At 58.4% G+C, this 57671-nt stretch carries 55 protein-coding genes and 1 pseudogene; 33 read left to right on the top strand and 23 right to left on the bottom strand.

Annotated elements, in window-relative coordinates; translation table 11 throughout:
* Positions 1 to 72 precede the first annotated feature (72 nt).
* Entirely contained in the window at positions 73 to 507 is a 435-nt protein-coding gene (locus QBL02_RS00825; RefSeq protein WP_282724451.1) for a hypothetical protein, read from the top strand.
* Between the two features lie 11 nt (positions 508 to 518).
* Here QBL02_RS00825 and bcp read toward each other — a convergent pair whose 3' ends face one another.
* The 3 genes from bcp to aroA form a co-directional block, all read right to left on the bottom strand.
* The gene (bcp, locus tag QBL02_RS00820) at positions 519 to 992 is read right to left on the bottom strand and encodes a thioredoxin-dependent thiol peroxidase (RefSeq protein ID WP_282724450.1); all 474 of its coding nucleotides are present in this window, start codon (positions 990 to 992) and stop codon (positions 519 to 521) included.
* An 81-nt stretch (positions 993 to 1073) separates the two neighbouring features.
* A complete protein-coding gene (gene rsgA / locus QBL02_RS00815) occupies positions 1074 to 2135 on the bottom strand; it encodes a ribosome small subunit-dependent GTPase A (RefSeq protein ID WP_282724449.1) in 1062 nt (353 codons plus the stop codon).
* Between the two features lie 3 nt (positions 2136 to 2138).
* A complete protein-coding gene (aroA, locus tag QBL02_RS00810; protein ID WP_282724448.1) occupies positions 2139 to 3545 on the bottom strand; it encodes a 3-phosphoshikimate 1-carboxyvinyltransferase in 1407 nt (468 codons plus the stop codon).
* 212 nt (positions 3546 to 3757) lie between these two features.
* On the opposite strand from aroA, the gene QBL02_RS00805 reads away from it, so the two are divergent.
* The gene (locus QBL02_RS00805; RefSeq protein WP_282724447.1) at positions 3758 to 4390 is read left to right on the top strand and encodes a sigma-70 family RNA polymerase sigma factor; all 633 of its coding nucleotides are present in this window, start codon (positions 3758 to 3760) and stop codon (positions 4388 to 4390) included.
* A complete protein-coding gene (locus QBL02_RS00800; RefSeq protein ID WP_282724446.1) occupies positions 4387 to 4620 on the top strand; it encodes a zf-HC2 domain-containing protein in 234 nt (77 codons plus the stop codon). The genes QBL02_RS00805 and QBL02_RS00800 overlap by 4 nt, the downstream gene beginning before the upstream one ends.
* Before the next feature lie 107 nt (positions 4621 to 4727).
* Here the strand turns inward: QBL02_RS00800 and QBL02_RS00795 are convergent, their stop codons facing one another.
* The 7 genes from QBL02_RS00795 to QBL02_RS00765 all read right to left on the bottom strand — a co-directional run bounded on the left by QBL02_RS00795 (position 4728) and on the right by QBL02_RS00765 (position 13520).
* Positions 4728 to 7172, bottom strand: a complete 2445-nt coding sequence (locus QBL02_RS00795; RefSeq protein ID WP_282724445.1) for a transglutaminase domain-containing protein — start codon at positions 7170 to 7172, stop codon at positions 4728 to 4730.
* A gap of 192 nt (positions 7173 to 7364) precedes the next feature.
* Positions 7365 to 8165, bottom strand: a complete 801-nt coding sequence (locus QBL02_RS00790; RefSeq protein ID WP_282724444.1) for an ATP-binding cassette domain-containing protein — start codon at positions 8163 to 8165, stop codon at positions 7365 to 7367.
* Complete coding sequence (locus tag QBL02_RS00785; protein WP_282724443.1) at positions 8162 to 8965, bottom strand: ABC transporter ATP-binding protein; 804 nt, start codon at positions 8963 to 8965, stop codon at positions 8162 to 8164. The genes QBL02_RS00790 and QBL02_RS00785 overlap by 4 nt, the downstream gene beginning before the upstream one ends.
* Positions 8955 to 9842, bottom strand: coding sequence for an ABC transporter permease (locus QBL02_RS00780; RefSeq protein ID WP_282724442.1), 888 nt, complete (start codon positions 9840 to 9842; stop codon positions 8955 to 8957). The genes QBL02_RS00785 and QBL02_RS00780 overlap by 11 nt, the downstream gene beginning before the upstream one ends.
* Entirely contained in the window at positions 9839 to 10792 is a 954-nt protein-coding gene (locus QBL02_RS00775; protein ID WP_282724441.1) for an ABC transporter permease, read from the bottom strand. The genes QBL02_RS00780 and QBL02_RS00775 overlap by 4 nt, the downstream gene beginning before the upstream one ends.
* Positions 10793 to 10875: 83 nt before the next feature.
* On the bottom strand, positions 10876 to 12462 hold the full coding sequence (locus tag QBL02_RS00770; protein WP_282724440.1) for an ABC transporter substrate-binding protein: 1587 nt from the start codon (positions 12460 to 12462) through the stop codon (positions 10876 to 10878).
* Positions 12463 to 12605: 143 nt separating this feature from the next.
* A complete protein-coding gene (locus tag QBL02_RS00765; protein WP_282724439.1) occupies positions 12606 to 13520 on the bottom strand; it encodes an alpha/beta hydrolase in 915 nt (304 codons plus the stop codon).
* A 188-nt stretch (positions 13521 to 13708) separates the two neighbouring features.
* Here QBL02_RS00765 and QBL02_RS00760 point away from each other — a divergent pair, with 188 nt between their 5' ends.
* Complete coding sequence (locus tag QBL02_RS00760) at positions 13709 to 14494, top strand: isoprenyl transferase (RefSeq protein WP_282724438.1); 786 nt, start codon at positions 13709 to 13711, stop codon at positions 14492 to 14494.
* Positions 14495 to 14640: 146 nt separating this feature from the next.
* Here QBL02_RS00760 and QBL02_RS00755 read toward each other — a convergent pair whose 3' ends face one another.
* Positions 14641 to 15714: an inositol-3-phosphate synthase gene (locus tag QBL02_RS00755; protein ID WP_282724437.1), complete on the bottom strand. Its 1074-nt coding sequence runs from the start codon at positions 15712 to 15714 to the stop codon at positions 14641 to 14643.
* Between the two features lie 184 nt (positions 15715 to 15898).
* Between QBL02_RS00755 and QBL02_RS00750 the strand changes: the two genes are divergently transcribed.
* From QBL02_RS00750 to QBL02_RS00740, 3 genes are all read left to right on the top strand, one after another.
* Positions 15899 to 16849: an inositol monophosphatase family protein gene (locus tag QBL02_RS00750; RefSeq protein WP_282724436.1), complete on the top strand. Its 951-nt coding sequence runs from the start codon at positions 15899 to 15901 to the stop codon at positions 16847 to 16849.
* 5 nt (positions 16850 to 16854) lie between these two features.
* Entirely contained in the window at positions 16855 to 17430 is a 576-nt protein-coding gene (locus QBL02_RS00745; protein WP_282724435.1) for an NUDIX hydrolase family protein, read from the top strand.
* Positions 17431 to 17617: 187 nt separating this feature from the next.
* Positions 17618 to 18142: a septum formation family protein gene (locus QBL02_RS00740; RefSeq protein WP_282724434.1), complete on the top strand. Its 525-nt coding sequence runs from the start codon at positions 17618 to 17620 to the stop codon at positions 18140 to 18142.
* 64 nt (positions 18143 to 18206) lie between these two features.
* Here QBL02_RS00740 and QBL02_RS00735 read toward each other — a convergent pair whose 3' ends face one another.
* The gene (locus tag QBL02_RS00735) at positions 18207 to 19022 is read right to left on the bottom strand and encodes a helix-turn-helix domain-containing protein (protein ID WP_282724433.1); all 816 of its coding nucleotides are present in this window, start codon (positions 19020 to 19022) and stop codon (positions 18207 to 18209) included.
* A gap of 92 nt (positions 19023 to 19114) precedes the next feature.
* On the opposite strand from QBL02_RS00735, the gene QBL02_RS00730 reads away from it, so the two are divergent.
* Positions 19115 to 19618 carry a VOC family protein gene (locus QBL02_RS00730; protein WP_282724432.1) on the top strand — a complete coding sequence of 168 codons (504 nt, stop codon included), beginning with the start codon at positions 19115 to 19117 and terminating at the stop codon, positions 19616 to 19618.
* Between the two features lie 31 nt (positions 19619 to 19649).
* Here QBL02_RS00730 and QBL02_RS00725 read toward each other — a convergent pair whose 3' ends face one another.
* From QBL02_RS00725 to QBL02_RS00715, 3 genes are read right to left on the bottom strand one after another with little or no spacing between them, the layout of a single operon-like run.
* Positions 19650 to 20126: a SprT-like domain-containing protein gene (locus QBL02_RS00725; protein ID WP_282724431.1), complete on the bottom strand. Its 477-nt coding sequence runs from the start codon at positions 20124 to 20126 to the stop codon at positions 19650 to 19652.
* The gene (locus QBL02_RS00720) at positions 20119 to 21012 is read right to left on the bottom strand and encodes a fused MFS/spermidine synthase (RefSeq protein WP_282725255.1); all 894 of its coding nucleotides are present in this window, start codon (positions 21010 to 21012) and stop codon (positions 20119 to 20121) included. Before QBL02_RS00720 ends, QBL02_RS00725 begins: the two co-directional genes overlap by 8 nt.
* A 2-nt stretch (positions 21013 to 21014) precedes the next feature.
* A complete protein-coding gene (locus QBL02_RS00715; protein WP_282724430.1) occupies positions 21015 to 21323 on the bottom strand; it encodes a glutaredoxin domain-containing protein in 309 nt (102 codons plus the stop codon).
* Positions 21324 to 21646: 323 nt separating this feature from the next.
* Between QBL02_RS00715 and QBL02_RS00710 the strand changes: the two genes are divergently transcribed.
* From QBL02_RS00710 to QBL02_RS00650, 13 genes are all read left to right on the top strand, one after another.
* Complete coding sequence (locus QBL02_RS00710; RefSeq protein WP_282725254.1) at positions 21647 to 25144, top strand: DNA-directed RNA polymerase subunit beta; 3498 nt, start codon at positions 21647 to 21649, stop codon at positions 25142 to 25144.
* Between the two features lie 107 nt (positions 25145 to 25251).
* Positions 25252 to 29145 (top strand): DNA-directed RNA polymerase subunit beta', encoded by a 3894-nt coding sequence (locus QBL02_RS00705; protein WP_282724429.1) that lies wholly within the window; start codon positions 25252 to 25254, stop codon positions 29143 to 29145.
* 367 nt (positions 29146 to 29512) lie between these two features.
* Complete coding sequence (locus tag QBL02_RS00700) at positions 29513 to 30529, top strand: hypothetical protein (RefSeq protein ID WP_282724428.1); 1017 nt, start codon at positions 29513 to 29515, stop codon at positions 30527 to 30529.
* Positions 30526 to 31176, top strand: coding sequence for a hypothetical protein (locus QBL02_RS00695; RefSeq protein WP_282724427.1), 651 nt, complete (start codon positions 30526 to 30528; stop codon positions 31174 to 31176). Before QBL02_RS00700 ends, QBL02_RS00695 begins: the two co-directional genes overlap by 4 nt.
* On the top strand, positions 31173 to 31838 hold the full coding sequence (locus QBL02_RS00690) for a spermidine/putrescine ABC transporter substrate-binding protein (protein ID WP_282724426.1): 666 nt from the start codon (positions 31173 to 31175) through the stop codon (positions 31836 to 31838). Before QBL02_RS00695 ends, QBL02_RS00690 begins: the two co-directional genes overlap by 4 nt.
* A 121-nt stretch (positions 31839 to 31959) precedes the next feature.
* Positions 31960 to 32823: a ParA family protein gene (locus QBL02_RS00685; protein ID WP_282724425.1), complete on the top strand. Its 864-nt coding sequence runs from the start codon at positions 31960 to 31962 to the stop codon at positions 32821 to 32823.
* Positions 32824 to 32831: 8 nt separating this feature from the next.
* On the top strand, positions 32832 to 33677 hold the full coding sequence (locus tag QBL02_RS00680; protein WP_282724424.1) for a ScpA family protein: 846 nt from the start codon (positions 32832 to 32834) through the stop codon (positions 33675 to 33677).
* Entirely contained in the window at positions 33667 to 34326 is a 660-nt protein-coding gene (scpB, locus tag QBL02_RS00675; protein ID WP_282724423.1) for an SMC-Scp complex subunit ScpB, read from the top strand. The genes QBL02_RS00680 and scpB overlap by 11 nt, the downstream gene beginning before the upstream one ends.
* Positions 34323 to 35291, top strand: coding sequence for a pseudouridine synthase (locus QBL02_RS00670; RefSeq protein WP_282724422.1), 969 nt, complete (start codon positions 34323 to 34325; stop codon positions 35289 to 35291). The genes scpB and QBL02_RS00670 overlap by 4 nt, the downstream gene beginning before the upstream one ends.
* 108 nt (positions 35292 to 35399) lie before the next feature.
* Positions 35400 to 36518, top strand: coding sequence for a prephenate dehydrogenase (locus QBL02_RS00665; protein ID WP_282724421.1), 1119 nt, complete (start codon positions 35400 to 35402; stop codon positions 36516 to 36518).
* A complete protein-coding gene (gene cmk, locus QBL02_RS00660) occupies positions 36515 to 37222 on the top strand; it encodes a (d)CMP kinase (RefSeq protein ID WP_349238624.1) in 708 nt (235 codons plus the stop codon). The genes QBL02_RS00665 and cmk overlap by 4 nt, the downstream gene beginning before the upstream one ends.
* Positions 37223 to 37224: 2 nt before the next feature.
* The gene (der, locus tag QBL02_RS00655) at positions 37225 to 38778 is read left to right on the top strand and encodes a ribosome biogenesis GTPase Der (protein WP_282724419.1); all 1554 of its coding nucleotides are present in this window, start codon (positions 37225 to 37227) and stop codon (positions 38776 to 38778) included.
* A 181-nt stretch (positions 38779 to 38959) separates the two neighbouring features.
* Entirely contained in the window at positions 38960 to 39895 is a 936-nt protein-coding gene (locus QBL02_RS00650; RefSeq protein ID WP_282724418.1) for a DUF817 domain-containing protein, read from the top strand.
* Here QBL02_RS00650 and QBL02_RS00645 read toward each other — a convergent pair.
* Positions 39892 to 40764: an EamA family transporter gene (locus QBL02_RS00645; RefSeq protein WP_282724417.1), complete on the bottom strand. Its 873-nt coding sequence runs from the start codon at positions 40762 to 40764 to the stop codon at positions 39892 to 39894. The two genes, QBL02_RS00650 and QBL02_RS00645, sit on opposite strands and share 4 nt — an antisense overlap.
* A gap of 116 nt (positions 40765 to 40880) precedes the next feature.
* Positions 40881 to 41384: a GNAT family N-acetyltransferase gene (locus QBL02_RS00640; protein WP_282724416.1), complete on the bottom strand. Its 504-nt coding sequence runs from the start codon at positions 41382 to 41384 to the stop codon at positions 40881 to 40883.
* Positions 41385 to 41528: 144 nt separating this feature from the next.
* On the opposite strand from QBL02_RS00640, the gene rraA reads away from it, so the two are divergent.
* From rraA to efeB, 3 genes are read left to right on the top strand one after another with little or no spacing between them, the layout of a single operon-like run.
* Complete coding sequence (gene rraA, locus QBL02_RS00635; RefSeq protein ID WP_282724415.1) at positions 41529 to 42002, top strand: ribonuclease E activity regulator RraA; 474 nt, start codon at positions 41529 to 41531, stop codon at positions 42000 to 42002.
* A gap of 50 nt (positions 42003 to 42052) precedes the next feature.
* The gene (locus QBL02_RS00630) at positions 42053 to 42775 is read left to right on the top strand and encodes a lysoplasmalogenase (RefSeq protein WP_282724414.1); all 723 of its coding nucleotides are present in this window, start codon (positions 42053 to 42055) and stop codon (positions 42773 to 42775) included.
* A 14-nt stretch (positions 42776 to 42789) separates the two neighbouring features.
* On the top strand, positions 42790 to 44106 hold the full coding sequence (efeB, locus tag QBL02_RS00625; protein WP_282724413.1) for an iron uptake transporter deferrochelatase/peroxidase subunit: 1317 nt from the start codon (positions 42790 to 42792) through the stop codon (positions 44104 to 44106).
* A gap of 211 nt (positions 44107 to 44317) precedes the next feature.
* Here the strand turns inward: efeB and efeO are convergent, their stop codons facing one another.
* The 3 genes and pseudogenes from efeO to QBL02_RS00610 form a co-directional block, all read right to left on the bottom strand.
* Positions 44318 to 45586, bottom strand: coding sequence for an iron uptake system protein EfeO (gene efeO / locus QBL02_RS00620; protein ID WP_282724412.1), 1269 nt, complete (start codon positions 45584 to 45586; stop codon positions 44318 to 44320).
* The gene (gene efeU, locus QBL02_RS00615; protein ID WP_349238623.1) at positions 45579 to 46619 is read right to left on the bottom strand and encodes an iron uptake transporter permease EfeU; all 1041 of its coding nucleotides are present in this window, start codon (positions 46617 to 46619) and stop codon (positions 45579 to 45581) included. The genes efeO and efeU overlap by 8 nt, the downstream gene beginning before the upstream one ends.
* Before the next feature lie 180 nt (positions 46620 to 46799).
* Positions 46800 to 47255, bottom strand: a pseudogene (locus tag QBL02_RS00610) (NUDIX hydrolase); the annotation flags it as partial.
* Positions 47256 to 47448: 193 nt separating this feature from the next.
* Between QBL02_RS00610 and rpsO the strand changes: the two are divergent.
* Positions 47449 to 47718: a 30S ribosomal protein S15 gene (gene rpsO / locus QBL02_RS00605; protein ID WP_282724411.1), complete on the top strand. Its 270-nt coding sequence runs from the start codon at positions 47449 to 47451 to the stop codon at positions 47716 to 47718.
* A 269-nt stretch (positions 47719 to 47987) separates the two neighbouring features.
* Positions 47988 to 48953: an alpha/beta hydrolase gene (locus QBL02_RS00600; protein ID WP_282724410.1), complete on the top strand. Its 966-nt coding sequence runs from the start codon at positions 47988 to 47990 to the stop codon at positions 48951 to 48953.
* A 26-nt stretch (positions 48954 to 48979) separates the two neighbouring features.
* Here QBL02_RS00600 and QBL02_RS00595 read toward each other — a convergent pair whose 3' ends face one another.
* Complete coding sequence (locus QBL02_RS00595; protein WP_282724409.1) at positions 48980 to 49705, bottom strand: GntR family transcriptional regulator; 726 nt, start codon at positions 49703 to 49705, stop codon at positions 48980 to 48982.
* A 118-nt stretch (positions 49706 to 49823) separates the two neighbouring features.
* On the opposite strand from QBL02_RS00595, the gene QBL02_RS00590 reads away from it, so the two are divergent.
* The gene (locus QBL02_RS00590) at positions 49824 to 51254 is read left to right on the top strand and encodes an MFS transporter (protein WP_282724408.1); all 1431 of its coding nucleotides are present in this window, start codon (positions 49824 to 49826) and stop codon (positions 51252 to 51254) included.
* A 21-nt stretch (positions 51255 to 51275) separates the two neighbouring features.
* Here the strand turns inward: QBL02_RS00590 and epsC are convergent, their stop codons facing one another.
* Entirely contained in the window at positions 51276 to 51845 is a 570-nt protein-coding gene (gene epsC / locus QBL02_RS00585) for a serine O-acetyltransferase EpsC (RefSeq protein WP_282724407.1), read from the bottom strand.
* 20 nt (positions 51846 to 51865) lie between these two features.
* Positions 51866 to 52798 (bottom strand): cysteine synthase A, encoded by a 933-nt coding sequence (gene cysK / locus QBL02_RS00580; RefSeq protein WP_282724406.1) that lies wholly within the window; start codon positions 52796 to 52798, stop codon positions 51866 to 51868.
* Between the two features lie 193 nt (positions 52799 to 52991).
* Here cysK and prmC point away from each other — a divergent pair, with 193 nt between their 5' ends.
* The 6 genes from prmC (at position 52992) to atpE (ending at position 57653) form a co-directional block, all read left to right on the top strand.
* The gene (gene prmC, locus QBL02_RS00575; RefSeq protein WP_282724405.1) at positions 52992 to 53888 is read left to right on the top strand and encodes a peptide chain release factor N(5)-glutamine methyltransferase; all 897 of its coding nucleotides are present in this window, start codon (positions 52992 to 52994) and stop codon (positions 53886 to 53888) included.
* 66 nt (positions 53889 to 53954) lie between these two features.
* Complete coding sequence (locus QBL02_RS00570) at positions 53955 to 54713, top strand: L-threonylcarbamoyladenylate synthase (protein WP_282724404.1); 759 nt, start codon at positions 53955 to 53957, stop codon at positions 54711 to 54713.
* A 1-nt stretch (position 54714) separates the two neighbouring features.
* A complete protein-coding gene (locus QBL02_RS00565; RefSeq protein WP_282724403.1) occupies positions 54715 to 55890 on the top strand; it encodes an MraY family glycosyltransferase in 1176 nt (391 codons plus the stop codon).
* A complete protein-coding gene (locus QBL02_RS00560) occupies positions 55883 to 56371 on the top strand; it encodes a 3-oxoacyl-ACP reductase (RefSeq protein WP_282724402.1) in 489 nt (162 codons plus the stop codon). Before QBL02_RS00565 ends, QBL02_RS00560 begins: the two co-directional genes overlap by 8 nt.
* 175 nt (positions 56372 to 56546) lie before the next feature.
* Positions 56547 to 57371 carry a F0F1 ATP synthase subunit A gene (gene atpB, locus QBL02_RS00555; protein WP_282724401.1) on the top strand — a complete coding sequence of 275 codons (825 nt, stop codon included), beginning with the start codon at positions 56547 to 56549 and terminating at the stop codon, positions 57369 to 57371.
* 54 nt (positions 57372 to 57425) lie between these two features.
* Positions 57426 to 57653 (top strand): ATP synthase F0 subunit C, encoded by a 228-nt coding sequence (gene atpE / locus QBL02_RS00550; RefSeq protein WP_282724400.1) that lies wholly within the window; start codon positions 57426 to 57428, stop codon positions 57651 to 57653.
* The last annotated feature ends 18 nt before the right edge of the window (positions 57654 to 57671 follow it).

Genomic DNA, 57671 nt, shown 5'->3' with positions numbered 1-57671 from the left:
ATGGATATATGGTTCCATGAAAGATGAAGTAATTCAAGACTTAATTCTTCACGCACCCGAAAGGTTCCTGAAATGAGCGATTCACCAAGCAGACACCGACGGTCGGAAACCGCCTGGGCAATACTGGCGATTTGTCTCGCAGTTGAAGCGTTTTTGCTGATCTGGGTACTTTTTTCAACGGTGCTTGCCGCATTGAACACACCCGAAATGGCGGCTCAAAACTACAGCCTCGTAGTTGTTGTTGCAATCTGCGTGTTGTGGGTTGTGATCACCCTGATGCAGTCACTTCGGTCACGTGTGAGTTGGGTGCGCGGCTCTGCGGTCACCATTCACGTGCTGCTTTTCGCTGCCGGCACAGGTTGCCTGCAATTGCTAATCGGCCCATTCTGGCTAGGTTTCGGAATGATCCTGCTCGCCCTCGTTGGCTTCTTCTCGGCGGTTATTGCTCGACCGATCCTCGCCCTCGACTCACACGAAATTGAAGACGAGGATCAGCCCAGCGTATAGGCTGTGGCGCCCTAGACGTTGAGTAGCTTGCGCACACGACCCACATGGCCAGTCGCTTTGACATTGTAGAGAGCGTGTTCAATCTTGCCCTCGGCATCGATCACGAAAGTTGACCGAATCACGCCCTGCACGATTCTGCCGTAGTTCTTCTTCTCACCAAATGCGCCGTACGAGCTGAGCGTCTCACGCTCTGGATCGCTCAGCAGCGGGTAGCCAAGACCATCGCGTTCTGCGAAACTAGCCAGTTTTTCGACGGTGTCTGGCGAGATGCCGAGCACAGTGTACCCGGCGGCCTTCAGCGGAGCCGAGCTCTCCTGGAAGTCGCACGCCTCGGTGGTGCACCCTGGGGTCATCGCTGCCGGGTAGGCGAAAAGCACCACCCGAGTGCCTCGCAAATCGCTCAGTCTTACTGTCTCATCATGCTGGTTTTGCAGTGAGAAATCTGGTGCCTGTTGGCCTGCCTCAAGAATTACACGATCACTCATATCTGCCAGCCTATCGGGGGTTCCCTGACAGCTTGCGTCGAGCGCAGCCCCCGTCGCAATAGCGAATGGGGGAGCGCACCGCTAACGCAAAAGGCGGCGGAGTGACTCGACTCGGCGAGCCCCGGCAGCATCAAGTCGGCCATCAGCGATGGCGAGATCAAGCTCACAATCGGGGGCGCCAGCCTCGTGCGTGCAGCCACGAGGACAGGCGTCAAGAAACGGCGCAAGATCAGTGAAACCACGCAAGACGCTCTCGCTCGTGACATGGCCGAGCCCGAAGGAACGCACGCCCGGCGTATCGATGACCCAACCGCTTTCGCCGCCCTCGGCTCCCGGCGTTGACGCGCGGTAGGCGACCGATGACGACGAAGTGTGTCGACCGCGACCGGTGACCTCGTTAACGTGCCCAGTGGCACGCCCCGCATCTGGCACCAGTACGTTGATTAGCGTCGATTTACCAACGCCCGAGTGCCCAACAAACACGGTGGTCTTGCCGGCGAGGGCCGCGCGGATCTCGGCGATCGGTTCCTGCCCAGGCGCTGAGGTGAATACCGGCACATCGAGGGCAGCAAAATGATCAAGAAACTCGGTGGGGTCTGCCTGATCGACTTTCGTCATGCAGATCAGTGGCGTAATTCCAGCGTCATATGCAGCAACGAGGTAACGATCAACGAGGCGCACGCGCGGTTCGGGGTTCGCCGCCGCAACCACAATCAGCATCTGATCTGCGTTCGCCACCATGATGCGCTCTACTTTGTCGCTATCGTCGGCACTGCGCCGCAGCATCGTGCGACGATTTTCGATCGAAACAATTCGCGAGAGCGTGCCTTCGGCCCCAGACGTGTCGCCAACAAGTTCAACCCGGTCGCCGATCACAATCGAGGTTTTGCGAAGTTCGCGGGCCCTGGCCGCTGTGATGGTTCGTTCTTTTTTGTCTAGCGGATCGGCACCAGCCTGAATCAGCGCTGTGTAACGGCCGCGGTCAACCGCGGTGATCATGCCAGTCACAGAATCAGCGTGCTCTGGTCGGCGTTTGGTGCGCGGCCGATTTGCTTTCGGGTTTGGACGCTGCCGCACCGTGTGGTCGGCATATTCCGCATACGGGCCGTCGAGGGAATCGTCGTCTGGGGTGAGCCAACTCATGTGTTAAGACACCCCATCGCTCAGCATGTTTTCCCAGAGCTCAGTGAACTGCGGCAGCGTTTTTGAAGTGCTCTCAATATCGTCAACCTCAAGCTCGGGTACGCGCAGACCAATCAGTGCGCCGGTGGTAGCCATGCGATGATCGGCGTAAGCCCCCCAGGTGCCGCCCCGCAGTGTCGCAGGCTGTACAGCGATCCCATCTTCGAGTTCTTTCGCGTCGCCACCCAGAGCGTTGATCTCATTCACGAGTGCCGCAATTCGATCGGTTTCGTGATGGCGAATGTGGCCGATTCCAGTGATAGTGCTTGCCTCACCGTCGCCGTTCCCGGTGCCGTGAGCGGCGAGAGCGGCGAGACCAATGAGTGTTGGTGCAAGCTCACCAGCCTCTGGCACGTGCAGGGTAGCTCCGCGCAGCACGCCAGTGCCGCGTACCGTCACCGTCTGTGTGTCACCGCTTTCTGACGTCGTGACTTCTGCCCCGAATGCAGGCAACAACGAGCGCAACTGGTCGCCAACCTGTGTGGTTTCAAGCGGCCAATTTGGTACCGAAACCGTGCCGCCGGCCACCAGTGCCGCTGCCAGAAACGGGGCGGCGTTCGAGAGATCCGGTTCAATCGTGAGGTTGATTGCCCGAATCGCTCCCGGCAGCACACGCCACTCGCCGGGAGCTACAGTTTCAGCCTGCACACCACGGCGGCGCAGTGACTCAAGTGTCATTTCGATGTGCGGCACACTCGGCAGGCGCTCGCCGGTATGCACCACGTGCACGCCCTCTTCAAAATGTGCAGCCGCAAGCAGCAACCCTGAGACAAATTGGCTAGAGAGCGAGGCATCAAGTTCAACCCGCCCGCCCTTGAGTGAACCGGTGCCGTGCACAGTGAAGGGCAGCGCGCCGCGGCCATCATCAGAAATATCAGCGCCAAGCGTGCGCAACGCTTCAAGTACCGGGCGCATCGGGCGTTTTCGCGCGTAGGGGTCACCGTCAAACGAGACCGGGCCGAGTGCGAGCGATGCAACGGCCGGCATAAAACGCATCACGGTGCCGGCTAGCCCGCACTCAATACTGGTTGAGCCGATCAATTCTTCGGCCGGGGTGATTCGCAGATCTGGTCCGAAGGCATTGGCTGGGTGATCCACCGCAGAAATCGTGATGTCGAGCGCCCGAAGTGCCTCGGTCATGAGCATGGTGTCGCGTGAGTGCAGGGGAGCGTGCAGGGTGCTTGGGCCGTCTGCGAGCGCCGCGAGAATCAGTTCACGACCGGTAAGTGATTTTGAGCCGGGCAGCGGCACAGTCGCCGTGAGCTGCTGGTTCGCGAGTGGAGCCTGCCAGTGCGGGGGCAGCGCGTCACCAGCACCCTGGCCTGCCGGATCTTCATCATCTCGACCAGGGTTCATCTTTCCAACGAGCATGAAGAGGGGCCTCCGACGGAATACAACTGCGGCATTGATTGTTCTAGATTCTACCGGGCCAAGCTTGCGACCCGGCTGCGCGTCACCGCGGCGCGCGTCATACTACGAGATAGGGAGTCAGTGTGAGCATTGCGGCACCACCCGTTCGTCAGACGCGGCGCTCCGAGACGATCACAATCAACGCTCCAGAAACTCGCGTAGGCTTTCGTAGTGTGACCACTAAGGCGAACGCAACTGACCGCGTCGAGCTTGAGCAGCGGTTCACTCGTGACGCGCTGCCATACCTCGATCAGCTCTACGGCGCTGCGATGAAAATGACGCGCAACCCGCAAGATGCTCAAGACCTCGTGCAAGAGACTTTCGCAAAAGCTTTTGCGTCGTTTGGCACTTTTGCCGAGGGCACCAATCTGAAGGCATGGCTGTATCGCATCATGACGAACAGCTACATCAACGTCTACCGCAAGAAACAGCGGGAGCCGTATCTTGGCGTGGTTGAAGATCTTGAAGACTGGCAACTTGGCGGGGCAGAATCAACAACTGCTATGTCATCGCGTTCAGCAGAGGCCGAAGCGATTGACCGAACACCTGCTGGGGTAGTGACTGATGCCCTCGCAGCGCTGCCGGAAGATTTTCGTATGGTGGTCTACCTGGCCGATGTCGAAGGTTTCAGCTATCAAGAAATCGCCGACATTGTCGAGCGACCAATAGGCACGGTCATGAGCCGGCTGCACCGTGGCCGTTCGAGGCTACGTCAATCGCTTGGCGATTATGCACGTGAACAGGGCATCGGGGGATCCACCTCCGAACGCCGATCTGAGACTCCAGAGAAAGGGGCAGCACTATGAGCGGATGCGGATGCGAACATGCTCGCGCGAACCTTGAAGAACTGATTCGAGGCGAGTTACGCGAAGGCGATTGCGGCCCGATTCGGGAACACCTCGCGGAGTGCTCGGAGTGCCGAGACGAGCAGCAGGTGTTTGAAAACCTGACCGTTGCGGTGCGGCGTGCCTGCGAGGGGCCAGCACCAGCTTCGCTTCGGGAAACCATTATTACCTCGCTGCGAGACCTGCACTAGTCGAGTTCGCAGTTGGTGTCGAGTTTACGGCGCAACACCCACTCGCAGCACACACAAAAGGCCGGTAGCCTCAAGAGCTACCGGCCTTTTGTGTTGTTTGCTAGTCCTTATGGAGTATCAAACTTGGACTTGCTGGCTTCAAGAATCCAGCTATCGCCCTCGTCTGCGATGCGCTGAGCACTGCCCGTGTAGTCACTCTCATTGATGATGAGGTACTGGTTCGGGTTGCTTTCGCTGTCGTTCCAAGTTGGGTCAAGGGACTTCCAGGTGCCATCAATCTTTACGCGGTTCCAAGCGTGAGGCCCGGCATCGATCACTTCACCTCCCACGATGATGCTTTCGAGGCCAGCCTCGCGAGCGATCATGGTGAAGGCTTGTGCGTAACCCGAGCAAACAGCGGTGCCATCGCGGAACACGCCGATTGGGCTCCAAGCGGTGAACTCAGAGTCGTAGGCAATCTTGCCCATCGGATGAGCGAAGCCCGTAAGCGAATTGCCTTCGTAGGCGGCAAGGCTGTCGAAATCGTATTCGGTGTTTTCGATGACCCACTGGTTGATCGCAACCACCTTGTCGGTATCGCTTTGGCCCTCGACCGATGCAGCAATCTCGGCGGCCTTATCGTGGCTGAGCTTCATGGCAGCTTCGCGATCTTTTTGATCAAACACGTAATCGATAAAGATGCGGTCACGATCAATGGCGACGACTGGCCGGCCATAGTTCACGATTGGATTCTGGGTGACAGCTTCGCGGTAGGCATCGTATGGGCTTGGCGCGTTTGTGTCTTTGCTCCACTTCGAAACGTCGATCGACTTTTCGCCAGCGATCATGCTCGCGGCAATGTGCTCCACCATCGGGTGGGTGCCGAAGACCTCGTAGTCAACCTTCGGGGTCTTTACGGCCGCGGGCAGCTTGCGATACTCAAGCACATCGATCGTGTGGTCTGCGTCTTCAACGGTGAGCAGCACTCCGCCGGTCTTGTTTTGCTCGGCTATGGAACGTTCGTTGAATGCAACGATATGGGTCTTGAGCTGCTCCATCCATTCAGCCTTCGACATGCCGGCAGGCACGTACGAGGCATACGACGTTTCCAGAGAGGTGCCGAGTACCGTGCCGCGCATGCCGACCCCGTCGGGGTAGACGAAGCCTCCGTCTTCACCAAAGTTTTGAATGACAATATCGGGGTTCAGCGAATCCGGGTCGATCTGCACCTGCAGAGTGCGCGTGGAACCGTCAAGGGTGGTTACCGGTAGCCAGGTGTTTAGACCGGTGAGGTCTCCGACGTTCCACTTCTGGGTTTCGTCTTGGGTTTGGAACAGCTGGAATGATGCCAGCTCATACGGTTGTGCGCGCACACCCGAGTCTGGTTCAACGAGTTCGATCGGTGAGTACTTGCCATCGTGCTTCACGATCACGCCGATGCGAGCCTTGGTGGTGTTCATTGTCGCCCGGAACATTTCTTCGGGACCGTACTCTTGTACGTCGGCTGAATCGCCGCTGAAGAGTTCAAGGCCCGTATTCTGAGTCATGTCGAATGGGCGATGATCGCTTGAGTCGTATTCGGTTTCGCCCTTGAGTACGGCAATACGATCAATCATCCATCCGTCTTCAGCGGTGCCGAATGATGACGGTGCCGCCTTCAGCAGCAGGTATTCGGTGTTTTTGTCAGCGTATTCGGGCGCAACCCAAGTGACTTTCACAGAGCCATCTTCTGCGCCCTTTGCGAATGACACCCGTACGCCATCTAACTGATCCTGCTTAAATTTCGGCAGGATTCGAGTAACCTCAGGCATCTCAAGTTTTTTGCCGTCGGCATCGTAGCTCTGCTTTACCCAGTACTCGGAATACAGCGACCAGGGGATCTCTTTATCAAAGAAAGTGGTCTCGTAAATATCGCTATCGCTATAGAGTCCGGTCGCTGCCGAAGCCTTGTCAGTCGACTGCAGTGGCGAGATTTCCCACTCATAGTGGTTGCCGTTTTTAGAGCTGTACGCGAACGCCTCGACCGGAATATTGAGTTCACGGTCGGCGAAAAGGTCGAACACACCGTGGCTATAGGTTACGGGTTCGCCGGCAGCCTCAAGCTCGGTACTCAGGTCAAGAAGATCTACATTCGCGTCAACCTTGAACGCTTTGTCGCGCGACACGTCTACTTCGACGGGTGGCATGTATTTGATCCCGTTGATCACTACGGCTTCGGTTTGAGCGGCACCGCCCTGATTGCCGAGCATGACAGGAATTGAGATTGCAGCGGTGGTCACGAGGGCGAGCGCTGCGACACCGGCGGTAACGAGAAGCCAGGTCTTCTTCTTGGGTTTTCCGGGAGCGTCAGGGGTGGTTGTGACAGCAGTGCTCGCTGTGTACTGCGCTGGATCGCCCGTCGCCGGCCACGCGGTCTGTACTGGCTGCACTGCCTGCGGCTGTTGCGCCTGTTGTGGCGGCTGCTGAGCCTGATGAGAGAAGGTGTGTTCCGTCCACTGAGTTCCGTCCCACCACCTCAGCTCTGCGTTTCCGCTTGGATCTGGATACCAGTCTGGCTTTGGTGATTCGCTCATCTACGGTTCCTCGTAACTTTTCCCTAGTCCCTCGCCATATGAGTGTAATAAATCATCGGATGTATGCAAAGTCTTCTCTGCAAGTCAAGCGCAGAGAGGCCCAGATACAGGAGGAAATTTGCGGCTCCGAGTTCACAACATACGGGGCCGAACAGCTGAACAACCGAACAACCGAGCAGCCCAGCGGTTCAATTAGGGGAGTCGGGGCAGCGCTTCAATAAGTTCCCTGGTGTACAACTCTTTGGGGTTCGAAAAAATAGTGTCAACGTCACCCCGTTCGACAATCTTGCCGTCTTGCATCACCGCGATACGGTCAGCCACCCGAGGAACCACAGCCAAATCATGAGTCACCGTAATCAGTGTGAGACCCAGTTCATCGCGTAATTCAGAAAGCAGATCAAGCAAGCGCCCGCGCACAAGCACATCAAGTGCGCTCACCGGCTCATCTGCGACCAAAAGCTCCGGCCCGTGCACGAGCGCGCGCGCCAAGGCAATACGCTGGCGCTGCCCACCAGAGAATTCATGAGGATAACGATCCGCCGATCCAGCGGGCAACTCAAGGCGGTCAAGCATGCTCACCACAGCTGCCCGATGATCACCGGGCGCCTGGGTCGCAATCAGCGGCTCAGCCACAGTCTGCCCAATTGTGCGTCTCGGGTTGAACGAAGAGTAGGGATCTTGAAAAACTATGCCCGTTCGTCGGCGTAGCCACAACAATCGGTCGCTTGTGCTGTCGACCAGCATGCCGTCAAAACGCACCTCACCCTCGCTTGGCCTGCTGAGCCCAAGCAACAGCTTCAGTAGTGTGCTTTTGCCCGAACCAGACTCACCGACAACCGCAACGCTTTCGCCGCGCTGCACAGCAACATCTACGGTTTCGAGAGCGCGGCTTATGGTCGCCTTGCCAAACAGACTCGTTGACGGCACCCGGTAGTACTTGCAGAGCCCCTTCGCCTCAATCAGTGGGCCCTCATTGAGGGTGTGGTTCCTCATGAGTCACCTCCCGCCGCACGAATCAGGGCCCGAGTGACAGGATGATTTGGAGCCGCAAGGATCTGTGCGACCGTACCGTCTTCAACCACGCGGCCATGATCGAACACCAGCACCCGCTCGGCAACCTCTGCCATCACTGCGAGGTCATGAGTAATAAACACGAGCGAGGTATCGTCTGCCACGGTGAGTTCCCGAAACAACTCCAGCACACCTCGCTGCACGGTCACATCAAGAGCTGTTGTCGGCTCATCTGCAAGCAATAGACCGGGCCTTGCCGAGATTGCAGCGGCAATCGCTGCGCGCTGGCGCTGGCCGCCGCTCACCTCGTGCGGGTAAGCGCGCACAATACGTTCGGGATCGCGCAGCCCCACCTTAGCGGCAAGTCGAAGCGCAGCCTGACGACGCTCTGCTTTAGACAGCGAATAGTGCAGCGCGAGGGCCTCAGTCATTTGACGGCCAAGACGGTGCAGCGGGTTGAGCGCTGTTTTGGGCTCTTGAAACACCATGCCGATCTGATCGCCACGAAGGGGAGCAATTTCGGCATCTGGTCGACCAACAAGTTCAATATTGCCAAGTCTGATCGATCCGCTGATCTCTGCTTCTTCAGGGAGCAGCCCCGAAATTGCGAGCGCAGTAAGCGTTTTACCCGACCCAGAACCGCCAATAAAGCCAAGCCGCTCGCCCGGAGCAAGCGAGAACGAAACATCGTGCAACAGTGGCGTGCCATTCATCGACACGCTGAGCCCGTTCACTTCAAGCGGGGGCGCGCTGGCAGTTGCCACCAAAGTGTTATTCGGCACGGTTGGCCTCCTTGCCTTTTACGCGCGGCCGCGCGAAACGCAAACGCGGATCCATCACCTCGCGCAGGGCGTCACCAAGCAAGTAGAACGCGAGCACGGTCACAGTGATAGTGATGCCCGGCCACAGCACTACGAGCGGATGCACCGAGATGAACGCTTGCGACTCCTGCAACATTCGGCCCCAAGAAGGCACATCGGCTGGCGCCCCAAAACCCAAAAAGCTGAGGCCAGCTTCGGCAAGAATCGCAAGACCCATGCACAGCGAAAGCTGCACCACAAAAACCGGTGCAGCATTCGGCAAGAGATGCATACGCAGGATCTGCCAGCGTGAGAGCCCAGCTGCGCGAGCTGCAAGCACAAAATCTTCGGCGCCGATCTGACGAAGTTCGGCCCTGACAACGCGGGCGATCTGTACACCGAAACCGATGCCCACCGAGACGATGATCACTGGAATGCCACTGCCAAAAACAGCGGTGAGCATGATCGCGAGCAACAGCGTGGGGAAGGCGATCAGCACGTCGATCAGAATGATCAGCGGCTCGCGGAGCGGACGCGGGCCAAGGCCCGACAAAATCGCAAGCAATAGGCCGATCACACTTGAAACCGCGGCAGCACCGAGCACCACAAGCACCGTGACTTGACTCCCAGCAATCAGGCGTGAGGCAATGTCTCGGCCGCTATTATCTGTGCCGAGCCAATGCGCAGCCGAAGGTGCATCCCAAGCCTGGTAAATATTGGCGTGGTTTGGGTCTACCGGCAGCCAAAAGAGTGAGACGAGTGCGGTCAGCGCGAGGAGACCAAGCGTTGAGAGTGCGAAGATCCCGCGTGGCGAACGCCAGAGCAGCCCGAGCGTGCTTCTAGATTGCTGCGTGCTCATTGTTCTTCCACCCGAAGTCTCGGGTCGACTACCCGGTGCATAACATCGATCAATGCGCCGAGCGCAAGAATCACAGCCGTGAGCACAAAGAGCGTGCTCTGTACCTTGATGAGATCACGCTGGCCGACATCGACGACGAGCATGCGGCCGAGGCCGGGCAAGCTAAATAGCTGCTCGATCACCACGGCACCCACAAGAAGACCGGCAACCTGCAGGCCGAGAATTGAAATGACTGAGAGGCCAACGCCCGGAAGACCGTGTCTGATAAGTGCTCCGAAGCGGGTGTAGCCACGCGACATCGCGGTCCGCACGTGTTCAGCGCCGATCGCATTGAGGGTTGCGCTCTTCACAAAACGGAACAAAATAGCGCCTTCGATGAGGCCGATCGTGAGCGCGGGCAGAGTCAGCGAGCGCAGCGCCGCCATCGGGTCGGCCCATCCGTCGCGAGGAAATCCCTGAGCGGGCAAGAGGCCCAGCCAGGTCGAGAGCAGCATAATGCCGAGCAAACCCGCCCAGACTGCTGGTACCGCGGCTGCGACTACGCCGAGCACCGAGATGATGCGGCTGGGTAGCGCATTGCGGCGATACGCCGTGAAAACACCTAGGGGCAGTGCCACAACCAGGGCGACTACAAGCGAGTAGAGCGTGAGCGGCACGGTTACCTGGGCCTTTTGCGCAATCTCAGCTGCGATTGAGGTACCCGAGACGATTGAGTTGCCGAGCTGTCCGGTGAAGATGCCACCGAGCCAGTCAAAGTACTGCAGGGGGAGCGGACGGTCGAGGCCAAGCCGTTCGCGAATAGCGTCGACCTGGGCCGCTGACGCAGAGGTGCCACCGATGACCTGCGCGACGTCGCCTGGCAGCAGCCGAAGCGACAGAAAAATAATGAGGCTCGCTAATAAGAGTCCCGCGAGAAGCGTCAGCAGCCTGACGACGAGAAAGCGGCTCATTCCTCGATCTTACTTGTCTGTATGTAGTGAATTCGCTCCCTGGTGATGCGTTGTGTCACCAGGGAGCGAATTACTGCACAAATTTAGACGGATACGTCGGCAAGGTTAATTCGCGAGTTCGTGTTGCTCGTCGGGAAACCCTGCACGTGCTTCGCAATGGCGTTTGCTGGCGTGTAGTTGATGAGCCACTTTGCAGGCGCATCCTCTGACACGATCTTGGCGGCTTCCTTGACGAGCTTTACAGCCTCGCTTGGGTCGGTCGCCGCAATCGACTGCGCGTAGAGTTCCTGCACCTTCGGGTTGTTGTATCCGAAGTAGTAGTCAGGGTTCGCGTAGTTCACAAAATCGTTTGGCTCAGCGTGATTCACATAGCTCAGATCAAAGTCACGGATGCTTCCGTCTTCAGGAGCCGAATACACGTCACTCAACCAGGTGCCAAACTCAACTGAGTTCACGTTGAGTTTTACGCCCACAGCTGCGAACTGAGTAACGACCTGGTTAATTGCGTCGGTGCCGTAGAAGTTTGGAATCGTGACACTGAGTTCGAGGTTCTCGACCCCGGCTTCTGCAAGGAGAGCCTTCGCAGCCTCTGGATCGTATGGATGCACCGAATTCAGATCTTCGTAAGCAGGTTCCAGATCGGTGATTGGTCCGCCGAGAGGCTTACCGTCGCCATAGAACGCGGCCACCATCGAATCGCCATCAATCGCCATAGAGAGTGCCTGGCGTACGCGAGGGTCGTCAAGTGGTGCCTTCTTGGTGTTAAAACCAAGGGTGAAGACATCGGTGCTTGCCGCGTGCTCGATCTTGAAGTCTGAGCCTTCGAACTGCGACACCATGTTTGAGAGCACTGGTGCGAGTACATCGAGATCACCCTCGAGCGCAGCGTTCACAGCGGCGTTGCCGTCTGGAATGTAGCGCCAGACAACGCTGTCAACAGCTGGCTTTTTGCCCCAGTAGTTTGCATTGGTGTCGAAGGTGATGCTGTCACCCTGCTTCCACTGCTTCACAACAAAAGGGCCGGTGCCATTGCTGGTGCTTGCCAGGTCGCCTTCAAAAGCAGTCTCAAATACGAGGCCTGGGCGATTGGCGAGGTGCCAGAGCAACTGGCTGTTAGGTGCTGAAAGTGTGACCTCAACGGTGAGAGCGTCTGGCGCAGTGACGGTGACTGGTGCGCCGAGCGCAGTGCTCAATGACGCTGGACCTTCGGCGGCACTGAGCGAATCAACTACGTCATCTGCGGTGAGTTCATTGCCCGAAGCGAATTTTACGCCCTTACGCAGCGTGAAGGTGTAGCTGAGCCCGTCGTCACTCTGCTCTGGCATGCTCTCGGCGAGCACCGGAACATAGGTATCGACGGTGCCAGACTGCAGACCAATCAAGCCCTGGTAGACGTTATCAACCAGAATCTGGTCGAGCGCAACACCACCGGTGGTGCGAATGTCGAGATTGCTTGGTTCAAGCTGCAGGCCGACAACGATCTGCTTGGTGGTGCCATTCGTTGGAGGCACCTGGGTGTCTGAGGAGCGGTTGCCCAGCCAGAACACCAGCGCCGTAATCACGGCAGCGGCGACAACAATTGCGAGCGTGACGAAAAGCGGTTTGTTCGATCGTCCACGCTTGCGGTACTCGGGCGCCTCAGCTGGGGCGCTCGTGTTTGACTCGGTCACTGAAGTGGCTCCTCGGGTCGTGCGCGGCACTCTGCCGCGCGCAAAAATACATAGACGGCGGGCGGCGATGCTCGGGCGTCCCAGCCGAGATTACGCGCCTTTTGAGCGAATGTCTTCTCGCAGAACACCTTGTTAACGTCTTGTTACTTTCCGAAAAAAGTCTCGGCGAGCGCCGCAGCAAGTTCGACTGGTGAACTCTCTTGGAGATTGTGCAGGCCAGGCAGCAAAACGAGCTTTGCATCGGGCAGCATTTCGCGCCATTCGGCCGCGAGCTCTTCGCCTACCAGCCCATCACTGGCTTGGAACAAAACGATGGGGAGTTTGTGTTTGCTCAGATACACGAGGGGCGCCCAGAGCGCTGCAAATGGTTTGCCTTCACCAAGGTTTTCCATAGGGCCCGCTGTGATGTGAGCGAAATGGTGAGCCCACTCCCACTGCCCATCCTCACGCAAACGAGAGTTGAGTGCGACGCCCCGTGTGAGTGCGGCACGGTCTTCACCAATGCCGTACTCAATTGCGCGATCAACCATTTCTTCTTGGCTTGCGAAGGCCCGTTTGCCGGAGATGAAATCGTTGATGTCTCCGGCATCACTCTGCGGAACAATGCCGGGGGTGATGTCGAGGATCGCCAGGCCCTTGATACGATCACCCAATTGAGCTGCCAGCACGGCAGAGGTGAGACCGCCGAGTGAGTGGCCCACAAGGTAGAACGGTTCTGGTGCGAGCTGATCCAGCGCGAGCAGCACATCTGCGGCTAGGTAGTCGGGGCGGTAATTTGCGTCGCTGCGCCAGTCGCTGTGGCCGTGCCCGGGCAGATCGATTGATATCGCGGGCACTCCGAGCGCGAGCGCCACCGGATCAAAGCCGTGAGCGTTCAGCCCTACTCCATGCAGAAACACGATCTGCGGGGCTGATTCTGGTGAGAATTGCAGGGCAGAGACCTTGCGGCCGTCTGAGACTTCTACGCTGACACGGCGCACTTCCGGTAGTTCACCGGTGTAGCCAACTTGAGCCGCGTCACTTTTTAGGAACCGAAATTCATCATCGTGCTGTGCCATGGGCCGAGCCTACCTGCGGTGCACGGCAAGGTCGAGAGGGTTGCCGTACGAATCTGCGCCACAGCTTTGTCGATATGTACCGACAAACTCACTTTCGGAGGGAGAGGATTCCTTCGCGACACTCGCGGGGGTGAATTTGTGCAATGTTACTGAGCTTCTGCACACCCAAACGCACTACACTCAGCTAAGTGAACCCCGACCGCACGGAGCCGAGACCCGGACCGCTGTACAAGCTGTACCAGCGACGTCTTCGGCGAGAGGTCGATCCAGCGAATGTTCCGCACCATATTGCGGTAATCGTTGACGGCAATCGTCGCTGGGCGAAGCAGCGCCTGCAAGAGCGTGTGGCCTTTGGTCATCGCGCGGGCGCACGCAAGATCCCAGAATTCTTGCACTGGTGCGAAGACGCTGGTGTAAAAGTTGTAACGCTCTATCTGCTTTCGAGTGACAACCTCAAGGGCCGGGATAATCAGGAGTTGCTTGATCTTTTCGGCATCATCTCTGAACTTGCAATTGGCCTGACTGAGATCGCTGATTGGCGCGTGAAGCATGTTGGCAGTTGTGAGGGCTTGCCGGCAGAGCTGAGTGATGCGCTGGCCATCGCTGAGGAACGCACAGCAGACCGCACCGGCTTGCACATTAATCTTGCTGTCGGTTATGGCGGACGCAGTGAGATTACTGCCGCGATGCGCAGCGTGATTGCTGAGCACCGCGAGGCTGGCGGCACAATCGAGACGCTGGCTGATCGGCTTACTCCCGAGATGATTGGTGAGCACCTCTGGACTCGTGGCCAGGCGGATCCTGACTTGGTGATCCGTACCTCGGGAGAACAGCGACTCAGTGACTTTATGATCTGGCAGTCGGCGCACAGTGAGTTCTACTTTGTTGAGGCGCTTTATCCGGACCTGCGCGAGGTTGACTTTCTGCGCGCGCTGCGTGACTACTCAAGTCGTCAGCGACGCATGGGCCGTTGATCCAAGGCCCAGTGCATTCGCGAGCGAAACTGAAGCGAAGCGCAATCAGTGCGCAACAATAATGGCCGGCGGCTAGGCCGCACACACCAGAGGCGTGCGCAGACTGGCCACCGGCCATAATCGCTTAGTTCGAAGCTGGATCGAAGCTAGTTCGAAGCTAGATCAAGAAAAGCTTCAAGCTCTTCACGAGCGATGTGATCCGCCTTCTGCACAGGTGGCGACTTCATGAAATACGCCGAGGCGGCCTCGACTGGGCCAGCCTGGCCGAGGTCCTTCGCGACCTTCGCGCTGCGGATGGCGTCGATCATGGTGCCCGCCGAGTTTGGTGAATCCCAAACCTCAAGCTTGTACTCAAGGCTCATTGGCACATCGCCGAAGCCGCGGCCCTCGAGTCGCACAAACGCGAACTTACGATCCTCAAGCCAAGGCACATGGTCGCTTGGGCCGATGTGCACATCACCCTCTGGTAGATCCACCTCAATATTTGAGGTGACTGCCTGAGTCTTTGAAATCTTCTTCGACTTCAGGCGCTTGCGCTCAAGCATGTTCTTGAAGTCCATATTGCCGCCAACATTGAGCTGGTAGGTGTGGTCGAGCGCAATACCGCGGCTCTCCATCAGGTGTGCCATCACGCGGTGTGTGATGGTAGCGCCAACCTGGCTCTTAATGTCGTCACCGACGATGGGAAGCCCGGCTTCGACAAACTTGGCAGCCCACTCTGGGTCGCTCGCTACAAATACTGGTACCGCGTTCACAAAGGCAACGCCAGCATCAAGCGCGGCCTGAGCGTAGAACTTCACTGCTTCTTCGCTGCCGACCGGCAGGTAGCAAGCGAGCACATCGGCACCTGAGTCGCGCAGCACCTGTGCCACGTCAACGGGTGTTGCCTCAGATTCTTCGACCTCGTCGCGGTAGTACTCGCCGAGCCCGTCGAGGGTTGGTCCGCGCAGTACCGGCACGTTGAGGGCCGGTACGTCTGAGAACTTGATGGTGTTGTTGTGTCCGGCCCAGATTGCCTCGCTCAGATCTTTGCCAACTTTGTCGGCATCAACCTCGAAAGCGGCAACAAACTGCAGATCCGAGACGTGATAACCGCCAAGACGCACATGCATCAGGCCTGGCACCTGAGCGTCGTCTGCGGCTCCCTTGTAGTATTCGACTCCTTGTACGAGCGAACTCACACAATTGCCAATGCCCGCGAGGGCTACCTTCACTGTCATCGCACCAAGCTTTCGTAACTCGTTCTCTGCGTTATAACCTGCAACGCTCTGCGTTAGAACCTGCCAACGGCCCAGTCTATTCCTTTCGGCATGCTCGGCGGTTGTGCGTGGGCGCGTTCCTCGCTCGCCCGGAGCGATCAAGCGCGGTCAGACAAGCGGCAATTGTGCGCGCTACGCTCGAGGTATGAGTGAGTTTCAGCGGGCTACCGAGGTTGCGATTCGGGCTGCGCTTGGCGCTGGTGAGATTGCTTTGCAGGGGTTTCGTGCACGTGACCTGAAGATCGATGTGAAGAGCGATATGCACGATCTGGTGACTCATTACGACGGGGCCTGTGAGAGCTATATCCGTGAGGCGATTCTTGCTGCTTACCCGGACTCGAGCATTATCGGCGAAGAGAATGAGGCGGTCGCGGGTGTAGGGCGGTTGAGCTGGTTTGTTGATCCGATTGATGGCACCGCGAACTTTGCGCGAGGGATCGCTTTGTGGGCCATCAGTATTGGGGTTGCGCTTGATGGCGAGTTGATAGCCGGGGTGATTTTTGATCCAGCGAATGCGCAGTTGTTCTGGGCCGATGAGCGCGGAGCATTTTTGCGAGATACCCGGGTGCCCGGGGCAGCGGTGGATCGCCCAATGCGCAGTTGGGGGTACACCGTGCCGGCTCAGGCTACGCTTGCGCTGAATTTTCCGTTAGCTCGTGATTTGGCATATCGGCCAGAGCTCGCACTTTCGCAATTTGCCGAGATTACCCAGAACTTTGGTCAGATTCGCGGTCTGCACAGCACCTGCATTGCACTTGCTTGGGTTGCTGCCGGGTGGGTTGACGCGACTATTTCATTTGAGACGAGCCCGTGGGATGTATCTGCCGGTGCCTACATTATTCGCAGGGCCGGTGGAGTTTTTACGGGGTATCGCGGGGGCCAGGCCGTTCCAGCGGCCGAGAGTCATCTTGCACCGCACTATTTCGCTGCGGTGCCCGGCGCGGAGTTCGCCATGCTGCATGAGGTGATGAGAACGCAGAGTATGCGCCCGGAGACGGGGTCTGCGCCGCTTGCTCTGGCGGATCCTTCGCAAAAAGTATCGCCAGATCTTTCATCGAATGCTTCAGCTCAAACAGCAATCGATGGGGGAGAATAACAGCTATGGCCATCGACACCGCAGACTTGCCTGAACCGATTGATCCCGAGGATCTCCCGCCGATAAACACGAATCCTGGCTGGCTGAGCGAAGACGAGCTTGCTTTTGTTCGCGGCCGACTGCCAATTCTTTACGTTGAGGCTGTGCCGGTCCGGGTTGATGGTCAGGGGCAGGTGAATGAGGTTGGTCTGCTGCTGCGTTCGACTCCCGAGGGCGTGATGACTCGGGCGCTTGTTGCCGGTCGTGTTCGTTATGGTGAGACGCTGCGTGATGCGCTGTTTCGTCATCTTGAGAACGATCTTGGTTCGATGGCTTTTCCGCTGATTCCGGCGTCTCCGATTCCGGCTCAGGTGGCAGAGTTTTTCCCATTGCCGGGTGTCTCGCCGTACATCGATGAGCGTCAGCATGCGGTGTCGCTGGTGTTTGTGGTTCCGGTCACAGGCTCGTGTGAGCCACGGCAGGATGCGCTTGAGATGACGTGGATGTCTCCCGACGAGGCGCTTGCGCCTGGCACGCTTGCTGAGTTGGCGGGTGGTCGTGGAAAGCTGCTGAGACAAGCGCTTGCTTCGGTGGGCTGCTGATCTAGCGAATTTTCCACGGAATATATGTTCAAAATACGAACATTTGGTTGATTTGCCTCAACCGGGCAGCACCAATGTCATACTTGTGTGTGGAAAATCAAGGCTGGTCGGCGTCTGACCTGTCTTCAAGTCGTGCTACTGACTGGCCTTGTGCCACTGAGTGATACACATTTGAAGGACAAACTTGATGATTCAAGAGAAGACGATTGCCCGCACCCTCCGTATTGTTGCGGCTTCGACCCTCGCCCTGGGCGCCCTCGGACTTACCGGCTGCTCAATGCTGAACCAGTTCATGCCAAGCTCGGCGCCCTCGCGCGACGCAGCCACCGGTGAAGTCACCGAAAAGCAGGACAACGCAGATGTGTTTGCCATTCGTGTTGGCGACTGCGTAGACACCAACAGCGCAGGTAGCCAGATCTCAAGCCTGCCTGTCGTGCCCTGCGCAGAGTCGCACAGCGACGAGGCCTTCTTCGCTTACAAGGTTGCAGACGGCGACTTCCCAGGCGAAGACGCAATCAACACCGAAGCGATGGACAAATGCCTGCCCGAGTTCGAAGCCTTCGTAGGCTCGAGCTACGAGGAAAGCGCGCTCGACTTCTGGCCAATGACCCCAACCTCGGGTTCATGGTCGCAGGGTGATCGCGAGGTTGTCTGCTTCGTGTATGACACCGCGGGTGACACCGTTGGATCGCTGAAGGGCTCGGGTCGCTAGATCAAAGCTGAATGAAAGCGGCGGCAAGATGCTCGGCATCCTGTCGCCGCTTTTGTATTGCGCTTTACGAGGCAAACGATTGGGCGCGATACTCGCTCGGAGTCTTGCCCAGAAACGCCCGAAAGTCTTTGCTGAAGTGCGCGTGATCGGCATACCCCAGCTCGGTTGCGAGGGCTGCGAGATTGAGCCCAGCTTCGGTGCGCAGCCTGGCCGCCGACTCTTGAAGCCGTCGCCGCCGAATCATCGCATGCAGCGGCACGCCAAAATACCGCTCAGCAACCCGCTGCAGAGTTCGCAGTGACGCCGGTAAACGATCCGGCAGTTGATCAGTTCGAATAAGCGCTGGATCGCCAAGCACTTGCTCAAGATGATTTGCAAGCGCGGCCTCAGACCCCGGAGCGGGCGGTTCTACAGTGCCGAGCAAAAAATCACTGAGTTCTCGCACTGCGAGTGCTCTGCGCTCCTCAGCAGGGCGGTCCTCGTTGCTCATAATTGCAGAGACTGCGGGTGCAAGCTCCGGGATTACGAGGCTGAGGCTTTGATCGCGAAGACCAGAAAGGCCGGTATCGCCGGCATGCTGCTGCGCGATTGCGTATGCGGCGGCCGGTCGAAGCAGCGCGCCAACGCACCAGCCGCGCCCCTCAAGCAAGCGGTAGGAGCGCTGTGTCGGTGGACCAACAAGTGTCACACTCTCACCCTCAACCGTAAAATTGCTCGCGGGAAAGGGCAACACCTCCTGCCGAGATGACGTGCCAGGCGCGAGATTCCACTCGGGCAGCCAAAACCAGCGCACGGCGTAGGCGCTGCCCTCATCTGGAAGATAACGATGAAACTCGGGCAATTGACTCGGATAGAGAACGCCGCGTTCTTGATCGCTCATGACGCACCTGACTGTGTTTGATGCCGCGAGTGTGCGGCAAGCTGGCGCAAATGTTCTAGCCAGCAGACTCACCCTGATTTTACGCTTTTGCCATGAACACTGAACACTATTCCGCAGCCAACGGTAAGCACACCACGAATGGCAGGCCTAACGGCTCAAGCTCGCTTACACCCTTCCTCGCTCTCCCAGATGCGGCCAACGCAATCAAGTTCTACCGCGATATTTTTGGCGCGCGTGTGGTTGATGTGACTGAAATGGGTGGCATCGTCGCCCACGCAGAACTTGACTTTGGTGTTGGGCACCTGCAACTTGGCGAACCAATGCCCGACTATCACCTGGTCGCGGGCCCAGTAGGAGAAGACGACTGCTACTCGATGGGCATCTACGTAACAGACGTTGACGAGACGGTGCGGCGAGCGGTCGCTGCCGGTGCAACGGTGCGCGAGGCACCGAGCAATTTTGTTTCGGGGGATCGCTTCGCCAGCATTCGAGATCCCTTCGGTGTGCGGTGGTCGGTAATGACTCGCATCGAGGATCTCTCAGAGGCTGAGAGCGCGCAGCGAGTTCAGGAGTGGGCTGCGTCTTTTGAGAGCTAACTGCCGCGCACGCAGAAACCGTAGCTTCAACTCAAGCGAGTGAATTCGACCGTTTCTGCCAGCTGATCAGGTGCGCCCGCGAAAACGAGCGCGAGCACTTGCCGCACGAACTCTCGCGCTTCGGCGCGCGAAAGCGCGCATGCTCATGCCCGGCAGGGCAGCGGCCGATCCACGGCGCGAGTTCATGCGCAATCTCGCCGTCGTGGGTGCGCTCGCCAACATAGCCAATTTCCCGGGCGATACGCTTCCATTCGGGGCCGTGAGCTGCGGCAGAGCCCGCGATCGCGTGCGCAACCTCGTGCAACAGAATTTGATGAATTTCATCGTCATCAAACTTTGCTGCGAGGTGGCGCGAAACGGTGATCTTTTTGGCGGTGTAGTTGCACAGACCAGCCCGTCGCTTGGCATGGTCGAAGCCGAAACTCCAACTGCCTTCGCCGTGCAGCGGGTCGAGATGCAGGCGAATCAGCGACTCAGCCCACACCCGAACGCGATTGAGCTCAGCCACGTCCGAAGATCTCTGCCGGGGGCTCCGGGCTTTGCACCGCCTCGGCGTCAGTGACCGGTTTCGCGTTTTTCATCCAATCGGCAAGCTCCCGACCAACCAGCATTCTGGCAGGGTGAGGGCCGCCGGCAAGCAGACGGGGCAGCCAATCGAGTTCTCCAATTGACGAGGGATCGGCGGGCGCGCGACGCGCGCGATCCTCGTCTCCCAATGGGCTCGCAGCAAGCAACACCACGTTGCCAAACCTTCGCCCCTTGAGCACCTGAGGTTCGGCGACAGCAGCAACCGTGCCAAACACCGAGGCAAGCGTGGCAACTTGACCGCGAGTGAACGTTTGACCGCTGCCATCGGTGGTGTTCACCACAACCAGACCGTCGGGTGCGAGCAAGGGCGCGATCAGTTCATAAAACTCAACGCTTGAAACGTGAGCGGGCGTGCGAGAACCCGCAAAAATATCTACCACGACAAGATCGATGGCACCGAGCATGCCCTGCGGAAGTTTTCCGAGTACCGCACGAGCGTCGCCGTGGCGCACCCTGATGCTGGCGCGTTTTGGCAGGGGAGCGGCCTCGCGCACGAGGTCGACAAGTGTGCTTTCAAGTTCAACAATCTGCTGCCGGCTGCCGGGCCTTGTCGCCTCGACATAACGAGGCAGCGTGAAAGCGCCACCACCCAAGTGCAGTGCAGAGATCGGCTCGCCGGGTGTACGAAATAGGTCGATGGCGTGCGAGATGCGGCGAATGTACTCAAAAAACACTTCGCTTGGGTCGCGCAGGTTTACGTGTGACTGCGGGGTGCCATCAACGACAAGTTGGATCGCCCCAGGTACCCAGCGGTCTTCTTCGATTTCGGCAGTGAGGCCCGAGCTCAATGTGATCGGGTCGGGCAGCCTCACGCCGAGGCGCCCTGGCTGCCTGAAGCGAGGCCAAGTTCGTCGATCTTGTGCTGCATATCAGCGTTTGAGGGTTCCACCTGGTGGCTGCCATCGGTGTAGAGAATCACCGGAATGTTGGTGCGACCGCTGATATCGCGAGCGACCTCGGCGGCATCCGGGTCTGCGACCAGATCAACGTAACGATATGACGCTCCGGCGCTGTCGAACACGCGTTTTGCGCGACGGCAATCGCCGCACCAATCGGCACCGAAGATAATGGTCTCTGCCGCCGCTTCACCCTGGGTTGCCGTGTTCTGCTCATTCATACCCCTAAGAGTACGCCGAAGCAGCGTAGAAGGCGCTGAGTGGCGGCGATTGATCCAGCGCTCAGACTGCTTCTTGTATCCAAATGATGCGTATATATATGCGGTGGAAAATGCGACGAGTGTTTCCGGTCAAGATTCGAAGCCGAAAGCGCTTGTCAGTAACTAGTAAATGAGTTACAGTTGATAGCTGCGCTTCGAATTTTCTGTGTGCCTTCATATTGCGGTCGGCCATTGTGCTCGTTGTTCCTATTTCACGAGCCGCTCGAAGCCTTCACCGCTATACCAGGTCAGACGGCCCGACGGGGCCCATGGAGGTAGTTTCCTTGGCTGCTGCGCGCAACGCAACTCCCACCCATTCACCAAAGAACGGTCGTGCCCACCAGCGGCTCTCGTTCGCCAAGATTAGCGACACCCTTACGGTGCCGAACCTTCTTGCGCTGCAACTTGAGAGCTTCGATTGGCTCGTCGGTAACGACACGTGGAAAGAGCGTGTCGTCGAGGCTCAGAAGGCAGGGCGCGATGATATCGCCCTGAAGAGTGGCCTCGAAGAGATCTTTGACGAGATTTCACCGATTGAAGACAACGCTGGCACGATGCAGCTTTCGTTCGAGAACCCGATTCTCGACGAGCAGAAGTTCTCGATCGAAGAGTGCAAGGAGCGCGGCAAGACTTACTCCGCTCCACTCTACGTAGAGGCTGCGTTCTACAACACCGAGACTCAGGTTCTGAAGAGCCAGACCGTCTACATGGGTGATTTCCCCATCATGACGGACAAGGGCACCTTCATCATCAACGGCACCGAGCGCGTCATCGTTTCGCAGCTCGTTCGTAGCCCTGGTGTGTACTTCGAGCGTGCTCAGGAAAAGACGAGCGATAAAGACGTCTTCACCGCACGCGTGATCCCAAGCCGTGGTGCATGGCTTGAGTTCGAAATCGACAAGCGCGATCAGGTCGGCGTTCGTATCGACCGTAAGCGTAAGCAGTCGGCAACCGTGTTCCTGAAGGCACTCGGTATGACCACTGAAGAGATCCTTGAAGAGTTCGCAGGCTACGAGTCAATCGCGGCAACCCTTGAGAAAGACGGCGTCACCACTCAGGAAGAGGCGCTCAAGGACATTTACCGCAAGCAGCGTCCAGGCGAGCAGGTAGCAATCGAGGCTGCCCGCGCTCTCCTCGACAACAGCTACTTCAACTCGAAGCGCTACGACCTGGCAAAGGTTGGTCGTTACAAGATCAACCGTAAGCTCGGCATCGACGCACCGATCACCGACTCGGTGCTCACACTCGAAGACGTAGTCGCAACCATCAAGTACCTCGTTGGCCTGCACGCAGGCACCGAGACTCTGCCAGGTATGCGTGATGGCAAGGAAATCGACCTTCGCCTCGACACCGACGACATCGACCACTTCGGTAACCGTCGTATCCGCGCCGTTGGCGAGCTCATTCAGAACCAGGTGCGCACCGGCCTCAGCCGTATGGAGCGCGTCGTCCGCGAGCGCATGACGACTCAGGACATCGAGGCGATCACGCCGAACACCCTGATCAACACCCGCCCAGTGCTGGCAGCGATCAAGGAGTTCTTCGGAACCTCGCAGCTCTCGCAGTTCATGGATCAGAACAACCCGCTCGCCGGTCTGACCAACAAGCGTCGTCTCTCGGCCCTCGGCCCAGGTGGTCTCTCACGTGACCGCGCAGGCGTTGAGGTTCGAGACGTTCACCCGTCGCACTACGGACGTATGTGCCCGATTGAGACTCCGGAAGGCCCGAACATTGGTCTGATTGGTGCGCTCGCAACCTTCGCGCGCATCAACGCTTTCGGTTTCATCGAGACGCCATACCGTCGCATCGTTGACGGCACCGTCACCGATCAGGTCGATTACCTCACCGCGCACGAAGAAGACGAGTTCCTCATCGCGCAGGCTGGTGCACCGCTCAACAAGGACGGCAAGTTCGCTGACAAGCAGGTCCTCGCTCGCCCACGTGGCGCCGAGGTGCAGATGGTCGATGCGGGCCGCATCCAGTACATGGACGTTTCGCCACGCCAGATGGTGTCGGTAGCTACCTCGCTGATTCCATTCCTCGAGCATGACGACGCGAACCGCGCACTCATGGGTGCCAACATGCAGCGACAGGCTGTGCCACTCGTGCGCAGCGAGTCGCCAGTGGTTGGTACCGGTATGGAGGGCTTCGCAGCCATCGATGCTGGCGACGTGATTACCGCTGAGAAGTCGGGCGTGATTGCTGATGTTTCAGCAGACGTAGTCACCATCGACCTTGATGAGGGTGGCACCAAGAGCTACTACATGCGCAAGTTCGACCGTTCGAACCAGGGCACCAACTACAACCACCGCGTGATCGTTCGCGCCGGTGAGCGTATTGAGGCTGGCGAAGTTATCGCCGACGGTCCAGCAACCGAGAACGGTGAGCTTGCACTTGGCAAGAACCTGCTCGTTGCGTTCATGCCGTGGGAAGGCCACAACTACGAGGATGCGATCATCCTGAGCCAGAATCTGGTGAAGGACGACACCCTCTCGTCGATCCACATTGAGGAATACGACGTTGACGCCCGCGACACCAAGCTTGGTAAGGAAGAGATCACCCGTGATCTGCCAAACGCAAGCATGGAGGCCCTGAAGGATCTCGACGAGCGTGGCATCATTCGTATCGGTGCTGAGGTTCGCCCAGGCGACATCCTCGTCGGTAAGGTCACCCCGAAGGGCGAGACCGAGCTTTCGGCCGAAGAGCGCCTGCTGCGCGCAATCTTCAACGAGAAGAGCCGCGAAGTTCGCGACACCTCGCTGAAGGTGCCACACGGTGTCTCGGGTACCGTTACCGCCGTAAAGGTATTCGACGCAGAGAACGATAACGACGACGAGCTCGGTTCAGGTGTGAACCAGCGCGTGGTTGTTTACATCGCGCAGAAGCGTAAGATCACCGAGGGCGACAAGCTTGCTGGCCGTCACGGCAACAAGGGTGTTATCTCGAAGATCCTTCCTGTTGAAGACATGCCGTTCCTCGCAGACGGAACTCCAGTCGACGTGATCCTGAACCCACTGGGTATCCCAGGCCGAATGAACTTCGGTCAGGTACTCGAGACCCACCTTGGCTGGATTGCCAAGCAGGGTTGGAAGGTTGAGGGGAACCCAGAGTGGGCTTCGAAGCTGAACGCTGAGGCGCTTGAGGCTGCACCAAACACCAAGGTTGCAACTCCAGTGTTCGACGGCGCGAGCGAGGAAGAGATTAAGGGTCTGCTTGACTCGACTCTGCCAACCCGTGATGGTGATCGTCTGATCGACTCGAGCGGTAAGACTCGTCTCTTCGACGGTCGCTCAGGCGAGCCCTACCCGTACCCAGTGTCGGTCGGCTACATGTACATCCTGAAGCTGCACCACCTTGTCGACGACAAGATCCACGCACGTTCGACGGGTCCATACTCGATGATCACCCAGCAGCCACTCGGTGGTAAGGCCCAGTTCGGTGGCCAGCGCTTTGGTGAGATGGAAGTTTGGGCACTCGAGGCCTACGGTGCCGCATACGCACTGCAGGAGCTGCTCACGGTGAAGTCTGACGACATCCTGGGCCGTGTGAAGGTCTACGAGGCAATCGTGCGCGGAGAGAACATCCCCGAGCCAGGCGTGCCTGAGTCGTTCCGAGTTCTGATGAAGGAAATGCAGTCGCTCTGCCTGAACGTCGAGGTTCTCGGCGCAGACGGTCGCGCGGTGAACCTGCGTGACAACGATGACGAAGCTCACCGCACTGCGGAAGAGCTGGGCATTAACCTCTCATCCCGTTTCGAGACCTCGTCAATCGACGAGATCTGAGTTGATAACGCACTGTGCGAGCGAATAACCGGCGAAACCCGGCAAAGCGTGAGCACAGTGCGACATCAGCCTCTCTTTAAATAAGTCTTATTCCCCAAGGAGAAAAATTGCTCGAGGGTACGAGTTTTAACGAGCTTCAGATCCGTCTCGCGACCGCTGAGGACATCCGCAGCTGGTCGTTCGGCGAGGTCAAGAAGCCTGAGACCATTAACTACCGCACGCTGAAGCCAGAGAAAGATGGTCTGTTCGGTGAGCAGATCTTCGGCCCAAGCCGTGACTGGGAGTGCGCGTGTGGCAAGTACAAGCGTGTCCGTTACAAGGGCATCGTTTGTGAGCGCTGTGGCGTAGAGGTCACCAAGTCGAGCGTTCGTCGTGAGCGCATGGGTCACATTGAGCTTGCCGCTCCTGTGACTCACATCTGGTACTTCAAGGGTGTGCCAAGCCGCCTTGGTTACCTGCTTGATATGGCACCAAAGGATCTCGAGAAGGTCATCTACTTCGCCGCCTACATGGTGATCGACGTAGACGAAGAGGGCCGTCACGAAGATATGGGCGAGCTTGAGGCAGAACTTCGCCTCGAGATTTCGAGCCTTGAGCAGCAGCGTGACCTCGCGATTGCTCAGCGTCAGCAGCAGGCAGAGCAGGATCTGGCCGCACTCGAAGCTGAGGGTGCGAAAGCTGATCAGCGCCGCCGCGCTGAGGCATCGGCCGAGAAGGAACTCTCTGGCATCCGTAAGAACTACGACGATGACATTGCAGCACTGCACCGCGTCTGGGACGATTTCCGCAACCTGAAGGTTGGCGATCTGAAGCCAGAAGATGCCGCATTCGCTGAGCTGCAGGACCGTTTCGGTGATTACTTCGAGGCCTACATGGGTGCCGAAGCAATCAAGAAGCGTCTTGAGGCATTCGATCTGGCCGCAGAGAGCGATTCGCTGCACCTCCAGATTTCTGAGGGCAAGGGCCAGAAGAAGGTCCGTGCGATCAAGCGTCTGAAGGTTGTGAACTCATTCCTGCAGACCGGCGCAAGCCCAGCAGCTATGGTTCTCGATGTTGTCCCAGTGATCCCACCTGAGCTTCGCCCAATGGTGCAGCTCGACGGTGGCCGCTTCGCAACCTCAGACCTGAACGACCTCTACCGTCGTGTGATCAACCGCAACAACCGTCTGCGTCGTCTGCTTGATCTTGGCGCGCCAGAGATCATCGTGAACAACGAGAAGCGTATGCTCCAGGAAGCTGTTGACGCGCTGTTCGATAACGGTCGTCGTGGACGCCCAGTTACCGGCACCGGCAACCGTGCACTGAAGTCGCTCAGCGACATGCTCAAGGGCAAGCAGGGTCGTTTCCGTCAGAACCTGCTTGGTAAGCGTGTTGACTACTCGGGTCGTTCGGTTATCGTTGTCGGTCCTCAGCTCAAACTGCACCAGTGTGGTCTGCCAAAGGACATGGCTCTCGAGCTGTTCAAGCCATTCGTTATCAAGCGCCTGATCGATCTGTCGCACGCACAGAACATCAAGGCTGCTAAGCGCATGGTTGAGCGCGCACGTAGCGAGGTTTGGGATGTTCTCGAAGAGATCATTCGCGAGCGCCCAGTTCTACTGAACCGCGCACCAACGCTGCACCGCCTCGGCATTCAGGCCTTCGAGCCTCAGCTTGTTGAGGGCAAGGCGATCCAGCTGCACCCACTCGTATGTGCTGCGTTCAACGCTGACTTCGACGGTGACCAGATGGCTGTGCACCTGCCGCTCTCGGTTGAAGCACAGGCTGAAGCACGTGTGCTGATGCTCGCTTCGAACAACATTCTGAAGCCTTCGGACGGCCGCCCAGTGACCCTGCCTTCGCAGGATATGATCATCGGTCTGCACCACCTCACCACGGTGAAGGTTGGTTCGGCTGGTGAGGGTCGTGCTTTTGGTTCGGTTTCTGAGGCAATCCTCGCAATGGACGAGGGCACCCTCGACCTTGGTGCTCAGGTCAAGATTCGTCTGACCGGTTACACCGACGCTTCGGGCGTAACCAACGAGCGTCCAGTAGTTGTTGAGACCACCCTTGGCCGTGCACTGTTCAACGAGGCGCTCCCAGCGAGCTACCCGTACTTCGAGCGTGTTGCCGACAAGGGCAGCCTCTCAGGCCTGGTCAACGACCTCGCTGAGCGTTACCCGAAGGTTGAGGTCGCTGCGACTCTTGACCGCATCAAGGACGCGGGCTTCCACTGGGCAACCCGCTCGGGCGTTACCGTTGCACTCAGCGACATCGTGACCCCTGCTGGCAAGGCTCAGATCCTCGCAGACCACGAAAAGGCTGCTGCAGCAGTGCAGAAGAAGTTCGACAAGGGTCTGATCACCGATGCCGAGCGTCACACCGAGCTCGTCGAGATCTGGACCGAAGCAACCGACGAAGTTGCTGCCGCCATGCGCGACGCATACCCAGAAGACAACAACATCTTCCGTATGGTCTCGTCAGGTGCTCGTGGTAACTGGCTGCAGATCCGTAACATCTCGGGTATGCGTGGTCTGGTGAGCGATCCAAAGGGTGGAATTATTCCTCGCCCGATCATTAACTCGTACCGTGAGGGCCTGTCGGTGGCAGAGTACTTCATCGCGACCCACGGTGCGCGTAAGGGTCTGGCAGATACCGCTCTGCGTACCGCTGACTCGGGTTACCTGACTCGTCGTCTGGTTGACGTCTCACAGGACGTCATCATTCGCGAAGAAGACTGTGGCACTACCCGTGGCCTCGAACTGCCAATCGCGGCAGCTGATGCTAACGGCACCCTGGTTCGCGACGACAACGTCGAGAACTCGGTCTACGCACGTACCCTTGCTGCAGCAGTGACCGACCCTAAGGGCAACGTCATCGCTGATGCAGGAAGCGACGTTGGCGACGTGCTCATCGACAGCCTTGTGGCTGCCGGCGTCACCGAAATCAAGGTTCGCTCAGTGCTCACTTGTGAGTCGGCTGTTGGTGTGTGTGCGACCTGCTACGGCCGCTCGCTCGCAACCGGCCAGCGTGTTGACATCGGCGAAGCAGTGGGCATTATTGCTGCACAGTCGATTGGTGAACCTGGTACCCAGCTGACCATGCGTACCTTCCACACCGGTGGTTCGGCTTCGGCTGACGACATCACCCAGGGTCTGCCTCGTGTTCAGGAGCTCTTCGAAGCGCGTACCCCTAAGGGTGCATCGCCAATCGCTGAAGCTGCTGGTCGCATCACTATCGAAGACACTGAGAAGGCTCGTCGTATTCTCCTCACGCCAGACGATGGCAGCGAAGAGAAGGCCTACCCAGTGCTGAAGCGTGCAACGCTCATCGTCGAAGACGGTGACCACGTTGAGCTCGGTCAGCCATTCCTGCAGGGCACGCTTGACCCGAAGGACATCCTTCAGGTCGGCTCGAGCGAGGGTGGCAAGCACATCCCAGGCGAGCGCGCAGTGCAGAAGTACCTCGTTGAGGGCGTGCAGGGTGTGTACCGTTCACAGGGTGTGCCGATCCACGATAAGCACATCGAGGTCATCGTTCGCCAGATGCTGCGTAAGGTCACCGTGGTCGACCACGGCGAGACCGATCTGCTGCCAGGTGAGCTCGTTGACCGCGCACGTTACCAGCGCATCAACCGCGAAGCACTGGTTGACGGCAAGCGTGCCGCTACCGCTCGTCCAGAGGTCATGGGTATCACCAAGGCTTCGCTCGCGACCGAGTCGTGGCTGTCGGCTGCATCGTTCCAGGAGACCACTCGCGTGCTCACCCAGGCTGCGATGGAGGGATCGAAGGATCCGCTGATCGGTCTCAAGGAGAACGTCATCATCGGTAAGCTCATCCCGGCTGGTACGGGCCTGAGCGTCTACCGTGACGTCGACGTCGAGGCAACCGAAGAAGCAAAGGCTGAGCGTTACCCAAGCCGTCTCTTCGCAACCGACGCTGGCTTCGACGAGAACGACCTCTCGTTCGTTGACTACGACGCATTCACCGCAGAAGAGTTCAACCCTAGCGATTACTCGTAGGTAATCACCTGCCTCGGCCGGGCTTTGACAGCTTCGGCCGAGGCGGCCTTAGGACATACGGCGCGCAAAGCGATGCTTTGCTTTGAGCGCCTTGGTCCTAGCGATTACTCGTAGGTAATCACCTTCTGATACCCGGCGGGGCCGTCACGAAACTTCGGTTTCGGGCGGCCCCGCTGGCGTTTTTAGCGTTGGATCGCCAAGCGCCTCCGAATGCGATGCCGGGTGGCATACCAGAAGTGTCGTCATTTTCGGCGACACTCTTCGCATTTGCATTGCCCTGCGCGGCGCAGCAAGTACGCTGGCGGCAGATACGTGTCTTTGTCTGAAATTCTCAGAGGGAGGCACCGCAAGGAATTGAGGGAGTGCGATGAGCGAAGATCGCGAGCAGGCGGGTTCACCCGTCGAGCAAGACGAGACCACCGAAACACAGGTACTCGCTGCTGTTGAGCGCGCCGGAGAGGTATCTGCTCCCTCGGCAGAGACAGCAGGGGAGGCGAGTGGTGAAGGTGCGACCACTGATGCTTCTGCCGAGTCGACTTCGACATCAGAGCGGCCAGTGATTGCAGCGGCGAAAGAAACGCCAAGCGCCGGTGCACAGATGAGTGCAGAAGAGATTTTTGCTTCGCACCCACCTGCCGGCACAGCTCAGCGTGCAGTGCTCATGGGTGCTGCCGCGAATACCGAAGAGAAAACTGAAGAAGCCTCTGAAGACGCTGCCCTGGTAGAAACTGTTGGCGATCCAACGCCAGAAACCGTCACAGACAACGAATTGCCACCGATTCGTGATGGCGAAATTCGGATCAGCTCTGATCACCCGATGGCGGCTCTCTACATGCAGACGCCAATGCCGCCAGAGATTCGCGGCAACCGCGGTGCCGGTGTGCTTATCGCTCTGCTTGCAACGGTCTCGTTCGCTGCTGTTTTTGCTGGTGGCTTGGCGCTCTGGTTGGCGCCCAGCTTCCCACCATCAACGTTCTTTAGCCAGGGACTGATGCCCTGGGTCGTGAACATTGGTTTTGGTGCTGCCGCCCTCGGGTTCTTCATCGGCTTCACGATTTTGGTGCTTATCGGCGGACGTGCAGGTTGGTGGGTCTACGCCATCTTCGGTTTGTTGGTGGCAGCCTTTACCTGGGGCGCCGCGTTGCTCGGCTACGCCCTGAATGATCGCTTCGCTGGTGAGATTGTGAGCCTGCAGCCGGGTGCTCTGCTCGGTGAGTATGGCCTGATTCTTCCAGTGCTTATCGCCGCCATTGTGGCGCGTGAGGTGACTGTTTGGTTCGGTGCTTGGGTTGGCGCTCGCGGGCGTCGTGTGAAGCGTCAGAATGCTGAAGCGATCGAAGAGTACGAAAACGCTTTGGCTGAGGCCCGGACGACACAGCCGTGACCGATAGCCACCGCAGAGGAGTGACCCGCGGATACGTTCGCGGACTCATCTCCGCGGTGGTTATTGTTGCGTTTTCGATCATGCTTGCGGCGTGGTCGTTTATTGCGCTTGCGACAGACGGCGGGCCCGTTTCAACGCCGGGTATCAGCTATGGAGCGACGGTACTGCCGGTGCTGAGTTGCCTGGTGCTGCTTACTGGTGTGCTCTGGTCGCAGTCGATTCTGCTCTTGCGAGGCAGACGCTCGTTGTCGCTGACCCATCTGCTGCTTGCCTCAATTGGTGGCTACCTGATTTGGTGCCTGCTCGGTATGGCGGTGGGGCTTTCTCTTCATGACACTTGGTTGAGCCCGTATTCCCTGTCGCTTGCGATTGCGTTGGCGTTGGCGGTGCTGATTGCGTGGTCTTTGTTGCTGCGGCGCGTGTACACCGATCGACCTGCGCCACAGTGGCCGTGGGAGAAGCGTGGGGAGCAAGAAGGGCCAGACTGGGCGAACACGGCCAATGATCCCTGGCTGCGCGACGATGATGACGGCCGCGGCTCGGATCCCGATGGTTCTGATGGTTCTGATGGTTCTGATGGTTCCGGCGGTCCTGAGGGCTCTGGCGGCTCGGACGAGGGCGGACCATTCCGGGGTGATCGTTCGTGAACGCCGAAGATCGCGGAGTAACGGACGCGCCCGATCCAATTATTGGCAGGGTGAGTAGCGCAGTAGATTCTTGGCTGCGCTGGTTGCCAAGCTGGTCTCCGGGTACGCACCGTGGTCGTTCACGGATGTGCCGTCGGTGCACGGGCTCTCCGGTGCTTGCAGCGGCCGGCCTTGATACAGATGTGCCACATCAGGTTTCACACGCGCTTGTCAGCAGAATGCAGCGGATCATTGACCGTGCCGTTGACAACTACACCGAACATGAACTGCCCACTCTGCACGCAGAACTGACGGGTGAGGAAATCTGGAATGCCGGAGGTTTTGAGCCGGGTTCTGGTCTTGACCCCGAATACGAGGGTGTCGATCTTGATCCCGAGAGCGACGAAGAACAGCCATTTTTGTTCACAATGGCTGAGCTTGCCGAACAAACAAAGCCGGAGCCTCCACTACCCCGGCCACCCCTCAGCCAAGAAGAAAAGCGACGAATTCGAGTTGAGATTGAACTCGCCGATCGTTATGCGCAAGACATCGGGCAGCGTATGTGTTTTGCGTTGGCTGTCCACCGTCCACGTGTTCAGGCTGCGGTGCAGCGGTTCGTTGAGCCGCAGATTCAATCGCTGCTTGATGAGCTCACCCGCACCCTGGAACCACCGACCGAGTAGTGGCCTTGCGGCACAGCAAGGCGCTTGACTCGCAACCAAGAATTCTTGGGGAAGTGATCTATCGGTCTGCGCGATAGGATTGAGCGTTAACGTAACTGAAGTCCGCGAAAGGGGCGTCGAGGTGGCGAAGCGCACTGCGAATCAGGTTGAAATCGGTCCTACCGGTCGACCAGAACGCATCATTCCGGCACCCCCAAAGCTCGAGCGACACGGTCCCGCTCGAATTATTGCGATGTGCAATCAAAAGGGCGGCGTCGGTAAAACCACTAGCACGATCAACCTTGCTGCTGCCCTTGCCCGATATGGCAGGCGCGTGCTTGCGGTTGACTTTGACCCGCAAGGCGCTCTTTCGGCTGGCCTTGGCGTGCCAGCACACGACGTGGTCACCATCTACGATCTGATGCTCGGCCACGCGAAAGACCCGCACGAGGCGATTCAGCACACCGGGACACCCGGGCTCGACGTTATCCCAGCGAACATCGACCTCAGTGCCGCTGAGGTGCATCTGGTGAGCGAGGTCGCCCGCGAGCAGATCCTCGCTGGCGTGCTGCGCAAGGTGGCCAACGACTACGACGTAATCCTGGTCGACTGCCAGCCCTCACTCGGCCTGCTCACGGTCAACGCGCTCACCGCAAGTCACGGCGTACTGATCCCACTTGCCTGTGAATACTTTGCCCTGCGCGGCGTCGCCTTGCTTGTTGAAACCATCGACAAGGTGCGCGACCGGTTGAACCCGGCGCTCGAACTCGACGGCATTCTCGCGACCATGTACGACCCGCGTACCCTGCACGCTCGCGAGGTGCTTGAACGCGTAGTAGACACCTTCGGTGATCAGGTGTTTGACACCGTTATCGGTCGTACCGTGAAGCTTCCAGACGCGCAGATCGCCGCAAAATCTGTGCTTGATTACGCACCAACGAACGCCGCTTCTGAGGCTTACCTCAAGCTTGCTCGCGAGCTCGTGCAGCGAGGCGTTGTTGCATAGGTTGCGCTTTGGCTGAGGCACACGAGTCAGCTGAGACGGTCCAACTCAGCCCGGCACAAAGCGAAGAGGGCCCGTTTCGAGTCACACTTGAGTCGTTTGACGGCCCCTTCGACCTGCTGCTCAGCCTGATCACCAAACATGAACTCGATATCACCGAGATTTCACTGAGCCTCGTAACAGATGAGTTTATTGCTTATCTTGCGACCCTCGAGGGCAAAGGCATCGTTGAGCTTGACCGGGCATCCGAATTTTTAGTTGTCGCAGCGACTCTGCTCGACCTCAAAATCGCGAGCCTCTTGCCGCAGGGTGAGGTGGTTGATGCCGAAGACGTTGCCCTTCTTGAAGCACGCGACTTACTGTTTGCGCGGCTGTTGCAATATCGCGCATTTAAACAGGCAAGTGCCTGGTTTAGCTCGCGGCTCAGCGCTGAACAGGCCCGGCACCCGCGACAGGTGCCCCTTGAACAGAAATACCGTGACCAGGGGCCTGAACTGCGCTGGACCTTAAGTGCGGCGGACTTCGCAGCGCTTGCGACCCTGGCATTCACGCCAAAAGAGATTCCGCTGGTAGGACTTGAGCACCTGCATGCCCCGCTCGTCTCGATTCGCGAGCAGGCCGCAATCGTGGTTTCGATGTTGCGTACCGGTGGGGCACATAGTTTCAGAGAACTGATCGTTGGTGTCAGCGAGCGCGGGGTTATCGTGGCTCGCTTTTTGGCGATCCTTGAGCTGTATCGTCGCGACGCGGTTGGCTTCGAGCAAGCCGAGCCCCTCGGCGAGCTACTCGTCGAATGGACCGGTACGAATTTCTCTGACGAAGACCTTTCAACGCTAGGCGGAGACTATGACGGATAACACTGAAACTCAGGCTGTCGAGAACCCCGGTTCGAGTGCTTCGGACACTCCAGGCCTGGAGCAAAGCTCCGAAGCCAGCACTGCGCTCGAATCCGCCCGCGCCGCGCATCCGCTGCAGCAGCAGCTCGAAGCGCTCCTGCTGGTGGCCGACGAGCCGATCGGGGCTGTACACCTAGCAACCGCGGTGGATCGCCCGGTGCGCGAGGTGCGCAAAACAATTGAGGCATTGATCGACGACTACAACGGCGCCGGCGAAAACCCGCAGCGCGGATTCGAGTTGCGCGAGGTGGCCGGTGGCTACCGATTCTACGTGCGTGAAAGTCTCGACACGATCGTTGCCGACTTCGTGCAGCAGCAGAGCCCCACCAAGCTCTCCCAGGCTGCGCTTGAGACTCTCGCTGTCATCGCGTACCGGCAGCCCATCTCGCGCGGCGCGATCGCCTCGGTACGTGCCGTAAACGTTGATAGCGTTGTACGTACACTCGTTGGTCGCGGTCTCGTCACCGAAGTTGGCCACGATAACGAAACCGGCGCAATTCTTTACGGCACCGACGACACGCTGCTCGGACATCTTGGTATTTCGAGCATTGACGAATTGCCGCCAATCGCGCCGCTGCTTGATGATCCAGATGAGGGGTTCTCAGAATGACCACATACGACGTTGATTATGTCGACGACGGCAGTTGGGGCGACGACGGTGACTCAGCCAACGACGAAAACTCGCACCTTCCACGACTGCAGAAAGCGCTTGCGCACGCAGGGGTCGCCTCACGTCGAGCCTGTGAAGCGCTGATCACCCGTGGTCGAGTGAGCGTGAACGGCAAAGTTGTCTACGAAATGGGGTCGCGGATCGACCCAGACAACGATGTGGTGACCGTAGATGGTGTGATCGTTCAGATGGACACCTCAAAGCTCTACTTCGTGCTCAACAAACCACGTGGCGTCGTCTCAACAATGAGCGACGAACAGGGCCGCCCAGACCTGCGCGAGTTCGTTGACCCCATCGGTGAACGGCTCTACAACGTAGGTCGCCTCGACACTGATACCTCTGGTCTCTTGGTACTCACAAACGACGGGGAACTCGCGCACAAGTTGGCACACCCAAGCTTCGGTGTGCAGAAAACCTATGTCGCGAAAGTGCGAGGTCAGGTTACTCCCGCAGTGATTCAGCAGTTGCGCGACGGCGTTGACTTGAAAGACGGACCAATTCACGCTGACTCAGCGAAACTGCTCACAATCGGTTCGTCAAAAACCCACTCGCTCGTTGAGATCACCCTGCACTCGGGCCGCAATCGCATTGTGCGCCGTATGCTCGCCGAGGTAGGGCACCCGGTAGACGAACTCGTGCGACGCCAATTTGGGCCACTGAACCTGGGCACTCAGCGTGTTGGCGAGATGCGTGAGCTTTCTGCGGGGGAGCGTGGAGCTCTGCTCAGCGCCGCAGCAGCCGGTGGTACAGACGGCCAATCGAAGCGCAAAAAGAAGATTACTGGCGGTCGCCCCGGCGACGGCAAGGGTGCGAAAGGGATGCGCGGCATCGCTGCGAACGGAAACCCGCACGGTCGGGGCCGGAAACCGCAGGGTGATCCACCGCGTAAAAACTCGGGCCGATAGCTGAAATTTTGCTCAGCGAACTCACTGTGCGGCAAAGCCCGCGCGACCGGATACCCTAGAGAGGTCTGATTTGGTATCCACCCGGAACGTAACCTTCAGGCCAACGATATGAAGGAGACGGCGGTGGCTGAGACCAAAGCCAACGGCCTCGCGAGCCGAGTGAGCGGGCAAGTGCACATTATCGGTGCCGGTCTGCTCGGCGCCAGCATCGGGCTGGGTCTGCGCGAAAGCGGCAACGATGTGACTCTTGAAGACGCCTCGCCCACGACAGCCTTGCTCGCGGTTGACTATGGCGCCGGTCGATTGCGCACCGAAGACGACCCGGAGCCAGCACTGGTGATCGTGGCAACTCCGCCGGACGTGATCGCTGACGTGATCGAGCGTGCACTCCTCAGCTACCCAAACGCGGTCGTCACTGACGTAGCTAGTGTGAAGCTTGCGCCCTTTGAAACTCTTCAGGCCCGTGGAATTGATCTGAAAAACTATGTTGGATCGCATCCAATGGCTGGCCGCGAGCGTGGCGGGGCAATTATGGCCCGTGCCGATTTGTTCGCAGCTCGACCTTGGGTAATCTGCCGTGATGAAGAGACGCCGGGTGCGGCCCTTTCGCTGATCGAATCGGTGGCACTGCAATTGGGTGCAACACCACTCGAAATGACGCCGCAGCAGCATGACGCCGCCGTAGGCTTAGTGTCGCACTTGCCGCAGACCGTATCGAGTCTGCTCGCCGCCCGACTGCTTGACGCGAGTGATCAGCAGGTGGGGCTCGCCGGGCAGGGGCTGCGAGACACCACCCGAATCGCTTCGAGCGACCCAGAACTCTGGGTGCAAATCTTGAGCGCAAACCGTGAACCCGTGATCGCGGGTCTTGAGGCTTTCCAAGCCGATCTGGAGCGGCTGCTTGTTGCGTTGCGCGATCCAACGCAACAGGGTGCGCGGAGGCAAATTGCAGATCTGCTCGCTGCCGGTAACCGCGGTGTTGCCCGTATTCCGGGCAAGCACGGCGGCAGCGAACGATTCACGACACTGACGGTGCTTATCGATGACCGGCCTGGCCAGCTCGCGGCGCTGCTCACCTTGCTCGGAGAATTGGGCATTAACATGGAAGACTTGCGTCTTGAGCACTCGCCGGGCGCACAAATTGGTTTTGCTGAGATTGCCGTGCTGCCAGAAGTGGCCGAGCGTGCAGTTTCAGATCTTCGTGAGCGCGGATGGAGGACGCTGTGAGTACGAGCATGCTTGTTGCAATAGACGGCCCCGCCGGTAGCGGAAAATCAAGTGTGTCGAGGGCCGCTGCCGAACGACTCGGCTACGGCATTCTTGACACCGGTGCTGCCTATCGAGCGCTCGCCTGGGCCGCACTTGATTCGGGTATGAACCTTGACGACGAGACACAGATGAATGATCTGCTCGATCGTTGGCACTACACGATCACCCTGCTCGGCGAGCAGCGGGTGACGGTGGCCTTCGCGGAGGCCGCCCGTGCGACTGATGTGACAGCGTTGATTCGAACCCCAGAGCTGAGCGCTCAGGTGAGTCGAGTCTCAAAACACCCAACTGTTCGCCAGCGCCTAAACTCGATGTTTCTTGACGTGGTCGCGACCTCGGGACTGCCCGGTGTTGTGATCGAGGGACGAGACATCACCACCGTGGTCGCCCCGAATGCGCCGGTGCGTATTCTGATGACCGCTTCACCAGAAGTTCGTGCGGCTCGTCGCGCCGGAGAACTTCAGGGCCTGACGCGCGAGCAGGTGCTCGTCGACATTGAGGCCCGCGACGCGAAGGACACCCTCGTGGTGGACTTCATGAACCCCGCACCCGGGGTCACGCTTGTTGACACGAGCGAAATGAACTTTGAACAGTCGGTGCAGGCTGTAATTGAAATTGTGCGTGCGGCTGAGGCTGCTGCGCACGCAGCAGGAGAGAGCTGAGCATGAGTACCGAGCACAACGGCGAAAACGTCGAGAACCCGAGCGAAGAAACCTTCGACCTCTCGTCAGTCGACCCAAGCGAGATTATTTCTGGTGAGGAATTTGACGGCGAGGTCACTGACGAGGAACGCTTGCGCTCAATGCGCTCGAACCTCGATGGTTTCGACCTTGAAGACGAGGACATGAAGATCCTCGACGAAAACGGTGAATTTATTGGATTCACCCAGCCCGAGGCAGAAGCACTGCCAGTCTTGGCGATCGTAGGCCGGCCAAACGTTGGTAAGTCAGCTCTCGTAAACCGTGTTCTTGGCCGCCGAGAAGCAGTTGTTGAAGACATTCCAGGCGTCACCCGCGACCGCGTGAGCTACCCGGCAGAGTGGAACGGCAAGCGCTTCACCGTGGTCGACACCGGTGGCTGGGAACCAGATGCGCGCGGAATTGATGCCTCGGTGGCAGCCCAGGCAGAGGTCGCGATTGACCTCTGCGATGCGGTGCTCTTCGTGGTTGACTCGCGCGTCGGCGCAACCTCAACCGATGAGCATGTCATGCAGCTGCTACGTCGCACGAACAAGCCAGTGTTCTTGGTTGCGAACAAGGTCGATGATGCGATCCAGGAGCCAGAGGTTGCTCAGCTTTGGTCGCTCGGTCTTGGTGAGCCTTGGGCAGTCTCAGCGCTGCACGGTCGCGGTGTCGCAGATCTGCTCGACGCAGTCTTGAAGGCGCTGCCTGAAGAGTCTGCCGTTGCAAAGCCAAAGCTTGCTGGCCCGCGCCGCGTTGCCCTGCTCGGTCGCCCAAATGTTGGCAAGTCGAGCCTGTTGAACAAGGCCGCCGGTGAAGAGCGCGTCGTCGTGAACGATCTCGCAGGTACCACTCGCGACCCAGTTGACGAGCAGGTTGAAATCGCTGGCCGTGTCTGGACTTTCGTCGATACCGCCGGTATTCGTCGTCGCGTGCACCTGCAGCAGGGTGCAGACTTTTACGCATCACTGCGCACCGCAGCGGCGCTTGAAAAGGCCGAGGTCGCCGTTGTGCTCTTCGACGTGACGCAGCCAATCAGTGACCAGGATTTGCGCATTGTTGACTTGGTGCTTGAGTCGGGCCGTGCACTGGTGTTGGCGTTCAACAAGTGGGATCTGCTTGATGACGATCGTCGCCGCTACCTTGAGCGCGAGATTGAAACTGATCTTGCGCACGTTTCGTGGGCACCTCGCGTGAACCTTTCGGCACGCACCGGTCGTCACCTTGAAAAGCTTGTGCCAGCAATCGAGACCGCCCTTGACTCGTGGGATACCCGTATTCCTACCGCAAAGTTCAATGCCTTCATCGCCGAGCTCGTGCAGGAGCACCCGCATCCACTGCGGGGTGGAAAGCAGCCACGTATTCTCTTTGGTACGCAGGTGCAGAACCGTCCGCCAACCTTTGTGCTTTTCACAACGGGCTTCCTCGACCCGGGCTACCGTCGCTTTATTCAGCGTCGCCTGCGTGAGAATTACAGTTTTGATGGCACGCCTATCGTCCTCAACATGCGCATCCGTGAGAAGCGAGAGCGCCGCTAGGCGTTCCCGCTTCTCTTGGACAGCAATTTCTTGCTGTTCAAAGGATGCGGCGCGGCCGTCTCGGTCGCGCTGAGTGTTGCGAAGCATTTCTTTGTTTGGTTCTGTGAGTAGCGAGAGCGCCGCTAGGCGATCGAGTGCGTCGTTCAGCGTTCCTGCAGCTTCGAGTGTGCCAGGCTGAACTATGTCTTTTCAGCCGAATAGCCGATTCTCAGGCGACGAAAGCGCTCGTGGATTTACGCCGCTCGAGCGGGCGATCGATCGGGCGGCTGTTCGGATCCTCGCTGAAAAACCTGCGAGCGGAGCGCGCGCTTTCTTTCTCGAGTGCGCCGTTTTTCTGCTGAAACAAGCCTGGGCCTGCCTCTTTGGCGCGCTCATGCTGCTTGTCATTATTGCGGCCCGACTCTGGTACCCGGATGACGCGCTTCTTGCACGCAACGACGCCCTCACCATTGCGGCGGTGCTGATTCAGCTGGGCATGCTGCTTTTTAAGCTTGAGGCCGGGCGCGAGCTCTGGGTAATCATGCTTTTCCATCTCACTGGCACTGTGATGGAGCTTTTCAAGACAGACGTCGGCTCGTGGGCTTACGAAGCAGAGGGTTTCTTGCGTATCGGCGCTGTGCCGCTATTTAGCGGTTTTATGTATGCTGCGGTTGGCTCATACATGGTGCGCGTGTACCGTCTGCATAATTTGCGATTCGAACGTTACCCGAGGATTTGGTTGACGACGGTGGTCGCGTTTGCGATTTATCTCAACTTCTTTTCGCATCACTTTGTGTACGACATTCGTTGGATCCTGCTCGCCGCGATTGTGCTGCTCTGGTGGCGCACGTGGATGCACTTCAGGATCTGGCGCGTTACCTTGCGTGTTCCGCTGCTTCTGGTTTTTGCCGGGGTTGCCGTCTTCATCTGGTTGGCTGAAAACATTGCCACCTGGGCCGGAGCCTGGCTCTACCCCCATCAGATGGATGGTTGGGAGATGGTTTCACCGCAGAAGCTCATCTCATGGCTTTTGCTCATGATCCTTTCCGTCGTGATGGTGACGTGGGTGTATCCACCCAAGACTCCCGGCGCCGAGGCAACTTCGGGGCAAGCTCAGAGCAGTAGCGGTGCAGACTAGGTGCTGAGGCTCGCTGCACTATCAGTTTTTCCAGATGACCAGACCATGCCGGCTCCCGCAGCAACGACAATCGCAATGCCGAGAAAGCCGAGCCCGCTAATCGTCTCGCCGAGCAGCAAGAAGCCGAAGAGCGCAGCCACGAGTGGATCCATACTGAAGAGGGTGCCGACCACCCGCGCAGAAGTGAGCTTCGCGGCACGTGTGTCGACCGTGTAGGGGATAGATACCCCGATGACGGCGGAGAGCGCGAGCACGCCCCACTGCGGCGCGGTAGGCGCAACACCGGCGGTGGCCACCAGCGGCAGACTCAGTACTGCGGCAATGGTCACCGACCAAGCCAGACCGCTAATGCCATTCTCTGACTTTCCAACTCGGGCCGAGGCAACCGTGTAGATCGCAAAAAAGAGGCCAGCACTGAGGCCGAAGAGAATGCCGAGCACATCACCGTAGCCGGCCGGGCCCGCTATCAACACGACGCCCGCGAGCGCGGCCACCGCAAGCACACCCTCAACCACGCGGCGTGACGCGAAAAGCGCAACCGCGCAGGGGCCAAGAAACTCAAGCGTGACAGCGACGCCGAGTGGTAGCCGGTGAATCGCCTCATAGAGACTGATATTCATTGCCGCCATCGCCACACCGTAGATCACGATGCCGATCCACTCTCGCTTCGAGCGACCGCGAACCTTCGGGCGGAACACCGCCAACAGCACAATCGCGGCGATCGACATGCGAAGCGCGCTCACCGCAAGCGGGCCAAGATCAGCGAAAAGCGTCGAGGCTATGGCCGAAGAAATCTGGATGCCGACAGAGCCCACAATGATCAGTCCGACGGCTGAGAGCACGTCTTTGCGGCTTGAGGTCGTTCTCATGCGTGTGTTCCTTGGGGGTGTATGCGGTGACAACTGTGTCGCCGAATGCAAGTTCTTGCCAGAGGTTTTTGCTGGCGTTTTGCTGGGGGAGTCGAAACTGGTGCGGCCTTGCCGCACTACACCAGGCTAATGTTCATTTGTGCGCGCCGACCGTAAGCATCAAGGCCGAGTTCATGCTCAACCTGAACGAGACTTCGCAAGAACTCGGTCGCTGGTTCGGTTTCAACAAAACCGAGCCGGGCATAAAACGGTCCGTTCCAAGGTAGATCAGCGTAGGTGCGCAGCGAAACCTCGGTGTAGCCGCGCTTTTTTGCCTCGCCAAGCGCAGCTTTGGTGAGCGCTTGACCGTATCCGCGCCGACCGGCCTCTGGCAGCACCGACAGTTGCTCAAGGTGTGCGTGCCCGTCGACTTCAAGCATATGTACGAACCCGATCACATCGGCTCCTTCTTGCTCGCCGACGAGTAAAAAACCGGGTGACTTGGCGCGTTCAGCAGCAGGGTCTGCTGCGGGCCAGTTTTCTGCTTGAAAAGCCTCAATGAATAGTCGGTCTGCTGTGTTCTCGATCATTTCAATACGATCAAGGTCGGTCTCAGTCGCCAGCCGAATCTGCAATGTCATGGATCACCTTACGTTCGCTTTAACGGTAGCGCGTGTGCTGAGGCAAAGCGATCCAGCGCGAATAATTCTGTTGACTGCAAGACTTAAACTTTTTCGCTCGTAATATTCCTGTTTACTGTTGAACATCCGCGATACGGTGGCCGTATGAGTGAGCAAATCAGTACCGCCGACCTCTTCGACGAGCACGGTGACGAGCTTCAGTCGGTCAGCACGCAGTTTCAAAACCTTGGCGGCTACACACAGTTTTCAGGGGCAGTGCGTACCGTGCGCTGCTACCGCGACAACGCACTGTTGAAGTCGATTCTTTCGACACCGGGTGACGGTGCTGTGCTGGTGATTGACGGCGGTGGAGCTCTCGAAAGCGCACTTGTTGGCGACATTATTGCGAAGCTTGGCGTTGACAACGGGTGGGCGGGCATCATTGTGAACGGTGTGATTCGTGACCGAGTGGTCATCGGAACCCTGCCTATTGGTGTGAAGGCACTTGGCTCGAACCCGCAGAAGTCTACAAAAACTGGTGCGGGTGAGGCCGATGTTGAGGTGAGTTTTGGCGACGTGACCTTTAAGCCAGGCGCAATGCTCTTTAGCGATGAGGACGGAATTCTCGTCGAACGCTAGCCCTCGGCACTAGGCTGTGTTCGACCGCCATCGTCGCAAAGGAGCGAGCTATGCGTGGCAAGAGAATTCTGCCGTTTTTGCCCTACATTGTGGTGTCAGCTGTACACTGCGTGCTGGTGATTTTTCAGTGGCCAGGGGGCGGTTTCGAAACGAAACAATTGCTTATGCCGGCGCTTGCGCTTGCGGCAATCTGGTCGCTGCGACGCGACCGCGTGGGTACTGCGCCTGCGCCCGAAACGCGCAGGGCACCGCGCACCGCCATGACGCTGATCTTGGTAGCCATTGCAGCGTCGTGGTTTGGTGACGGCGCCGGCTTGTTCTTCCCAGGGCTCCCCACCTTGCCAATGATGATCTTGTTCTTCGCCATTGCGCACCTTGGCTATATCGTGTTGTTCTGGCGGGCGCCCGGCATGTTTCCGGTCACGCGAATTCCCTGGTGGAGCTTGGTGTATGCGCTTTGGTGGGTGATAGCGATCAGCATTATCGGACCGCATGCTGGGGAACTCTTCGTGCCGCTCGCAATCTATGGTGTTGTGCTTGGCTTGACCGCTGCGCTCTCGCCAAGGATCAGCGGTACGGTCGCGATTGGCGGCTTCTTTTTCTTGGTTTCAGACACTTTTCTGGCGTTTCGTGAATTCATGGAAATGCCGGAGTGGGTTAGCAATGTTGCAGTGATGCCGAGCTACACGCTGGGCCAGGGCATGATTGTATTTGGGCTGGTGGCAGCGCTGAAACGAGGCTCAGCGCATTCATCTGATGTACAGCCCGGCTGAGGTATTCTTCATGCATGGGTGAAGAACAAACCGAGGGCGACAAGACCGCTGCCGAGGCTAAACCAGGGCTCTCGCGGCGGGCACTCATGGCGCTCGTCGGAACAGGTGCCGCGGGGCTCGCGGCCGGCGCTGCAGGCGCAGCAAGTGTGGTGGCAATCGCGAATGCGAATGGTGCAGGCGCGGCAAACAACCCGACCCTCAGTTATCCCTTCTACGGCAAGCATCAGGCAGGAATCGTGACGCCCGCTCAGGACCGTATGCACTTTGCGGCATTCGATCTCGCCGAGGGGCTCGGCCGCGAAGAGCTGATCGAATTGCTGAGTGACTGGACTTACGCGGCAAGCCGCATCACTCAGGGTCTAGAGGTGAGCGTGAGCGGTGCTTTTGACGGCAGCCCGATGATGCCGCCAGACGACACCGGCGAAGCTGTCGGCATTTCGCCCGCGGGACTCACCGTGACTTTCGGATTCGGCAAGAGCCTTTTCGAAACGGCAGATGGCATCGACCGATTTGGCTTGGCCGCGAAGCTGCCTAAAGAATTCACCGATATGCCGAAGATGAAAAACGATTTCATCAACCGCGACCAGTCTGATGGCGATATCTGCATTCAGGCCTGCTCGAACGACCCACAGGTTGCGGTGCACGCGATTCGAAATCTCACCAGAATTGCCTTCGGGCGGGCCCAATTGCGATGGTCACAGCTTGGCTTCGGCCGCACCTCTTCGACCTCGACCGCGCAAGAAACACCGCGCAACCTCTTCGGTCAAAAAGACGGCACCATGAACTTGCACGCCGAAGAACCTGAACTTATCGACGAGCATGTCTGGATTTCTGGCGCTGGATCGGCTTGGAGCACTGGCGGCAGCTACCTTGTGGCGCGGCGCATCAACATGACCATTGAGGTCTGGGACGGTGTGCAGCTTGGCGAGCAAGAGCGGGTCACCGGGCGCAACAAGCGTGACGGGGCGCCGCTGTCTGGCGGCACTGAGTTCTCTCAGCCAGACTTCACTGCCAAGGGCGAAGACGGCCAATTGTTGGTTGATGAGCGCTCGCATGTGGCGAGGGTACATCCAGACAATAACGACGGAATTCGGATGCTTCGCCGTGGCTACAATTTTGTTGATGGCAATGACGCGCAAGGGCGTTTGAACGCCGGATTGTTCTTTATTGCTTTTGTGAGCGCGCCAGAGCAGTTCGCAAAGGTGCACCAGAACATGGCCCGCGACGACCTCTTTGTCGAGTACCTCAAAACCACTGCATCGTCGGTCTTTTTGGTGCCGCCTGGTATGGCCGACGGTGAATACGTCGGGCAGCAATTGTTCACGGCCTAGACTCGCGCGCGAGTTCGGTACTCGTGCGATCTTCTGTGAGTGAACTGTCCGTGGTGACATGAAGTCCCCGAAAGCTCTCGCTGATGGCTGCGCTCTCGCCAAAGACTGGACTCTCGGTGAAGGCTGCGCTCTCACCGGTGGCTGAAGCGCAATTGCCTGCGCAAACAAAAAAGGGGGTTAGCAGCGCGCCAACCCCCTTTTTTTCTTGTGCTTAGCTATCGATGCTGAGCACAGTGCCGGTGAGCTTCGAGAGCGGTTCGCGGGTCGCGTCAATCTGTGCGACTAGTTGCTTCTGCTGCTTGCTGTCCACCTCGTTGTAAAGGGTGTAGCCGTTTTCGAGCGATCCGTACTCGTCGAGCATCGCCTGCAGATTGTCGAACTCTTCATTGATCTGTGCGACCAGTTTCTTGCCGTCGTCGCCCTTGCGCTCGGCGATTGGTGCGACCAGATCGAAGGCGATACGTGCGCCCTGCAGGTTTGCCTGGAAGTCCCAGAGGTCGTAGTGCGACCACCAGTTCTCTTCGCCGGTAACCTTGCCAACCGCGATTTCTTCAAGTAGGCCTGAAGCGCCGTTTGAGACGGTGCCCACGTTGATCTGCTGCTCTTCAATAAACGCTGGATCGTGCACCTCGTCGTACAGGCGGTTCACGTCGGCAATGAGGGTCTCTGCGACCTTCGCACGCTGCTCAGGGGTGGATGGCTGCCATCCTTCCCATGCGTTGCTACCGTCGGCGTTGATCGCGTCGGCTGCTGGCACCCAAAGGTCCTTCTCCATGCGGTGGAAGCCGATCCACTCGGTGAAGCTTGGATCATCTTCCTTGAGCTGATCTGCCTCAGCCAAGTAGTCCACCTCGCGGTAGTCAATGCGGGGGTCGAGTACGCCGAGAGCCTCGGCCACGGGCTCGATGCGCTCGTAGTTTACGCGCACGTCTGCGTAGCGGGCGCGGGCGGTTTCGTCGTCACCCGCAGCATACGCGTTTGCGAACTCTTCTACGTTTGGTACTAGCTCGGAGACCTCGTTCTTTACGAAGTTCACGTAGTCAACCACTACCTGGTCAAAAAGCTCCTGGTCTTCGCCTGCGAGCTCGACTGGATCGCCGGTGACGCTGAATGCGGTCTTGCCGACATTGGCGCCACGCATGCCTGGCTTGCATGCGGTGAAGTAGTCTCCGGGCTGCAGCGAGACGGTGAGCTCGGCAGATGAGCCCGGTGCGATGTTCTCTTTCTCTGCTGCGATACGCAGGCCATCGGCGCCGAGCAGGTAGAACTCGGTGGTCTGTACGCCGTCGTTCGAGATGTTGAAGGTGACGTTGCCACTTTCTGCGCTCGCTGCAGAAATCTCGCAGCTATCTGGCGTCGAAGTGACGGTGAGCACGTTTCCGGCAGCAACCTCTGTCTGGTCTTGCTTCTGCACACAGCCGGCGAGCAGAAGGGTTCCAGTTAAAGCGAGGCCTGTGGCGGCGACTGCTTTCTTATTCATTGTTCTCCTTGGTTGAGGTGGGGGTTGCCGAAGTGGTGGCAAGTTGTGAAGTTTCTGAGGTTGACGTGCTCGCGGCTTCGCGGGCTTTTGCGGCCTTGCGCTGGGCCCATACTTCGCGCAGGAAGCGAGGCATGGTGATGCCCATGTAGCAGGCCCATGCGGTGACCTCGAGCCAGGTCATTTGCGGCACGAATCCGACGGTGCCTTTCAAGAACGCGGCGAGTGCGCTCGCGGGTGCAATCGCGTCTTCAACGTTGAATGCCCAGCCGAAGGGGAAGGCTGCTAACCAGAAGGGGCCATCAAAACCGGTGAGTACCTCACCTGTACGCAGATCAGTCGGGGTGATCGGGTGGCCAGAGAATGGGCCGGGCAAGATCGCGGCTTCTTGGAGATCGTGAATGCCGTAGGCGAGAATGCCCGCGGCGACGATGATCAAGAATGCGCCAGTCCACGCGAAGAAGACTCGCAGATTGATGCGCAGCATTCCGCGGTTCAGTGCGATGCCGATGCCTGCTGCAATCAGGATGCCGGTTACAGCACCGAGCAGCGCGATTGGGCTGCCGGCCCAGCCCCACAGCATGAGTGTTGTCTCAATGCCTTCGCGTGCAACGGTGGCGAAGGCGAGCCAGAAGATTGCCCAGCCGGTGCCAATGGCGAGCGCCTGGTCAACGCCTCGCTGAAGTTCGCCTTTGAGTCCAGAAGCGGTACGCATCATCCAGAACACCATCCAGGTGACCATGCCGACTGCGATCAGCGACATGGTGCCGCCGATGGCTTCCTGTGCGACAAAGCTCAGCGCATAGCGGCCGAATGTGAAAAAGGCGCCAATGGCCACCGAGAGTGCGATCGCAATTGAAACACCCCACCAGATCTTGCGCTTAACGTCACTGCGATCGATGCGGGTGACGTATGCGAGCAAGATCCCGATGATGAGTGAGGCTTCGAGGCCTTCGCGCAGGCCAATGAGAAAGGAAGCAAGAAACACGGGGAACTTTCGGCTGAGGGTCGGCGGAAACCCGTCGACGAAAATCACATCAGATGAAGTATAGCCGAGCCTTAGCTAGTTCATATGAATAATTTCCGGCGCAGCAAAATCAGGCCAATCCACCCACCTCCGTAATGTGGGCGTCAGCCAGGGGAGTGAGCTGCCGACCTAGCTCAGGGGAGTGATGCTGCCCTCGGCAAGCAAAGCGTCAATTGCTGCGCGATCCCCCGCCAGAACTGGAAGAAGCAATGGCCAGCTCGCACCAAACCCGGGGTGAAGCTCGAAGCTCGAAACCTTATCGAGTGCTACCCACTCGAGCGCATTGCTCTCTGGGTCGGTAATCTCAGCCTCAAAAGGCGTGCTCACCTCGGCAATGATGGTGGTGTAGGTCCAGCCACCACGGTCAATGACATAGGCAAAGCGCGGCGTTACCGCGTCAAAAGGCACGCCAGCTTCTTCGTGTGACTCGCGAATTGCGCCATCGACCGCAGACTCGCCCTCGTGCCTAGCTCCGCCGGGAATACCCCATGTGCCGCCGTGGTCACTCCAGCTCACGCGGTGTTGCAGCAAAATGCCACGCGCCGGATCAAGCGCGAGAAGGCCAGCGGCGCCAAAACGCCCCCAATAACGACCGCCATCTTCGGCCACGACCCAAGCATCACCGGAGTTTCTGAGATCACTCATGCGCCCAGGCTATTGCACGCAACTGAACATTAGGGGACTGGTTACGTCGCAATACGGACAGCTAGGCTGGTGCTCTGGTGTATTGGCTGGCGAAAGTCTGTTAAGCTACCAAGGTTGCCGTAAAACGGCCGCGGATAAAGAGAGCTGCAGCAATCTGCTGTATGCGCCGCGCAACGAACAAAGGAGAGTCCATATGTCACTTGCACCCGAGGTGAAGAAGTCGATCATCGACGAGTACGCAACTAAGCCAGGCGACACCGGTTCTCCTGAAGTTCAGGTTGCAATGCTTACCCAGCGCATCAAGGACCTCACCGAGCACCTCAAGGAGCACAAGCACGACCACCACTCGCGTCGTGGCCTCCTGCTGCTCGTTGGTCAGCGCCGTCGTCTGCTTGGTTACCTGCAGAAGGTAGACATCGCACGTTACCGTTCGCTCATCGAGCGTCTGGGCCTTCGCCGCTAGTCGAAGACAGGCCTGTCGGTTTCGAAGCTCCGGCTTCGAAACACGCCGCTAAATTCTGCAAGTCGCCTCAGACTTCATCACACGCTGTGCGCCGTTTCTCCTTAGGGAGGAGCGGCGCATTGCTGTTTGTAGCGCAGTTTTTTGCGCGTTGGATCGCCGGACCCTCAGCGCTGAGCGCTTGAGCGCACTCTGCTCTTTCACAGGTGACGAAGAAACGCACGTGAAAATCTAGTTGGAAAAGACCTGCTCGAAAACGTTAGGCCAAGCGCGTGAAAAAGCCCCTCAAGATCACCCTCATCAGTTTCGGCACAGTCATCGCACTCGTCGGAGTCACCCTCGCCACCACGTCGATTGCAAATGTGGTGCTCACGAACAAGGAAGTTGCCGAGCTCGAACCGTATGGCCAGCTCGTCGACGTCGACGGTAAGAAGATGAACGTCGCAATCTTTGGCGAGGGCGACGAGGCGATTGTGCTTACCCCGGGTGCAGGCACGGCGTCGCCGGTCGCTGATTTCGCACCAGTGATCAACGGCCTGAAAGACGAGTACCGATTGATCGTTGTGGAGCCGTTCGGGTACGGTCTGAGCGATCAGGCAGATAGCCCACGAACTACTGAGAATATTGTTCGCGAAATCCACGAGGCCGTCGCGAGCGTTGGGGCAGAGCGCTATGTGCTGATGGGACACTCCATCACAGGTCTTTACGGACTCAAGTATGCAAACACCTACCCCGATGAGGTCACTGCGTTTGTGGGTATCGACACTTCAGTCCCAGAACAGCCGGGTATGGATCAGGTGCCTGGAATCATCAAGGTCGCACCAGCACTGCGCGGTCTTGGTTTGCTGCGTATCGCTACATCGGGTGAAGATCCGCTCGCTGGAAACCCCGCCTACAACGAAACTGATCTTGAGCGGATGCGGGTTCTCGCTATGCGTAACACCATGGCGCCAAACTATATCGACGAGGTGAACATGCTTGGTCGCAACTTCGCTGAGGCGCAGGGGAGCACCTTTCCGAAAGAACTCCCGATCCTCTTGATGTATCAGGCAAACAATCCCGCTTTCCCGACGTGGGGCGCCATGCACGAAGCGCAAGCAGCGACGGTTGACTTCGCGGTCACGCATGAAATCGATGCCGACCATTACTTGCATCACACAAAGAGTGACGAAGTTGTGGCCTACACCAAGGATTTCCTCTCGAACTTGCCAACACCAGCCGGTGTTATCAGTGAGTAGCTAACAGCGAAAGAGGGCCGTTAGCGTTACGCGAGAACTGTTCGCGGTGTGCGGGCGGTGGCGCCGAGGCGAACAGCTGCACCCGCTTGTGAGGTGAGTTCAAGCCAAATATCGCGGCTGGTGCGTACGTGCAGGCGGGCCTGTTCGGCAGCCGTATTGCAATTGCCGCCACGCACCGCGTCGAGCAAGTCCACGTGTTGTGCGTGCAGCAGCTCTGGCCGCTGATTTGACTGCAGTAGGTGGCGAAGACGACCAGCAAGCGGTGCCATCATGTTGCTGAGCAGTGTGTTTTTTGCGCTCTTGAGGAGCGAACCATGAAAGTCTTCACAGCAGCGACCCTGCGGCATTGCAGTGGCCTGTCGTGCTGGGTCTTCGGCGCGAAGGATCCCGTCTCGCATTTGGTTGAGTTCACGAAGACTCGCGTTGTTAGCAGCGTGTTGGGCGACCAGCACATCGAGTGCCTCAAGCACCGAGAAGAACTCTTCGATGTCTTGTTCGCCAAGCTTTGTGACAAGCATGCCGCGGTTTGGGTAGGCGGTGACAAAACCTTCACCGCGCAAGATGTTGAGTGCGTCACGCACTGGAATACGTGAAAGGCCAAGCTCAGCAGCGAGCGTGCGTTCCACGAGTCGATCGCCGGGTGCTAGCTCCCCGGAAAGTATGCGCTCACGGATGACGTCGACCACCTGGCGCGAGCCAGGGTCATCCTCTTCAGGGCGCGCAAAGAACCCATTCTCCCCAAAGTGTTCCATAGTTGTCTAGATTATCCTGATTAGGACCCATATTGGGGAGAATATTTTCTAAACGTGTATGCCAAATTCTGCAGATGGGGTGCAAAGTGCGCTGGCTAATGCGCGGTACCATTGCACTGTGACTACCGCGCATCGCAATTTCCTGCCATGGCTCGTCTGGATTGTTGCAGCGATCTTGTACTCTGTCGCAATCTTGAACCGCTCCTCTCTGTCGTCGCTTGGCCCTGTCGCGCAGCAACATTTTCAGATTGATGCAACCGTTCTTTCCGCCTTCGCAGTGATCCAGCTGGTCGTCTACGCGGCCATGCAGATCCCAGTTGGCCTGATGCTCGACCGTTTCGGCCCCACGGTCCTGATTCTGTTCGGCGGGCTGCTGATGGTGCTTGGACAACTCGCAATGGCAACTGTGCACGAAGTGAGCCTTGCCATCGCTGCACGAGTGCTCGTCGGTGTAGGCGATGCCTGCACCTTTATCAGCGTCATTCGAATGCTGCCAGAGTGGTTCTCGGTACGTCAGCTGCCAACTCTCGCCCAGGTCACAGGCCTGATCGGGCAAATGGGGCAACTCGTCTCAGTAACGCCCCTTGCGATAGCGGTGGGGGCTTACGGATGGACCGGCGGGTTTGTTGGAGTCGCGGCGGTGGGTCTCTTTCTTCTCCTCATTGGTGCGTTTGTGCTCCGTGATGGCCCCGGTATCGGTACCGCTTTTGAGCGGATCACCGGCCGCCTTGGCCGAATCAGTCGCGAGGCGCAATCCCTCGGTGTGCACGACAACACTGCAATTCTTGCGGCGGTGGCACCACCTTCGACTTCAATGTTTCCGGTGATTACCGACGCCTACCTTGCAGCCGCCGATGGCGCAGCACGTCGAAAAATGCCGGGCGCGAATTTCTGGAAGCAGCTTCGTCGGTTGCTCAGCATTCCAGGCGTGCGCCTTGCTTACTGGGTGCACTTTACGACGCCCTTCGCGCTCACCTGTTTTGTGCTGCTCTGGGGCACACCGTTCTTGACCGGCGGTGTCGGGCTGAGCAAACCCGTTGCTGGCTCGCTCCTCAGCCTTGCCATCATCTCTGGCATGATCGCTGGCGTGCTGCTTGGCCCGTTGACCTCGCGATTTGCCGAGCGCCGGGTGCTCATCATCATGGCTACCGTAATCGCAGCGATGCTCGTCTGGGGTGCCGTGTTTGCATGGCCAGGCAAACCGCCGGTGTGGCTGTTGGCGATTCTTATGATTGTGATCGCCGCAGGCGGGCCCGCTTCAATGGTGGCTTTTGATATCGGTCGATCGCATACTCCGCGCAGCCTGTCGGGGTTCAGTACCGGCCTGATTAATACGGCAGGCTTCACATCTGCGCTGCTGGTAATCATGCTGATCGGGCTGCTGCTTGACTGGCAGGGCGCTGGATCACCCGATAGCTACTCGCTCGGCGCCTTTGAGTGGGCCTTTGCCGTGCAGATTCCATTCTGGGTGCTCGGCACGATTATGGTCGCGGTCGAGTATGTGAAGACGAGGCGCTGGATGGAGCAAAACGGGCGAACGCTGCGCTAGCAAGGTTGATCCAGCGTTGCGCTAGATCACGTAAAAATCGGCCTCGTCCGGACGCTCAGCGACGGGTGACCCTCGACGCGGTCTTGCCGACGCTGGAATACCGGTGAGCGTGCTCCACGGCTCGGCCGAGCGTACGACAACGGCATTCGCGCCGATTGCGCTGTCGTGCCCAATCTCAATGTTCCCGAGCAATTTTGCGCCAGCGCCAATCACTACACGATCGCCAATGGTGGGGTGCCGTTTGCCTGCTTCGTGCCCTGTTCCGCCAAGCGTGACACCGTGGTAAATGAGCACGTCGTCGCCCACGACCGCGGTTTCGCCGATCACCACACCCATGCCGTGGTCGATAAAGATTCGACGACCGAGTGTGGCGCCCGGGTGGATTTCGATGCCCGTAAAAAATCGGGTGATCTGAGAAAGGGCGCGCGGCAGAAAGCGCATGCCTTGCTGCCACATGGCGTGCGAAGCGCGATGCCACCAGACCGCGTGCAGGCCTGAGTAGACCACGCATACCTCAAAGACACCGCGCGCGGCCGGATCGTGTGACCGGGCCGCGGCGGCGTCTTCGCGAATTCGAGTGAAAATGTTCACGTCTTGAGAATAGGTGAGTCTTAAACCTCGAGGTCTTCAAACAGCACGGTTGAGAAGTAGCGCTCACCGAAATCGGGAATGATCACCACGATCTTCTTGCCCGCATTCTCGGGACGGTTTGCCAGCTGAGTCGCAGCAGTCACTGCAGCACCGCCCGAAATGCCAGCGAGAATGCCCTCATCAGTGCCCAGCGCGCGCGCCTTCTCGATTGAATCGGCAAGGTTCACGTCGATCACTTCGTCGTAGACCTCGCGATCAAGAATGTCTGGCACAAAGTTCGCGCCGAGGCCCTGAATCTTGTGTGGGCCCGCTTTGCCTTCGGTGAGCAGTGGCGAATCGATCGGCTCGACTGCGACTACCTTGATCTCTGGGTTCTGCGATTTGAGGTAGCCGCCAGCTCCGGTAATAGTGCCGCCGGTGCCAATGCCGGCAACAAAGATGTCTACCTTGCCGTCGGTGTCGTTCCAGATTTCTGGACCGGTTGTGGCTCGGTGGATCGCGGGGTTCGCTGCGTTGCCGAACTGGTTGGCGAGCACCGCACCCGGGGTGTTGGCAACGATTTCTTCGGCCTTTGCGACGGCGCCCTTCATGCCAAGGGCAGCCTCAGTGAGCACAATCTCCGCGCCGTAAGCTTTGAGGAGCTTTCGGCGCTCAATGCTCATGCTTTCTGGCATGGTCAGAATGACCTTGTAGCCGCGGGCTGCGCCAACGAAGGCGAGGGCGATGCCGGTGTTGCCGCTGGTGCCCTCGACGATGGTGCCGCCGGGCTTGAGAGCGCCCGAGGCTTCTGCCGCGTCAATAATGGCAATACCGATGCGGTCCTTCACCGAACCTGCTGGGTTGTAAAACTCCAACTTTGCGTATACCTCGGCGTTGTCGCCGGCCACACGGTTCAGTCGAACCAGTGGGGTGTTTCCGAAGGCCTCGGTGATGTTGCTGTATGTGCGTGCCATTACAGACAGCGCCCCTTTCTCGGTGATTGTGATCAATCGTCTGCGAACGATTTCGTATCCAAACTATATCGCAGCGTTATTGTATGTTTCACGTGAGCTTATGAATGTTTCGTCGTATTTCGATAGATTTCGCTGCGGGCGATCGAGGGCGCGTAGGCGGAACGAGAGCTGCCAGCACGGTATTGTGACTGAGGTGAACGAGCAAGTAACAGTGGCTGAAACCCTGAAAACAATCGAAGCCATGCTGGCCGAAGCCGGCATCACCGAAGGTGCAGACGCTGAGCTATTGATCGGCCACGTACTTGCTGAATCCAGAGGCCGAGTGCAAGCACTAGCGATTATGGGAACAGAGATCTCTGCCGAGGATCATGAAGCCGCGCTCTCACTTGCAAGCGATCGGGCAAGTCGAATCCCGCTGCAACACCTCACCGGGAAAGCCGCGTTTCGTGGCATAGAACTCGCCGTCGGGCCAGGCGTATTCGTGCCAAGACCCGAGACCGAAACGGTCGCACAATTCGCAATAGATGCGCTAGCTGCCGTGCCGCTAGGCGAATCGGCGGAGCAGCCAGGAGCTGGACCAATCGCCGTCGACCTCTGCACCGGTAGCGGAGCAATCGCACTCGCGCTCGCCCAAGAAGTCAGCACCGCAAGAGTGTGGGCAATCGAAAAAAGCCCAGAAGCGCACGCCTGGGCAAGCCGCAATGTAGAACGCCTCGGAGACGAACGGGTCACACTGCTGCTCGGTGATGTTGCAGACGCGCGAGAACTGCTCGCACCGCTTGTCGGGCGAGTAAACGTGCTCATCTCCAATCCGCCATATGTGCCAACCGGCATGGTGCCGCGCGACCCCGAAGTGCGCGACCACGATCCAGAGCTTGCCCTTTACAGCGGTGCGGACGGGTTGGACCTGGTACGCGTCATCAGCAAGGTCGCGCTCGATCTAGTGACTGACGGCGGCACGCTCGTGCTTGAGCATGCCGAGCAGCAGGGCGCATCCATTCGCGCAATTCTTCAGGCTGATGGCTGGCGGATGCCCGCTACGCATCAGGATCTTACGTTCCGGGACCGTGCCACCACTGCCGTGCGATAGCACTCGTGTGGGGTGGATCCAGCGCTTGCCGAGACTCTCAGACCAAAAAGGGTAGAATTCTTGGCTATGGCCGAAGTCTACGATTGCAGCGATAGTACGCAACTCCTCGCGGCGGCGCGGGCTGCCAGGCAGACGCTTGGTCGGGGCGGTCTCGTTGTGCTGCCAACCGATACGGTCTATGGCATCGCCGCAGACGCTTTCACCCCCGAAGCAGTTGATGCGCTGCTGATGGCCAAAGGTCGCGGCAGGCAGTCGCCACCACCAGTGTTGATTGCAGATACCGCAACTCTTGGCGCACTCGCTGCGCACGTGACCGAACCGATTCGAGCAATGGCCGAAGCATTCTGGCCAGGGCCGCTGACCATTGTGCTCGATGCAAACCCGAGCTTGAGCTGGGATCTCGGAGATACCGGCGGCACAGTCGCGCTGAGAATTCCAAATCACCCGCTCACGCTTGAGCTTTTGCGTGAGACCGGGCCGCTCGCCGTCTCAAGCGCAAACAAGACCGGTGAGCCTGCTGCGAACCAGGTGAGCGAAGCACAAAGCATGCTTGGCGACGAGGTCGACATCTACCTTGACGCTGGTATCGCTGACGGCGATGGCGTCGCGTCGACAATCGTTGACGCGACAGGCATCACCGCAGACGGTGGCACACTGCGAATTCTGCGCGAGGGTGGCGTAAGCGTGGAAGCGCTAAGCAAAGTGCTGCCCAACGTGACAATTCTTGGCTTGCATGAGTCTTCGACCGCCAGTGACTCTGCTGATAGCGACGGGTCAACCGCCAACGCTGACGATGCTGCCGGAGCGGCACCAACAGAGGCCTAGTATGCTTCCCTTCCTGCTGGTAGCGGCAATCGCCGCACTGGTGACAGCCGCGTGCTCGGTTGTGGTGCTTCGGCTCAGCAAAAAACTGAACCTTGCGCCAGAGGTGCGCGAACGTGATGTGCACAAACAGCCAACCCCGCGGGTGGGTGGCGTCGCCATGTTCATCGGCATTCTCGTCACCTTCACCTACGCGGGCACGATTGGCCCATTTGCTTCGGTCTTCGAGGATCGCACGCAGCTTTGGTCTCTGCTCGGTGCCTGCGCGCTTATCGCGGTTGTGGGCTTTCTCGACGATCTACTCGATCTCGACTGGATGGTGAAGCTCGGCGCGCAATTCGCCGCGGCAGGGTTGCTCGCCTGGAACGGCGCACAGATCGTTTCGCTGCCTTTTGGTGACACCCTGATCGTTGGATCACCGACAGTGAACTTCATTCTCACAGTGTTCTTGATGACCCTTGTGATGAATGCGGTGAACTTTGTTGACGGGCTTGATGGCCTGGTCGCTGGCGTCGCAATCATTTCAAACCTCGCCTTCTTTGTTTACACTCAGCTTCTTATCGCTCAGACGGGCAAAGACTCGTCAATTACGCTGGCCGCCCTGATCGCCGCCGTCGTGGTCGGCATCTGTGTGGGATTCTTGCCGTTCAACTGGCACCGGGCACGTATGTTCATGGGCGACACAGGTGCGCTTCTGATCGGTCTACTGATGGCGGCTTCGACCGTGTCTGTCACCGGGCAGCTGAACCCAGCCCAACTTGATCAGAAGCTCGTGCTCGCCAGCTACATTCCGATCATCTTGCCGATTGCTGTGCTGGCAGTGCCGCTTGCAGACTTCACTCTCGCGGTATTTCGCAGATTACTTGCAGGCAAGAGTCCGTTTGAAGCGGATCGTATGCACCTGCACCACCGCCTCCTTGATATGGGCCATTCGCCTGTGCAGGCGGTCACTATCTTTTATCTCTGGACCGCCATGGTCTCCCTCGCATGCCTGCTCGTCTTCGTGACGCAGAGCTTCTTCTGGCCGGGAGTAGTGGTGGTGTGTGGGGGAGTCATCTGCCTGATCGTCACACTCACACCGCTGGTGCGAGTCCGAGATTGGTTGGCTCAGCGAGGATTGCTACGGTTATCTGGGGCATCAAAGGGTGCACCCGCCGACGAGAGGACACTGAGTGACTGACGAGAACCTTCCCGCCGACGCACACGAAGAGGCGGAGCTCGAAGCTCCACGAATGCCAACTTCGCAGCCGGTACTGCTGCGCGCGCTGCGATTGGAACTGATCGCAACGGTGCTGTTGGCCGTGATCTTCGGCGTGATCGGCCATCTCGTCTCGGGTACGCCAGGAATTATTGGCGGACTGCTCGGTGTCGTGATCTCAGGCATCATGGCCTGCCTCACCGTCGGCAGCATCGCGTTTGCGAACCACAAGTTCATTGCCGATCCCAATTTTGTTGTGATCTTCTTTGGCATCGTTGCGGGTGGCTGGCTCATTAAGCTCGTCGCTTTTGTTGTGCTGCTTATTGCGCTGAAATACCAGACCTGGCTAGATCCAAAGATCTTCTTCTTTGGCTTGGTTGCGGGTGTGATTGTCTCGCTCGCAATCGACGCATTTGTGGTGCTCAAGAGCCGAGTACCATATGTCGACGCCCCAGGTGTCTAAACAAATACTCTAAACATCAGATAAATTCAACAAAGATGCATTTCAGTTTCGTCTCAAGCGAACTTCTTGATAGCATCAATACGTTCCCCGCCGGATCGCACGGCGATTCCGCATGCGTGGGGGCGCGACTATCGTTCGACGCCGTGCAAGCCCAGCTTGCACCCGAATCAGGAGAATGGCGCTGTTTTCTAACGCTGTGCAACTCGTGACCCCCGTGTTTTTTGCTGCGGAGGGCGGCGAATTCCATCCGCCGTCAATTTCGGAGTTCTTCCCTGAGATTGTGCTTTTCGAAGGCACACCTTTTGCGATGAACCGAATCATGATCATTCGCGTGGTCATGGCTCTGCTCGTGCTGCTGCTGTTCTGGCTCGGCACTCGCAAGCTTCGCGTGATCCCAACCCGCGGCCAGTCGCTGACCGAAATGGCAGCTGACTTCGTTCGCGTGAACATTGCAGAAGATCTGCTCGGCAAGGTAGACGGAAAACGCTTCCTTCCGATCCTTTCCGCAATGTTCTTTATGATCCTCGCGTTTAACATCACGGGCATCGTGCCAGGCATCAACATTGCCGGCACGGCGGTGATCGGAACCCCGCTTGTTCTTGCGGTGGTCTCGTACGTCACCTTCATCTACGCAGGCATCAAGAAGAGCCCGAAGAACTTCTTCAAGAACTCGCTCTTCCCAGCAGGCGTACCAAAGCCGATCTACCTCATCGTGACGCCAATCGAGTTCATCTCGACCTTCATTATTCGTCCGGTAACGCTCACCCTGCGTCTCCTGATGAACCTGATGGTTGGCCACATGCTGCTGGTGCTGTTCTTCTCGGCTACCAACTTCTTCATCCTGTACGCAGGCGGATTCTTCCCAGTGCTCGGTGTCTTCACCTTCGCATTCGGTTTCGCCTTCACGCTGTTCGAGCTTCTCGTCGCCGTGCTGCAGGCCTACGTCTTTACTCTGCTCACTGCTGTATACATCCAGCTCGCGCTGGCTGAAGAGCACTAAAACCAAAACAGGGCTCGGCGACCGCCGAGCTCACAACGGAAGGAAACACATACCGTGTCTGTTCTCGCTGAAGTTTCAGGAAGCATCGCCACCGTCGGTTACGGCCTCGCTGCAATCGGTCCCGCCATTGGCGTGGGCATCGTAGTTGGCAAGACCATCGAAGGCGTTGCTCGCCAGCCAGAGCTCGCCGGCCGTCTGCAGGTTCTGATGTGGATCGGTATCGCATTCACCGAGGCCCTCGCATTCGTGGGCATCGGTACTGCCTACATGTTCGGCTACTAAATCCCATTACCGCAACTG

Source organism: Leucobacter sp. UT-8R-CII-1-4, assembly GCF_030010235.1.
Lineage (GTDB): Bacteria > Actinomycetota > Actinomycetes > Actinomycetales > Microbacteriaceae > Leucobacter.
Note: the sequence above shows the minus strand (reverse complement) of the source record. Positions and strands in the feature narration are given on the sequence as shown.

What these genes read in the sequence shown, in the direction of transcription:
- QBL02_RS00565 (WP_282724403.1), top strand. Translation starts at nt 54,715, where the DNA reads ATGCTTCCCTTCCTGCTGGTAGCGGCAATCGCCGCACTGGTGACAGCC.
- QBL02_RS00825 (WP_282724451.1), top strand. Translation starts at nt 73, where the DNA reads ATGAGCGATTCACCAAGCAGACACCGACGGTCGGAAACCGCCTGGGCA.
- QBL02_RS00745 (WP_282724435.1), top strand. Translation starts at nt 16,855, where the DNA reads ATGGCCATCGACACCGCAGACTTGCCTGAACCGATTGATCCCGAGGAT.
- QBL02_RS00790 (WP_282724444.1), bottom strand. Translation starts at nt 8,165, where the DNA reads ATGAGGAACCACACCCTCAATGAGGGCCCACTGATTGAGGCGAAGGGG.
- rraA (WP_282724415.1), top strand. Translation starts at nt 41,529, where the DNA reads ATGAGTGAGCAAATCAGTACCGCCGACCTCTTCGACGAGCACGGTGAC.
- QBL02_RS00645 (WP_282724417.1), bottom strand. Translation starts at nt 40,764, where the DNA reads ATGAGAACGACCTCAAGCCGCAAAGACGTGCTCTCAGCCGTCGGACTG.
- QBL02_RS00730 (WP_282724432.1), top strand. Translation starts at nt 19,115, where the DNA reads ATGAACACTGAACACTATTCCGCAGCCAACGGTAAGCACACCACGAAT.
- der (WP_282724419.1), top strand. Translation starts at nt 37,225, where the DNA reads ATGAGTACCGAGCACAACGGCGAAAACGTCGAGAACCCGAGCGAAGAA.
- QBL02_RS00595 (WP_282724409.1), bottom strand. Translation starts at nt 49,705, where the DNA reads ATGGAACACTTTGGGGAGAATGGGTTCTTTGCGCGCCCTGAAGAGGAT.
- QBL02_RS00670 (WP_282724422.1), top strand. Translation starts at nt 34,323, where the DNA reads ATGACCACATACGACGTTGATTATGTCGACGACGGCAGTTGGGGCGAC.
- QBL02_RS00650 (WP_282724418.1), top strand. Translation starts at nt 38,960, where the DNA reads ATGTCTTTTCAGCCGAATAGCCGATTCTCAGGCGACGAAAGCGCTCGT.
- QBL02_RS00780 (WP_282724442.1), bottom strand. Translation starts at nt 9,842, where the DNA reads ATGAGCACGCAGCAATCTAGAAGCACGCTCGGGCTGCTCTGGCGTTCG.
- efeO (WP_282724412.1), bottom strand. Translation starts at nt 45,586, where the DNA reads ATGAATAAGAAAGCAGTCGCCGCCACAGGCCTCGCTTTAACTGGAACC.
- QBL02_RS00795 (WP_282724445.1), bottom strand. Translation starts at nt 7,172, where the DNA reads ATGAGCGAATCACCAAAGCCAGACTGGTATCCAGATCCAAGCGGAAAC.
- QBL02_RS00665 (WP_282724421.1), top strand. Translation starts at nt 35,400, where the DNA reads ATGAAGGAGACGGCGGTGGCTGAGACCAAAGCCAACGGCCTCGCGAGC.
- aroA (WP_282724448.1), bottom strand. Translation starts at nt 3,545, where the DNA reads ATGCTCGTTGGAAAGATGAACCCTGGTCGAGATGATGAAGATCCGGCA.
- QBL02_RS00640 (WP_282724416.1), bottom strand. Translation starts at nt 41,384, where the DNA reads ATGACATTGCAGATTCGGCTGGCGACTGAGACCGACCTTGATCGTATT.
- rpsO (WP_282724411.1), top strand. Translation starts at nt 47,449, where the DNA reads ATGTCACTTGCACCCGAGGTGAAGAAGTCGATCATCGACGAGTACGCA.
- QBL02_RS00715 (WP_282724430.1), bottom strand. Translation starts at nt 21,323, where the DNA reads ATGAATGAGCAGAACACGGCAACCCAGGGTGAAGCGGCGGCAGAGACC.
- rsgA (WP_282724449.1), bottom strand. Translation starts at nt 2,135, where the DNA reads ATGAGTTGGCTCACCCCAGACGACGATTCCCTCGACGGCCCGTATGCG.
- efeB (WP_282724413.1), top strand. Translation starts at nt 42,790, where the DNA reads ATGGGTGAAGAACAAACCGAGGGCGACAAGACCGCTGCCGAGGCTAAA.
- QBL02_RS00700 (WP_282724428.1), top strand. Translation starts at nt 29,513, where the DNA reads ATGAGCGAAGATCGCGAGCAGGCGGGTTCACCCGTCGAGCAAGACGAG.
- bcp (WP_282724450.1), bottom strand. Translation starts at nt 992, where the DNA reads ATGAGTGATCGTGTAATTCTTGAGGCAGGCCAACAGGCACCAGATTTC.
- QBL02_RS00755 (WP_282724437.1), bottom strand. Translation starts at nt 15,714, where the DNA reads ATGACAGTGAAGGTAGCCCTCGCGGGCATTGGCAATTGTGTGAGTTCG.
- atpB (WP_282724401.1), top strand. Translation starts at nt 56,547, where the DNA reads ATGGCGCTGTTTTCTAACGCTGTGCAACTCGTGACCCCCGTGTTTTTT.
- QBL02_RS00570 (WP_282724404.1), top strand. Translation starts at nt 53,955, where the DNA reads ATGGCCGAAGTCTACGATTGCAGCGATAGTACGCAACTCCTCGCGGCG.
- QBL02_RS00740 (WP_282724434.1), top strand. Translation starts at nt 17,618, where the DNA reads ATGATTCAAGAGAAGACGATTGCCCGCACCCTCCGTATTGTTGCGGCT.
- QBL02_RS00630 (WP_282724414.1), top strand. Translation starts at nt 42,053, where the DNA reads ATGCGTGGCAAGAGAATTCTGCCGTTTTTGCCCTACATTGTGGTGTCA.
- QBL02_RS00765 (WP_282724439.1), bottom strand. Translation starts at nt 13,520, where the DNA reads ATGGCACAGCACGATGATGAATTTCGGTTCCTAAAAAGTGACGCGGCT.
- QBL02_RS00735 (WP_282724433.1), bottom strand. Translation starts at nt 19,022, where the DNA reads ATGAGCGATCAAGAACGCGGCGTTCTCTATCCGAGTCAATTGCCCGAG.
- QBL02_RS00775 (WP_282724441.1), bottom strand. Translation starts at nt 10,792, where the DNA reads ATGAGCCGCTTTCTCGTCGTCAGGCTGCTGACGCTTCTCGCGGGACTC.
- QBL02_RS00800 (WP_282724446.1), top strand. Translation starts at nt 4,387, where the DNA reads ATGAGCGGATGCGGATGCGAACATGCTCGCGCGAACCTTGAAGAACTG.
- QBL02_RS00750 (WP_282724436.1), top strand. Translation starts at nt 15,899, where the DNA reads ATGAGTGAGTTTCAGCGGGCTACCGAGGTTGCGATTCGGGCTGCGCTT.
- scpB (WP_282724423.1), top strand. Translation starts at nt 33,667, where the DNA reads ATGACGGATAACACTGAAACTCAGGCTGTCGAGAACCCCGGTTCGAGT.
- cysK (WP_282724406.1), bottom strand. Translation starts at nt 52,798, where the DNA reads ATGGCACGCACATACAGCAACATCACCGAGGCCTTCGGAAACACCCCA.